Genomic DNA, 56134 nt, shown 5'->3' with positions numbered 1-56134 from the left:
AGTAATTGGTATGGTACTAATCTGTAGGTCCTTTTTGATAGCATCTGGGATAGTTGCTGGCAAGGGTTCCAGGCCTATTAGCTGTTCAACAGAGACGGAGAAAAAGCGAGATAGTTCTTCTAAAGCCTTTTTTCGTGGATTCTTTGTAGATCCTGTAAGAATGTGATGAATTGTCGGCTGAGGTAATCCGGTTAGTCGAGCCAACTCACTAACAGATATGTTCCCATGTATTCGCATTAACTGATGTAAATTGCCACTTAACGATAGTTCAGTCATTAAAAACTCATTAATTGAATAAAAATATTCATAAATAAATTGACACAAGAGCAAATTATTATGTAAATTAACATCAATTGAATAATATTATTCAATTGATGGGCTTATTAATATTTATTTAGAATAATTATAGCCAATATATCATGTTACTGAACAAATAACCAAATTAAATATTGGAATAATTAATTTTTTAATGAATTAGTTAGCTAGTGAAATAACAGCTGCAGGAGGATTAATAATGGATAAAAGTTCTAAAGTGGAAATTTATAAAGGAATTATTCAATATTTGTTGGAAACGACAAATTACACCCTTAAAAATATTGCGGATCTTTCAAACTCCTCGATTAAAAGTCTGCGTACTATCTACTCTGAGAATGTAATTCCCCATAGTTTTTCATCGGAAATAGAGCTAGTAAGGTTATACCAAATGATTCTTGAAATTAATGCTAATAGTCACGCTTATCATAAATATTTACCTTTACCTAAAGGCTATCGCCAAATCAGAGCTATTTGAATCAGAGGAACTTAAATGAAGACTTTGAATATTCAGCAGGCATCGGAATTCTTAGGGGCCCATAAAGAAACTATTAGACGTATGGTTGCCGGTGGGAAATTACCGGGCGTTAAAATTGGCAGAAGTTGGGTTTTTTTAGAACAGGATCTTGTGATGCACATCAGAAACAAGTACTCTACTTGCGATGCATCACAGGGTGTCCATAACAGGAGTAAACAACTATGGCACTCAAAAGAAAAAACGGGTTTTGGTGGGCTGACATCACCTACCTTGGAGAGCGTGTACGAAAAAGCACTAAAACTAAGGTAAGGCATGAAGCACAAATTTTTCACGATCAGATACTTCAAGAATTGTGGAAAAGAAAAGAGCTGAAAACCATCCCTAAAAAAACATGGGTAGATGCGGTTGTTAGGTGGTTAGAAGAAGCTGAACACAAAAGGAGTTTAGTTACCGATCAATATCATTTGGCGTGGCTTGATTCTTTTTTGAGAAATAAGCTTCTGACTAATATCACTGATGACCTTATCGAACACATTGCCCATGAAAAGGAGAAAACAGGCGTTAAGCCTTCTAGTGTTAATCGTATGCTAGAACTGGTTCGTGCAATTTTGAATAAAGCACACAAACATTGGAAATGGTTGGAATCAGTTCCTGTGATTCGGATGAGAAAATTCGAGAATAAACGTTTGCGTTGGTTAACCAAAAAAGAATCGCAACAGTTACTCGCGGAATTGCCACCACATTTGAAAGATATGGCTGCGTTTACGCTAGTAACTGGGTTACGACAAGCAAACGTCACGGGCTTGCAATGGAGTGAGGTAGATCTGGTTAAGGGGCATGCGCTAATTCACCCTGATCAATCCAAAACGAAAAGAGCAATCCCTGTACCTTTGAACTCGGATGCACTAGAAATTTTAAGTAGGCAAAGAGGAAGGCATCCCGAATATGTATTCACATACCAGGGGAACCCTGTTTCTCGTTGTAATAATCATGCGTGGTTAAAGGCTTTGAAGCGTGCAGGCATCAAAGATTTTCGCTGGCATGATTTACGTCATACTTGGGCAAGCTGGCATGTACAGAATGGTACTTCTTTACATGAATTACAGCAACTAGGTGGATGGTCAGAATATGATACGGTTTTGCGTTATGCACACCTTTCAAGTGACCATTTGAGAAAGGCTTCGGAGAGAGTCTCGGGCACGTTTACGTCACCCCGACTTGGTTCCTAAGTCAAACTATCGTTAGAACCCTTGCTGTATATGGCGCGCTCGGAGGGACTCGAACCCCCGACACCTTGGTTCGAAGCCTGATGCTCTAGTTTTAAAAGCCTTATAATTCAATGCCTTGCAACGCATCAAATCATTGAAAAACTGCCTAGAACAGCCTAAAACTGCCTAGTGCTGCCACAGCCATGCCACAGTTTATGACACAGTGATTATGTGCATGAGTTAACATAGTAACATCAAACAATAAGACCATAATGAGTTCCATTAGTAAGTATTAAACAAATGCCATAACCTGTCTTAATTCAGCTTGAAAAGATGAATGTCTCGGAAATCTATTTTTGATCCTGTCAAAAAATATTCTAGCTTCAGAAGATTTGATTGATTTTAATGTTTCAGTGCAAGCAGCAGTTAACAATGCTGCGCGATCATAAGCTCCACGTCGTTGCTTACTAACAATGCCATTAACCCTAGCTTCGGCTGTACTCAAGCACCAATTAAATTTTTCATTGGAGATAACCGATGCATCAGCCAGCAATTGGGCATATATTTTTTCCAAATTTAACAGTAAATCTTCATGTGTATCATTGTACAGCCATACACCTTTACTCTTACTTAATACGTCGCTAAAAAATTTTTTCAGTGATTTAGGCAGAGCATTTAATGGCTGGTTTGAAATTCTCGCTAAACAAAATGCGACAAAAAGTGGTTGCGGATTAGTACTGCTACTCCAACCCAATGGGGTACCTTGCTGAGCTAATTTAAATGCATTGTCATAGTCATGAGAAAAAAAGTAAGCATGCATCAATAATGAAGAATCAGGATGAGCGGGTGATTCTATCCCGTCACGTGGCCACTGTTTTCCCTCCGCGTAATCCTTCATCCTCTTAGAGTATGTTCTAATTGATTCAGCAGCATTTTGCATAAGTTTATGGCGTGTTAAGGAATTAGCTTGCTGGTATAATTGAATCAATTTGGATAAATCTGGTTGGGCATCAAATGAAATCCAAAGACCTTCCAATTGAATTTCGGCATTGTTTAATTGATTTCCACAAATAACCTGCAAATCACCGATGGCACCACGAATGGGTTGATCCTGGGGTAGTTTATCTAATGCGATCTTAATTGCTTTTAATGCAGCATCATAATCTTTTTTTTCAATGAGAGCATGAATCCAATCAGTATACACCCGCGGTCTTTGTTGTCCTTCTGTCTTAGCAAGTTCCTCTAACCCAGAAGAACCATGTAACAGGTAAACCGCCTCCCTATACCACCCATCATATTGCAATTCAGGTTCAGATTTAATTGCAGAAATCCAATTTTGTAGAAATTCAGTCCATTCGGGTAATGACGTAACACTAATATTAATTAAATCTTCCAATTTTGGTTGAGAGGAATATGAATCTAACTGGGACAATTGAATCATCGCTTTTAATAGATGAGCGACTCGGGTAGAGGGTTTTTCTGTTAGATAAATCGAACGTAAATATTTTGCTCTTATTTCATCTAAATCTATTTTTTCAAGATCGTGTACAGAAATACCACGTCCATAATCATCTTGAATATGAAAAATGGTATATATGCTATCGAATGCCTTTCTCGCAAGAAGGTAGTTCCCAAAATCAAACAACGCCTCAACGGCATCAAATACTTCATATAGCTTTGGAATAAATTCAGAAAGCTCATCAAGAGAATCTTCATCATCATAATACTCATCCCAATCGGGTTCCTCCTCGCATTGTGCTTGAATATTTTCAATCAAGGATTCAATTTCATCTAATACTGTTTCACTGGATTCGGTGATCAATGCATGGTCAGGTTGTTGTGATGATATTTTTTTAATAAATTCTCTACGCTTATCCGGAGTAACTTCATTAGCCATATTTATCAAAACACGCTTTAAATCATCCATAGAGTAATTTTGTAAGATTTGGGTATATTCCTCTGTAAAAGCCTTTAGGGTCATTTTTAAATCTTTTGTCATTGGCACATCTTTCCTTTTTAATATTATTAGCCGCAACATTGAGTTGATTCAAAGAAGAGCTTATGGTTTTAGTGAATAGCGCATGTTATCCCTCTGCTGAGATAGGTTTTTGTCTCAGGCTCTTTAATTGACCTTGCTTCGATTTTTCATCGAGCATTTTCTGCTTAGAGCGCCTTGAGCGGCGCTTTTTTTGGCGTTTTAGTTTTTCTACTCTTTGCTGTTCTTTAGTTTTTTCATCGCTGATAATTGCATGGTATTTTTCACATAACCGCACTCTTGCAAAATAACGGTTACCTTCGCGGCTCCTCGATTCCTGGCATTTTATCTCAATGCCGGACGGAACATGTTTCAAGTAAACAGTTGAAGCTGTTTTGTGTAACTTCTGCCCACCCTTGCCACTGCCTATAATACATTTTTCGATGAGGGAATCTTCATTGATATGAAGTTTTTCCATCCACTCAGCTAGCTTATCCCATTTATCACTGTTAACCATTGGGTAGGCTCAAATCGTTCAAGTAATCTCGCTTTTAGTCTGTCTACCGATGCAATTATAAAAAGGAAGGATATGTATGTAAAGTTACATTATTTGTAACTATATGGACATAAAAACCTTGAAATATCATGCTTAGGCTTGACTTGTAAGCGTATCAAATCTATCATGTCCTTATAGTTACAATAATAGTAACCTTAAGATCATGGTAATCTTATGAACTTGCAATCCTACATAAAAGATATTCGAAAAGATGGAAGGCGCTGCTTTACTATCCAGGATATCCTTGAGCAATTTCACGTTTCAAACAGTCATGCGAGAGTGGCCTTACATAGGTTACTTAAAACCGGGGATATTATCTCACCCGCGAGAGGTTTATATGTCATTGTCCCGCCAGAACATCAACCGCATGGCTCTATCCCTCCTCAAGAATTGGTGCCTTTGGTTATGCAGTATATGGGGGCTCATTATTATGTCGCACTTCTAAGTGCAGGCTTGTTTCATGGAGCGACCCATCAAAAACCCGCTAGATTCCAAGTGATATCAGACAAGCGTATTAAGCACCCATCTATTTTTGGCGATGTGGAAATTGATTATATTTATAAAAAATCAGTGCTTGAATTACCGACTCAAGATATTACCGTGAGTACTGGTTATCTTAAGGTAGCAACCCCTGAATTGGTTGCTCTTGATTTGCTCGCATATCCTAATCATGCAGGCGGCCTAAATCATATCGCCACCGTTTTTTCAGAGCTTGCCCCGGCCTTAGATCCAATAAAACTCATCAATCTAGCGAAAGATACTCATGCAGAATATCAGTTGCAGCGTATTGGTTATATCCTGGATCATATCGATGTGATGGATGAACCTAATGCTGAAATTATGATTAATGCGCTAGGCCTGCATGTTCAAGAAAATAAACCCAATTATCTGCCTCTTGCATCTGAAATCTCAAAAATAGGCTATTCAAGGTGTAAAAAGTGGAGAATTATTGAAAATTCAGAAATAGAGAGCGATTTATGATCCCAGAAGTTTTTATTGAGAATTGGCGCAAAACGGTTCCATGGCAAATGACTGAACAGATAGAACAGGATTTAATAATTAGTCGTGCTTTGATTGATTTGTATAATGATCCTCATGTCAGAGACGCTTTGGTTTTTCGTGGCGGTACCGCACTAAATAAACTATTCATTAGTCCTCCGGCAAGGTACAGTGAAGATATCGATTTTGTTCAAAAAAATGCTGACCCAATTGGACAAACGATAGATGCTATTAGGGCACTATTAAAACCATGGTTAGGCGAGCCGATTTGGAAAATCACACAGCGAAGTACCAAGCTTATCTACAAATATGAATCTACTAATAAAATTCCGGCAAAGCTAAAAATTGAAATAAACACAACAGAACATTTTCAAGCTTTACCCTTAAAAACCGCACCTTTCGCTATCGATTCAGCTTGGTTCAAAGGGGAAACAAATATCATTACTTATGAAGTGGATGAGTTAATGGCGACTAAGTTGCGCGCTCTTTATCAACGTCGAAAAGGTCGGGATTTGTTTGATTTGTGGTATGTGACCGATCGCAATTTAATTAACTTAAATCGAGTTTTTGATATTTTCTCTCAGTATTGCACTTATAGCAACGTCAAGGTTACGAGTGAAGAATTTCTAAAGAATCTTGAGCTGAAAAAGGATCACCGCGACTTTCATATGGATATGAGTGTGTTATTGCCATCGAAATTGCATTGGGATTTCGATGAGGCTTATCAATTTGTTGTAGATAACGTGATTAGCAGGTTGCCGTAATGAAACTAATAAAAATTTTGATTATTTTTTCTTTTTTCTCTGCGATTTTTCCAGGTTATGCAAAATCTCCAGAAGAAAAAATGAATAAGGAAAGCAAGACTGTAGTTTTAGATAATATTAAAAAATTTATTAGAGAATATTATGTTTCGCCTCAAATTTATAAAGACGTAGAAGAAATTTTACAAGTTAAAAGATACCGAGGCGTTGAATATCCATCTGATTTTTCTAGAAAAGTTACACAAGACTTGTATCAGTTGACAAAAGACAAGCATCTTAGCGTTACCTATAGTGCAACAATAGTTTCGGACAAAAAAATGGAATCAATTACTGATTTTTTAAAAAGCTTACCTATTGCTAAGCCTTACATGAATTTTGGGTTTAATGAAGTCCGTCGATTAAATTGTAATATCGGTTATTTTTCATTCGATTTTTTTGGACCGACTGATGTTTCAGCTAAAAAATTCGATGCTTCTATGAAATTTCTCCAAGATACCGATGCGCTTATAATTGATTTACGAAAAAACATCGGCGGAGATCCAAAAACAGTTTCTTATTTTGTAAGTTACTTTTTTGATAAAACACCAGTACATCTTAATAATATATTTTGGAGAAAGAATAATAAAGTTGAAGAGTTTTGGACAAGCTCAAATTGGCCAATTTCGCGGTATATCAATAAAAATATTTATATTCTAACAAGCAAGCAAACATTTTCTGCAGCAGAAGAATTTGCTTATGACATGCAGGTTCTTAATCGAGCTATTATTATAGGTGAAAAAACAGCCGGAGGAGCAAATCCAGGCCATAAGTTTCGAATTAATGATCATTTTTCTATATACATTCCAACGGGTAAATCTATCAATCCCATCACAAAAACAAATTGGGAAGGGGATGGTGTTCATCCAAATGTTTTAGTTTTAGAAAATCATGCGCTGGAAGCTGCTTATGGATTAGCTGTAAAAGCTCAGCACAATAACACCCAGAGATGTAATGGAAATTTTAAACTGGAGACAACATGACCACCATTATTGAAACAGAAAGGCTTATTTTAAGAACTTGGAAAAAAGAAGATGCTCTATTCGTGTTATGGAAAAGATTGGAGTAAAACGTGATTTAGATGGCGACTTTGCACACCAACCGGGAAAATAAATGAGCAACATAGAATCGATTATAGGGACCATACCAAAATATCTGAAAAATTATGATCGTATTTTCATGAGGAAAGATATTTTATGAAAACGTTTGAACAAAATATCATTGATTTATACGGAGATAAAGGCAGGCAGTGGTTAGGGGATTTACCGAATCTCCTAACACAACTGGCAAAAACTTATGGCTTATCAAATTTAAAACCCGTCAGTAATTTAAGCTACAATTATGTGTTATCGGGGTTTCAAGGACCTCAACCAATTATTTTAAAATTAGGATTGGATGTCGATGGAATCAAGCGTGAAGCCGCAGCTCTAATGGCATTTGAAGGATCTGGTGTTGTTCAAGTATTTTCAGAAAACACAGGGTTGCTTCTACTTGAATGCGCAGTTCCAGGCGTTTCTTTAAAGTCCTATTTTCCTGAAAAAGATGACGAGGCAATTAATATCACAGCACAGGTGATCAAAAGATTGCACAAAGCCCCCATACCAAGTACCCATATATTTCCACATATCAAAGATTGGCTTGAAGCATTAGATGGCGACCTAGAAATTCCAGTGCAGATTCTGCAAAAAGCCAGAGAGATTCGCGATCTGCTTTTGAAAACGGCTATGCTAGATGTTTTGCTCCATGGTGATCTCCACCATGATAATATTTTGCAACATGGTGATGACTGGTTAGTGATCGATCCCAAGGGTGTGATTGGCGAACCACCATATGAAGTGGCTGCTTTTATCAGAAATCCTATGCCAGAATTACTGACTCACGATGATGCACCAAATATTATTCATAACCGTATCACTCGATTTGCTGAGCTCCTTGAATTACCATCGCAGCGAATTTTTGACTGGTGTTTTGTTCAAGCGGTGTTGAGTTGGGTGTGGGCAATAGAGGATGGTTGTGATGATACTTACTTTAAACATTTAACAGAATTCTTTGAGAGATATACAGATGTCTCTTCACGATAAATCCAAGTGACAATGATATCTATTGCCGTACTCACTATCAAAAGGTTTACATTGAAAGCCTAATTTTTTATAAAATCCAACAGATTCATCATCGGTTTCCAATAATATAGAACTAAGTACGTGGTCTTTTATTACTTTTTGAATCAGACAATTACCAATGCCGTGCTTTTTAAAATCATCAGACACGCTAATATGTTTAATGATAGCTTGAGTACCTTTAAGTTCAAAGCCAATAACAGCAATTAAATTTTTAGATGAAAAAGCACCAATCAAAAATTGATTTGGCTGCTTATAATTTTGTAATACTTGCGCAATTTTTTCTGCAGATGGAGAGCCGATACTGGTCTTAATAACAGAGCCAAGCGATGGATGCTCTGGGTTTATTATTTCAAAGGTAATACTTTGTTGAATTAAATTTAAATATTTTCTTATTATTGTTTCGATAGTATTTATTGAAAAATTAGGGCAATAACGTGGGTATGTTCGTTCAAGACCGTAAGAATGCTTTTCTAAAAGTTCAATGTCATATTCTATCATGTCCACTATATCAAATTTGTCGCTATATTTTTCTTCGCTATGAATTCCATGTCCACCATCATAAAGCAATCGATTGGGCAAGCGTACTAAAACATGCCAACACTCATCTGAGTTTTTAACCATGATAAAAACAATATGTGCCTTTTTACTAAAACTCTGATTCCATATCTTTAAAAAGGCATTAGCAAATGGAGCGCATGGGCCTGAATTAATGGCTGGCTCACCAAAATTATCACCAGGTATTGTGACATAACCATAGAGCCGGTTAACCTCATCTGATAAAGCATTTAAGAGATCAGAAACATTATTTTCTGCATTCATAGACAACGCTCTCATCATTTTCGTCTGGGGTAGCTGAGCCATCAAAAGCCTTTATTGCGCGAACTTTAAATCCACAACTTTTGAGAATTTCAGTTAACTCATGCTGATTGTAAATTCTGACTTTTAATTCTTCAATTTCTGTATGAATAATGCTGTTGTTGTGGATGAGTTCGTATTTGCCGATCGAATTGCAAACATTACCTTCCATGGTTGCTAATTGGCTTAGCATGATCATTTGACCATTGGGTTTGTGCCATACAGAGCCACGCCATACATCAAGTGGTGGCACAGCTTTAATTGTTTCACCTTCAAACAATAAAACACCATCATCGCTTAGATGTTGATAAAGTGTTTTAAGTGCTGATTTCACTGCTGCAGGATCGATAATTAAACAGAATGAACCACTGGGAATAAAAATTAAATTGTATTTTTCTGAACGTTTTAAATCTTCAACAAAGCCTTTCCATACCGTAGTGTCAAGATTTTTAGTTTTGGCTTTAGCATGCAAGGCTTCAAGCATATGGTCACTTGCGTCAAAGCCGTGCACATTGAAACCTTCTTCAAGTAAGGGCAGTAAAAATCGGCCTGTACCGCACATCGGCTCTAAAATAAGACCATTCGCTTTTATGGCATAGTCACGATAAAAAGCATAAGCATCTTCTGGTGGGTTTGGCTTGCTTAAATCGTAAACCTCTGTACAAAGACTGAGGTAGGTATCTAGAGTTTTATCCATTGATAACCTCTTCAATAACTCGTTTTTGTAACCCAGCCTCAGGACTGTTTTTATCTGCAATTTGGCACAATTCAAATGTTGCTTTCCACAATGCCCAGGCGCGGGCTCGGAGCCATGTATCTGGGTCCATATCCATTTTTGATATAAAAGTCTCACGAGCTTTACCGCTCAAATACGTCCATGCAATGACAAGTTCACACGCTGGATCTCCAACAGCAGCGCCACCAAAGTCAATGACTGCGGACAATTTGCCGCCATCCATAAGTATATTGCCAATCGCAAGATCTCCATGAATCCATATCGGCGCCTTATTCCATCTGGTCGCGCACGCCCGGTCCCATAAAGCTAATGCTTTGCCTGCATCGATTATCTCAGCCAGCTCTGCAATTTGTTCTCGTGCTCCTTTATCGTAAACGCTGATATGATCACCGCGCCACCAGTTGTGTTGACCTGGCCCAGGTCCTTCAACATCGGTAATCGCTTGTAGCTCTTTTAAAAACTTGGCGAGGTCAAAGGCAAGTTGTTCTTTTTCTTGATCGACCAATGTAAGCAAATTGATACTTTTTCCAGATAACCATTTGTATATAGAAAATGGATAAGAATAATCTGTCGATGGCTTTCCCATTTTAATCGGAACCGGAATGCTTACGCTTAAGCGTTTTGCTAATTTCGGCAGCAGCTCTTGCTCTTTTGGAACTTTTAAAGCGTAATGTGCGGCTGTTGGCATACGAATGAGCATATGGTCGCCAAGCCTATAGGTGCGGTTATCATGCCCTTGTTTTTCAACATCGGTTATAGGTAAATTAGCATACTCAGGAAATTGCTCCTCTATGAGTTTGCACGCAAGATCAAGGGTTGGCATAATCGATTTGTTGTTCATAGCTCCACCTCCATAACGGTTACAGGATGAGATTTAAATTCATCCATACCGATTTTCCTCCATCCAAGACGTTCGTAGTATTCTGGTATGGTGGGATCAAAAGCAAACAAGTACAGCTTTTCAAAACCAAGCTCTTTTGCTTTCAGTACAGTCACATCAATCAGCATCTTGCCAATGCCTTGCTTTTGATATTTTGGATCTACGACAAGTGAACCGAGCCAAGGAGTAAGATCTGGACGAATGCCATCATTTTCACGCAAAGAGCACATGCCAACCGGTAAATCGCCATCTAATGCAATAAAAGTGATTGGCAAAGCTTGGGTCTTCAAGTGATCTGCAAATCTTGTGATAACAGGTTCAACGGGTACATCAGGAACCCAGATTTTACCTAAGACTTCATGCCAAATGTGTGCAAGTGCAGGTATAGTGTTGGGATGGTTTTTAAGCAGTTCGATTTTGATCATGACGCTATCTCACTTATTAATTCTGGCATCAAAGTTTTTACTCTTAAAATTGTTGGTAATACTTGCATGACTTGTTCTATCCCAATATTTTTTTGCTCAAGTTCTCTTTGATTGATAGACCGATTAATATTGTAAACCATCCAGTTAATCCAATTTCCCATAACCCCATAAAACGCCGCTTCAATTATGCGTTTTTCAATTAAACCTCCGGACTCCGAATAAGATTTAAGCATTTTATGGAACACATTGATCTTGAGATTGGTTGTCACACCCGACCAATCTAACGCAGCATTTACAATTTCATATGTGGGGTTTAGTTTACGGGCCGATTCCCAATCAATTAATAGAGGTTCCTTGTTCTCAGTCCACAAAATATTTTTTTGATCTAAGTCACCATGCCCAACGACTGTATGTTTTTTAAGAATTTCAATTGAACCCAAATAATTTTCATTAATTTCGAGAAGGGTAGATAAATGGGAATTTAAAATGTCAGCAAATGGAAGCCGCATTTGAGTTGACTGCTTGATTAAGTTTGTAATGTGTTTGTTATTATGAATATCAAATTCAGGTTCATCGATACCTTCAAAACAGAGATTTATTAAATGCATTTTTGCAAGTATTCGGGCAATGATTAATGCTTGACCTTCGTGAATTTCATCTTTCTCTAAAGCATTCGCGTTAACCCAAGGATACACAAGGTAGCCATATCCATCTGTAATTAAAAGATGTTTATCAGATTGCGAGAGAGCGCATACCCCAGGGATATTTTGAGCTATAAAACTAGAAGCTATTTGCTCGCTCAATTCATAATTTTTAATGACGTGCTCATTTTGCAAATCAATATCTTTAGATAGCTGCTTAATCGCATAGGAGCCTTTATCTGTATCAAGACGCCACATGAGGTGAAGCAAGCCGCCGTAAATTCTTTCAGGATTTCGTGAATAAGTTCCCAAATTAAAATGCTTAGTTAAAAATTTAAGGTGATTGAGGTTCATACAATACTATCCATAAAATCGCCAAGTTTATAAAATCGATACTCAACCTCGTCTAATACTTGGCCAGATTCACTTTTCTTAATATATTCACCCTCAACTTTCCCTCCCAATTTTTCTGCAAGAGCTCTGCTAGCAAGGTTATTTTTTTCGACAGGATATTTTAAGTAATCAAATGATAGATTTTTGTCAGCCCATTTTTTTAATAGTGACAATGCTTCGAATCCATAACCTTGACCGTGAGCTTCCTCTTTAAGCCAAATCCCCATTTCTGGCGTTGTCGTGTTTAACTCATGTAGCGCAATGTATCCTAGAAACTCGAGCGATTCTTTTTTCAAAACAAGCAATGCTAATTCTTCTCCTTTCGACATTGCTTGTTGTTGCTCTAAAATGTGTTGATTGATTTGCGTCTGCGTTTTAGGAGCGCTTGGCCACATCCACTTTGTGATTTTGGCAGTAAAGTTTTTACAGATATCTTCGGCATATTCCATACGCAGAGTTTGGCACAACAAGCTTTCTCCTGTTAGTTGTGTTCCATTGAGATCACCTATCGCAGCGACGATGGGCTTAAGTTTTTTGATGAGCAAGTGATGCAATTTACCGCTACCACTACAATTTCCACTCATCATGAAATCAGTAATATGTTCAAAGCCGGCCTTCATATAGACATGCTTTGCTCTAGGATTCTCTGCTGCTGGATCAATTATAAACGTATCAGCTGATGCGTCGAATTCTCCTCTGAAGAAATCAAGAAATTCCGATAAGGTCTTGGCCCCATAGCCTTTGCCAAAATAATCTTTATCCCCAATCATGTAATCGATGCCATACGTATTACCGGTTTTTGAAAGGTGATTTAATTTAATATCATCGATGTGGTCTTCAGCTGTTTCTTCGATAGTCATTAGCATTGCGAATGGATGACCATCGCAGTTTGCTATCCAATAAACATACTTGCCGTCACAATAATTAGAAGGCTCTTTTCTGCCATTAACAAAATTTAAAATATCGTCTTTATGGCCTTGCGTATTATCCCAAAACTCCTGAACAAAAGGCTCTGCAAGCCAGCCAAAAATAACATCAACGTGACTTACATTGGCTTTTTCAAAATTAATGCTCATGCCACTTACTCCAAATATAATTTCATACCTTCATGACTTGCCTCAAAACCAAGTTTTTCATAAAAATGTTTTGCTTTTGGCCGCTTTTTATTTGTGGTGAGCTGGACAATAGAAACATCATTTTCCTTTGCATAAGAAATCGCTTGACTACACATCCAAGATCCTATTTTCTGACCTCTATATTTCCCGGCCACCCTGACAGCTTCTATTTGCATACGGGTGCTGCCAATAAAGGTGAGTGACGGCATAATGGTGAGGTGGCAAGTTCCTATAATTTCATAACCACTTTCTACGACCATTAAATATTGATTTGGATCAGAATCAATTTTATGAAAGGCTTTGATGTAGTTTTCGTGCACCGCAGCTGATTTGGATTCTCTTGTAGCCCCGAGTTCATCTTCTAAGAGCAGCTCTATAATATGGGGTAAATCAGCAATTCTTGCTTTTCTGTGAGTAAAATTATTCATAGCATTATACCTTCTTGGCAACTGTTAATATTCGCTCAGAAGCCTCTTTTGAAAACGCTTCGCCATTTATGTCGGTTTGAGCTAATATAACAAACCCATTTTCCTTTAAGATGTTTTGCAACTCAGCGCTACTGTAAACCTGTAGGGTGTTTTCATAACCTTTTGATACTTTTGTCGGACTCTCATTTCCATCTTGATAAACATAGGTACTATAGGATGCTAAAATGCCGTCATCAGAGATAGTGCTAAATTGGATTTCTCTGAATTTCTGACCATCGGTGGCAGCCATCCAATCTCCGGTTAATTTTGTGATGTTATTACCGGCTTTCAGATAATCTAAGTTAAATATGTCGAAAATATACAAGCCACCCGGATGCAAATTACTATTGATATTTTGGATGGTGAGTTTGAAGTCTTCTCGAGTCAAATGGCCAATTGCATTAAATATGGTAATCGCAGCATCGAACTGGCCTGCGTGCACAGTGCGGCAATCTCCTTGTAAGAATTTAATTTTCAACTGCTTAAGTTTCGCTTTTTGTTTAGCAATTTTGAGCATGCTCCGGCTAATGTCGCTGCCTACGATTTCAAAGCCTGCCTCGACGAGCCAAAAGACTTGAGAGCCGGTACCGCAAGTAAGATCAAAAACGGTAGCAACCTGATTCTCTTTTAATATTTTCTCTAAAAGAGCATTGATGGCCTTCGAATTATTTTCATTAAATTCATCATAGCACTCAGCCCTTGTGTTGTAATAAGAGGCTTTTGCAGTTGTATGTTTAAGTGTTTTCATATTCACCCCTGACTTAGTATTTTTATATGATTCATAATCGCTTCTGCTGCATCTTCCGGGCTTAAATTGCTAACATTTAGCGAAAATAAATTAGGGTGGGAGATGGAAAGAAGTGGGGTTTCATCGTGCACATCTTGCGGATCAATTGATTTCCATCGATTACGCCTCTTTGGGTCCACAACCCGTCGTAAATGTTCATCATGATCAATCAAAAGCCTGACAGGCACAAATATTGAGCCTCTTGCTTCTGCCATATAAACCACTTCTGCATAACAGACTTTATCGCCTGCATCTTCGTATAAGTTGTTTGTCAGAACATAACTGTTATGGATTTCTTTGGCTAAAAACGTCAAAACGCATCTTCTAATATTCCCAATCGCTTCCCAAGCAAAATCAGGTATCTTGGCATATCCGTCATATTGCAATAGCTCAAAAATAGGATTATTGATCAGTTGATTATCGCACACGATAAAACCATGATTTGCAGCCAGCTCCTTAGCGATGGTGTATTTTCCAACTCCGGGTTTGCCGGTTAAATAGATGATGGTTCTTGGTTGTGTCATATCATCACGCTCCTAAATACATCTGAAGCCGCAGTTTTCAGCCACTGAGGCACGAGTTCTCTCAAGGGCTCGGCTCTAAAATCAATCTCAGATAATTGATGCAAGGGAACCCAGATTAATTCAATATGCTTTTCAAGCTGGGGAATTTTATGATTGCTTTTCAAAGATGCTGATTCAGCCTCAAAAATAAAATTATATTCATGGTTGTGACAGATACTGCTATGACCAGGTTCGAAGCTGTATTCTAGACATCCTAAAAATCTCTTGATCTTGCAATGAGCTCCAGTTTCTTCCATTAATTCACGAAAAAGCGATCTTTCAATCGATTCCCCATGCTCAACATGACCCCCTGGAAGAAAATAAAAACTGATTGGCAGGTCAAGTGTTTTGCAAAGCAAAATATGGTCTTGATCTATTATCACGCCTCGACTCAAAACATGGATATTATTCTTCGTGCCCATTTTGAACCTTACATTTTGTGCCTTGATGAAATATCATTTTCCACTCATCACCATATCGCTGCCAAATTGAAGATCGCAGCGAAGCAATGCCATCTTCTGTTGTTTTGTATGTTGCTAGCGTCACGTCCTTGGATAATTCCTTAATCTTGAAGTCGCTGACCACAAATTTTCTTGGGTATTCATCTGGTTTGATACAATCATGCTTGTTGTAGACCTTGCCGGAGCTTCCAAACTCAAGAAAATCATCTGCGATTAGTTTATTTAATTGCTCGGTGGATTGTCTGACAGAAGAGTCTAAAAGGGACCGCTCTAACGCTTCAATCGATTTTGGCAAGATGCCAGCCTCGTTTATCCTTGATTCTTTTGGGGCATCTGACCTGAATCCATTCCAAAATAATCCACCATAAGGGTCTAGAATTTTCTTTACTAATAATTCTAATGCAGCAGAATTACTCGTTTGGAAAAGGCCTTGAAAGGCTTGCATGAATTCTAAAGCAAGATCGGGATTGTCGCTTTTAAGATAACGGATAATTGATTTACCGCTGGCGCACCACTTATTTTGGCTTCTAAAATAAAATTGCCCCAGAGCTTCAAGTAACCATGCTGCGGATGCAATCTGCTCATCGCGCCCGGTTGGATATTTAATATCATCCAAAACATCGGTAATTAAAAATCGTTCTTTGTTGATTTGTTCTTGGTCCCAAATAGCTGGCCCTGCATTCAAAACTTCTTGCGCAAGTATTTTAATATTTTTTGAAAAAGTGCTGGGGTTGGTTACCTCACGTCCATTCAAGATCATATGGCAGAGGCCAGAGATGCCATTTCCTGTCCTTGATTCTTCAAAAAAATACCGCAAGGTATTAAGATCATGAATAAATGCATCAATTGGCCAACCGTCGTAAATAAAGGCTTCTCGATAAGCGTGGGCTACTTCTTCAAAAACAATAATAAGATCCAAATCAGATGCACTTGTTCCTCGACCCTCTGAAACTGATCCTGCCCAGAAGATAGCTTTAGCCTGCACGTAGCGTTCTTTAATAAGTTTTTGGATGGTTGGTAACGGGTCATTTCTTGAGGATAAATCCTTTAACATCCAAGCAGTAGATTCTGTTTGAAATTGCTCAAATATTTTAAACCCAGCTTTTGTAAAGGCTTTAACTGCGGTTAGATTATCTTTTGCTGGATCAATTAGGCACCAATCAAAATGTGGAGCTAATATCTGTTCTTCAAATTCATTTAAAATTCTCACTCCGCATCCTTTGTGTAAGAACGGTTGCTCTCCGATAAATAAATCTACACCGCATACAGAGCCAGAAATAGCGTTTAAATTTAGGCCATTTTCTTGAGCGAAGTCATGAGCATTATAAGCCTGTATGTAACCTATCATTTCTTTGTTAGCGCAGATGATGTAAGCATATGTTTTATGGTTTGAATTTTTTGAAAGAGCAAGGCCATGGATGTGTTTACCAAATTTCTCTTTCACCAAATCCAGCGTATACGTCACATCCTGATCCCACCAGTTTTTGACGTGCGGCGTCTCCAGCCACTTTAGCAGTAAAGGAAAATGTGATTCAGCTAAGGGAACAAAAGTGATTTTCATAGCAGGTTAATCTCTTTGACGCGTGTTAAGACCTTCAGGTAAGTTAAAAATTGCTCCATATCTTTTTCTACTGGAGCAAAATACTCCTTCTCATTTGTTTTCATAATTTCAGCCGCTTTTTTGACGAGCTTCTTACCAGCAGGTGATAGGCTCGAGTATTTTGCCCGCTCATCACCTTCTATTTGCGCGCGACAAACAAGCCCTCGTTTTTGTAGAGTACGAAGGATTTGCGATGTCATGGTGACATCGGAATTGGTGAGCCTCGCCAAATCATTTTGTGTTGCCTTGTCTTGATGCTTTTCTAGCTCAAATAGCGTCCCCATAAAGACATACTGCGTATGCGTTAGGCCAACAGCCTCCAGAGCCCTGTCTGTGATGCGCTTCCACGTAAAATAGGCCTGAGCAAAAGTAAAACTTGGGCCCTCTAGCACAGGGATTGGGTAGTCTTTTGTGGCGTTATCTGACATGTATTTCTCTCCATAAAATGGGTTGTTTTTAAAAAAGAGCTTAATCATAACATCATTATACATATTATAGTTGCACAAAATATAGTTTTATGTCAAGATAAAGCTGTAGGAATCTCATAATTTTGTCATCTGGCGGAAAATTGAACATGCAACTATTTGATCTAAAAGGTAAAACAGCATTAATCACCGGGGCTTCCAGTGGTCTTGGGGAGCAATTTGCCCGCTCTCTATCTGGTGCAGGGGCACGTGTGATCTTGGCCGCTCGCAAGATTGATAAGTTGAACGAATTGGCTGCTGAGCTTAATAACGCGAAGGCCATTCAAATGGATGTGTCGGACAAACAATCTGTAAAAAGTTGCTTTGCTGAGTTAGAAAAGGATAGTGAGAAGATCGACATCTGCGTTAATAATGCCGGAATTGCTATTCTTACTCCTATTTTTGAAGAAGATGATAATGATAATTTTGAGTCCATTATCCAAACGAACCTGATGGGCGTGTGGTACGTCACTAAGGCAGTGGCAAACCACATGAAAAACCATGGCATTCATGGATCAATTATTAATATTGCCAGCATTAACGGAGATGCCTTTCCTTATAAGGAAGCAACCGCTTATGCAACCTCTAAGGCGGCTGTGATTCATATGGCAAAATCTTTGGTGACCGAGTTATCAAGGCATAAAATCAGAATCAATTCTATAGCCCCCGGTCTTTTTCATACTCCTATGACAGATCACAAATTGGGTACTGATCAACAACGACAAGAGTTTGCTAAGCAGATTCCTATGGGTTTTGTTGCAACACCAAAAGATTTAGATGGCGCGTTGTTGTTGCTCGCATCAAATGCGCATTCGTCTTATATAACAGGAGCATGCATTACCGTTGATGGTGGCAAATCTTTTGGAACATCCTGGGGGTCATAATAATTTCATGCGCGTACTTAAATTCATCATCGCAAATATAGGTCCCTATAAAAAGTATGTGTTTGGCATTTTTTTAGCGATGTGCTTGATCACCGTTGATAATACCTTAAAGCCGCTTTTAGTTAAGCTGTTTATTGATATTGTCTCGGGAGCTGAGCAAGGAAATCTATGGGTTGTATTTACATTCTATGCCTTACTTCAATTCATGTTGGTGAGTGTATGGACGATGAGCGACTATTGCATCACAAAATATACAGCCAAGTTTCGATTAAATGTAGCGGAACACTTTATGACAAAGCTATATGAATATCCGTATAGCTTTTTTCAAAATCAGCTTTCTGGCTCTTTGACATCAAAAATAAATGATGCATTTCAACACTTGCCGCATCTGATCTTCACGATCATTAACCCCTTTATGTATTTCATACTGTTAATACTGATCTCATTAGGGCTGCTTGCCTCAGTTGCACCTATTTTTGCACTGAGTATGGGGGCTTGGGTTCTATTATTTTTTGTGATTACCATGGTTTCCATGAAAAAAAGCATGCGGCTCAATAAAGAATATGCTGAGGAAAAGTCTAAAATAATCGGGCTCGCTGCAGACTATCTTGGCAATATGATGAGCGTGAAACTTTTTGCCGCCAGAACTTTTGAACAAGGGCGATTTTTCAAACTGCAAAAACCTTTTGTTGATATAGCTGAAAAAGGCGGTTTTTATCACACCTGGTTGTATGGTTTTCTTGGGATTCTCACGTCGCTTTACGCACTTGCTTTCCTAAGTGCACTAATATTTGGTTATCAAAAAGGGGTTGTTAGTCCGGGTGATTTTGCGCTGGTTATTATGACCAACTTCAACATCATTAATACTCTTTATCAACTCTCTCATATGCTCAGAGATTTTATAGCTAATTGGGGAGCAGTGGATCAAGCGATAGCTTTGCTAGAAACAAGCGAAATTACGCATACAGATAAACCAAACGCTAGCACTTTAAATTGCATACAAGGAAAAATAACCTTTGATCAAGTCAAATTCCATTACAAAGGCACTGAACCACTTTTCCAGAATAAATCTATCGAAATTACAGCCGGTCAAAAAGTTGGCCTTGTTGGTTATTCAGGAGGCGGCAAGTCTACTTTCGTCAATTTGATTCTCAGGCTTTACGACGTAACAGATGGCGCTATTTTAATCGATGGGCAGGATATTAGGGATGTAACCCAAGATAGTTTACGAGAAAATATCGCTATGATTCCACAAGATCCATCATTGTTTCACAGAAGTTTGATGGAAAATATTCGTTACGGCCGAGCAGATAGCACTGATGAAGAAGTAATTGAAGCTGCTAAAAAAGCCCACGCTCATGAGTTTATCTCCACATTACCCCAAGGTTATGACTCACTTGTTGGCGAAAGAGGCGTTAAACTTTCCGGTGGACAGCGTCAACGCATTGCGATTGCCAGAGCAATTCTCAAAAACGCACCAATCCTTATCCTTGATGAAGCAACGAGCCAACTTGATTCTGTGACGGAAAGCTTGATCCAAGCATCCTTATGGGAGTTGATGCAAAACAAAACCACAATCGTCATTGCCCACCGCTTATCAACCTTACTTCATATGGATCGCATTTTGGTTTTTGATAAAGGCAAGATCGTAGAGGATGGAACCCATAATGAACTTCTTGCAAAAGGTGGGCTTTATAAGCACTTGTGGGACGCACAAGTCGGTGGCTTTTTGGGTGATGAAAAAACGGAGGATGAAGCATGAAATCTTCAGTAAATATTCAATATACATCTACTCCAGCAAGTGCAGACATTGATTTTTTAACCCAGAAAATTAATCAAGAAACACCTGAATTCGGTGAAGCTCATCCTTTCGCATTCTTTATGAGAGATGAGAAGAACCAAATCATTGCAGGCTGCAACGGGAGTGTGATTTTCGGCAGCATTTATACCGATCAATTGTGGGTACATCCGGCTCATCGTAAGAATGGTTTGGGGCATCAACTGATGGAAGCGGTTCATGATTATGGCCGTAAGTCAGGATGTTCCATGGCAACTGTTGCCACAATGAGCTTTCAGGGAGCCAAAGCGTTCTATGAAAAATTGGGGTACATAGTAGATTTCGAGAGAACGGGCTATACGCAAAATTCTAGCTGCATCTTTTTAAAGCGGAGCTTGTAATGTTTAAGGTTGATTGGGAGAAAACAAGTGTCGCATACCAGCTGCCAGAAGGCATGATAGAGAAAATGGTATGCCTTGCTTATCCTGATAAAAAACTTACCTCCAGTGAATTGATTGCTGGTGGATGCGCTAATCTCAATGTTAAAATTCAGCTAGAAAATGAAAATCAGCCCCTGATTTTGCGTGTTTATTTGCGCGATCAAGATGCTGCTTACCGCGAACAAAAATTAGCCGCATTAATCAAAGAAACTGTGCCGGCACCACTAACGCATTACATTGGCGAGCTTGAAGGGCATCACTTTGCCATTACAGAGTTTATACCAGGGCTTTCACTTCGAGATCTTTTACTGGGCGATGTCCCGCATGATCTGAGCGCAATCATGCATGAGGTAGGGTTAATCCTTTCAAAAATTACAGCGCATGAATTTTCAGAGGCAGGCTTCTTGAATAAAGAGTTGGAGGTGGTCACATGTGAATCCTCTGATGTTATAAAATTTGCACAGGATTGCTTGAATGACAGAACCGTAGTATCTGTGCTAGATCCTTCGGTGATTGCTGAAATCAAACAAACTATAGAGCAGCACGCATCTTTATTTGCTACTGGCGATGAACAGCACCTCGTTCATGGCGACTTTGATCCCGCAAATATTTTGGTAGATAAAATTAACGGCTCTTGGATTGTGACCGGCATTTTGGACTGGGAATTTGCTTTTTCTGGGTCTTACCTTTGGGATGTGGCTAACATGCTGAGATACGCCCATAAAATGCCACCTGAATTCCAGAACTCATTTATAGATGCCTTGCAAAGAAATGGTATCAAATTGCCTCCCGATTGGCGCACAACTACACATTTATTGAATTTATCATCGTTGCTTGACCTTCTTAAACGATCGGACCCTCAACGTCACCCGAACAGATGCGCTGATATTCGCGAACTTATAGATCATATCTTATCAGAGTTAAATAACATGCAAAAAATAGATCGTATTGAAATTAAACCTTATGACCCAAATTGGCCAAATGCATTTGAAAAAGAGGCGGCTCTCATTAAGAAAGCATTAGCTGATAACTGCGTTGCTATTCATCATGTCGGTTCGACTTCGGTGCCAGGTTTGGCGGCTAAGCCTAAGATAGACATTATCGCAGTTGTCCGAAATTTGTTTTTTGATAAATCACAATTAGAGGCTATAGGATATAAATATAGGGGTGGGTTTAATATCCCTCTGCGAAGAAGCTTCACAATAAGAACAGCTGATAGAAATATCAATCTTCACGTTTTTGAAGAAAACGATCCTGAAATTGAGTTAAATATTTTATTTAGGGATCATTTACGCGAGAGCCCTAGTGCTCGGGATGAATATGCGCTGCTAAAATATAAACTGATTGCAGAAGAATCTTCCCATGAGAAAAACGACTCTATTTATAGAGGATATACTCTTGGTAAACATGATTTTATTCAGAGAATATTAAATCAGTCTGGTTTTAATAAGCGCCGATTTGTGCTATGCACCCATCACTCTGAGTGGGCTGCTGCTAAACATTTTCGTGACACCTATTTCTTTGGCCCCCATGGTATCGATGATCCCTATACGTGGACTTTTACCCATGAAGAGCATGCTCATCTTGTTTTATATCAAGGCACAGAGATTGTCGCTTACGCCCATATTCAGTTCTGGCCTGATAAAAGAGCGGCAATTCGTATTATTGCCACTGATGAGAATAAGCGAAATCAAAGCTTCGGAAGCAGGTTTTTAACGCTTATAGAGAAATGGCTACGAAGTTTAGGCGTTAAAAGCATTCATGCTGAATCCAGACAAAGCAGTTTAAGATTCTATCTCAAAAACGGCTATACAAAAATGCCATTTGACGATCCCGAAAACCATGAATCCGATCCAAACGATGTTCCTGTGGGTAAAGTGTTATGATAAAGATTGAAACAATTACACCGGACTTGGCTGAAGGACTCTGCCGCAAAATTACAGTTGATTTACCGGAGTACTTTGGTTTGCCTGAAGTGAACGAGCATTATGCTATTGGAGTTCACTCTCGGCTCAATCTGGCTGCACGTGTAGGTGAAGAATATGTTGGTCTTATTTCAATAGATTTCCCTTATCCTGAAAATGCTAACATTTATTGGATGGGTATTTTACAAGATTATCACCGAACAGGGATAGGAAAAATATTATCTTACGAAGCTTTTAAGCAGGCAAAAAATAGAGGCGCTAAAACAATTTCTGTCGAAACTTTATCGCCGGAAGAAACGGATGAAAATTACTTAAAAACATATCAGTTCTACAGATCCTTAGGCTTTGCTCCATTATTCAATTTAAAGCCTGAAGGCTACGAGTGGAATATGGTTTATATGTTTAAAAGCCTGGATGATCTTTGTGAAAACAGAACAAATGACGTATTAATACGTCCCCTTATAAGAGAAGACATTGTAGCTATATCTGAGTCTTTTAACCAAATCGGCTGGAATAAACCGCCATCGCTTTTCGAAGAATGTTTGAAGGAACAAGAAGCAGGAGAGCGATTCGTTTGGGTGGCTCACGTCTATGATCAATTTGCCGGTTACATAACCTTGAAATGGCAATCTGGGTATCCGTCATTTAAAGCGCAAAATATCCCAGAAATTATGGATTTAAACGTATTGCCTTCATTTAGAAAAATGGGCATTGGTTCCTTGCTGCTTGATATAGCAGAAAAAGAAGCTGCAACTAGATCGGATACCATCGGCATCGGGGTTGGTCTATATGCAGGCTCAGATGGTGGTTATGGAGCCGCTCAAAGACTTTATATAAAGCGCGGCTATATCCCTGACGGAAAAGGCGTTACTTATAATTATGAACCCACGATTCCAGGTAACAGCTATTCGCTTGATGATGATCTGGTGCTGTGGTTTACGAAGAAATTGAGTTAAGAGGATTTATGATAAATATTTTAAATTACCTCTTGACCCTCACGTTACGTCATATCTTATCTTTGAATTGTATTATTTGAGGGCAAGATTATGGCTTATACGGTAAAAGAATTAGCAAAGATATCTGGTGTAAGTGTACGTACACTGCATTGGTACGATGAGATTGGTTTGCTTAAACCTTTCTCAAAAGGAGCTAATAACTACCGTTATTATGAAGAACAGCAACTATTGCGTTTGCAACAAATTCTGTTTTTTAAAGAGCTAGGCTTCGCCTTAAATGATATCCAAAGGCTTCTTTCGCAAAATGACTTTGACAACATTAGAGCATTAAATGCGCATAGAAAAATTTTGGAAGATGAAATCGTTCGTAAAAATGATCTGATCACTACGATCGATAAAACAATTCAACATTTAAGAGGAAAAGAGGCTATGACAGACAAAGAATTATATTATGGTTTTGATAAAAAACTGCCTAAGAGCAACCAATATACATGTATAGCTCGTGGTACACCAGCAGAAAAAATGTTGGAGCATTTTAAAAAAGATGATGTCATTTGGTCAGAGCAAGAATGGTCTGATTTTAAAAATGAAGTAGATATGCTGGATAAAGCGATTGCGAAATTAATATCAAAAAATGCTAAACCAGAAAGCGAAGATGTACAAGCGCTGATCCAGAAACATTACGAACTGCAATCTAATTTTTTTAATTTGACTCATGATGCTTATTTGGCCTTGATTCACACGTATGAAGATGATGACGCCACGATCAAAACATTTTTTGAAGCTTATCATCCCAAAATGCAAAAATTTATATGCGAAGCAATGAGGCATTATGCAACTAAAATTTTGTAAAACAAATAAATATGGGGCCGGTTTGACTGGCCTTATGCGACCTTGGGTTCTTTATGCAAAAAGATACTAAATTGAGAGATATTATGACTTTCCCCTACAAGATCATCGATCTAACCCACGTACTTGATAGCACAATCCCTACATGGAATGGTGGATGCGGGTTTAATCATGATGTGCATATCGATTATGCTGATTGCCATGGTGAAGATAAATTTCGCGTCATGAAAGTGGGAATGCATGCTGGGATTGGCACGCATATGGATGCGCCAAGTCACTGTATTCCTGAGGGGAGATTCATTCATGATTTTGATGTAAATGATTTGGTAATGCAGTGCATGGTGATTGATGTATCAGGTAAATGCTTTGAGCGTTATTCCTTGAGCGTGCAAGATGTAGCCGATTTTGAAAGCAAGTATGGGCTTATTCAAAAAGGCTCATGCGTGATGGTTAAAACCGGTTGGAGCAAATTTTGGCATATACCTTCGAAATATCATAACAACCATGTGTTCCCATCCGTATCCTCTGAAGCCGCATCACTTTTACTTGAACGAGGCGTGAGCGCCATTGGTATTGATACACTCTCGCCCGATCGCCCAGAAGATGGCTTTAAGGTTCATAAACTCTTTTTAGGTGCGGATAAGATCATCATAGAAAATGTAGCAAATCTGGGTATGCTACCGACCGGAAGCTTTGTCATGGTCCTGCCCATCAAAATTAAAGATGGTACAGAAGCGCCGGTAAGGATCGTTGGATTGATTGAAAATGACAATGGAGCAAGTAGGTAAGGATATGGGTGTTAAATATTTTTAAGGACAAGATATGGAAAAAGTTAAACAACATATGAGTAATAAATTATAAAAAGGGTAGTTAAAATGAAATATTGGAAAGTATTAAGCTTGGCGTTTTGCACATTTGCTTTTGCAGTTAATTGCAAAGCACACGCAGGAGTGAAGCAGATTGAGACAAAGTACAATGTTAAAATTGGCGTTTATGCAATTGACACCAATAATGGTAACAGCTTTTCTTATCGTCAGGATGAGCGCTTCCCATTTCAAAGCACTGTTAAGATGTTAGTAGTAGCTGTTGCTTTAAAAAATATTGAAGCTGATGAGAGAATAAAAATTTCTTCAGATGATATTGTGTTTTGGAGTCCTATCGTTCGCCTGAATTTAGATAGAGGTTACATGACGATAAAGGAGCTTGCAGAAGCAGCAATGCGTTATAGTGATAATGCTGCAACTAATATTCTGATTACAAGGCTTGGAGGAACTAAAAGCATTAATGAATTTGCAAAATCAATAGGTGACAGATCATTTAATTTAGAAAATTTAGAACCTAATTTAAACTCAGATCCAAATAATATTCATGATAGCTCTACTCCCAAAGATATGGCCGAAAGTGTTCAAAAATTATTGATAGAAAATAATGTGTTAGGTCAAGAAAATCAGAATATATTAAAAACTTGGATGATGAACAATACTACAGGTTACAAAAAAATTAGATATGGATTGCCTCTAGGTTGGAGCGCGGCAGAAAAAACAGGTGGAGGCTCTGTTATTTCTAATGATATAGGAATTGTATGGTCGCCTGCATGTAAGCCAATAGTACTAGCAATTTATACATTTTCAAATAAAAAAGATAATGCGCAGAAGGCTGATAAAGCGATTGCTGAAACGACTAAATTTATTCTTGATGAGTTTTCTAAGAAAAACCTATGTTTCTCAGCAACGGATTTTAAATAAGATTTATATGGCGGTTAATTTAATGAAATATTTTAAAAATCTCTGTCTTATATTATGTGCATTCATCATTGCAAGTAATGCTTATGCTCTAGAAAGCAAAACGCTTGATATGTTTGACAAGACCCGAGACAGAAATGTTCCTGTGGTTATTTATCAAGGGGAAACGATAAATAAACCCGCGGTGATCATCAGCCATGGCTATGGCATCAAAAATACAGAATATTCGTTTATTGCAAATGCTCTTGCAACACGTGGATATTTCGTAGTGAGTATACAGCATGATTTGGAGACGGATAAACCGCTTTCTACAACAGGAAATCTATTTGAAAGAAGAAACCCCCTTTGGGAAAGTGGTGTTCAAAACATTTTGTTTGTGATGAATGAACTGCAAAAAATAGAACCACAGTTGAATCTGAACAAAGTGATTTTAATAGGCCATTCTAACGGAGGCGATATGTCTATGATGATGGCTCAGACTCATCCCAAAATGGTTTCAAAAGTTATTTCACTTGATAGCAGAAGGTATCCTTTCCCAAGAAATCCGAAATTAGAGATTTTACGCTTTGGAGCAATAGATGATGAACCAGATGAAGGGGTCGTACCTGAGTCTGGTGTTCAAGTTATTTATGTGAAAGGTGCTCTGCATATAGATTTGTGTGATCGAGGAAGTCCGGAAATTAAGGATGAAATTCAAAAATCTATTATTCAATTTTTAGATAGGTAATTTATGACAACAATAACATACGAAGAGTTTGAGCGAGTGAATTTGCGCTCTGGTACGATTGTGAAAGTAGAAGAATTTTCAAGGGCAAAAAAGCCGGCATTCAAAGTGTGGGCAGATTTTGGACCTGAGATTGGGGTATTGCAAACATCAGCTCAAGTGACTGTGCATTATACGCCCCAGTTTCTTATTGGGCGCCAGATTGTGGGATGCGTTAATTTGGGAGAAAAGAATATAGCGGGCTTTACCTCTCAGTTTTTGCTTGTGGGATTTGCGGATGAAAGCGGCGCTATATGTTTGATAACAGTTGATCCAAAGGTTCCTAATGGACAAAAAATGCATTGACATAAGACGCTTCATCCTCACTGGTACCCCAGGAAGTGGAAAAACTTCTGTCATCAAAGAGCTAGAAAAATTAGGTCATACTGTTCTTCATGAAGCTGCGACGGATGTCATTAGCATAGAGCAAGCTAAGGGTATAGAAAGACCATGGGAAGAGCACGGGTTTTTAGATAAAATTGCACACATGCAAAAAGAACGCCAGATGAATTCTACCGGAAATATGCAGTTTTATGATCGCTCACCTTTTTGTACCTATGCTCTTGGTAAATATTTATCTCATTGGAGCAATGACGATTTTAAGCCTTCTTCCATATTGCTTGATGAAATTCTTCGTTGCCTAGAGGGTGGAGTCTATCAAAACAAGGTCTTCTTTTTTGAAAATTTGGGCTTTATCGAGCATACTGATGCTAGAAAAATTAGCTACGAAGATGCATTGGTTTTTGAACAGATTCATCTAGATGTTTATAAAGAGTTTGGTTTTGATATTATGATGTTATCAAAAGAGCTGACGGTCACTTATCGATGTGAATTTATTTTGGAACAAGTCGTATGTTAAAAATACTTGATAAAATTTTAAATCAATGGATTTTAGAAGAATTCAAAACCTTCCCTAATCAAGGGATACTCTGGGAAATTATTGAACATCAAAATACAGGAAAAATATTCGAGCTACCATCTAAGTCAATTTTGATTATGGAGAATTGCCCCGATCCATTTTTATTTATTGCAGGTGAGCTGGAAGATGAAGATGTGACGGAGGTCATCTCTCTTGTTGGTGGATTAGAGTTCCCCATGCTGTACTGCCGGGCTAAATATCATCATCTGTTTTTAAAACGCGGCTGGAATTTTCATTTGCGTAGTTCTCTATCGCTGCCTAAACTAAAGCAAATTATATCACCCGATCCTACCCTTGAAATTAAGCCTATCGAATCAATCGATCTTTTTAAACAATGTACCTGGTATAAAGAGCGATCTGAACTTTATGGGGCCGATGAAAATTTTTTACGCCATGGTATCGGCTACGCTTTATGCAAGGGCTCTAGTGTTGTTAGTGAAGCTTATGCAAGTAAGGGCGGTGGGTATGCTGAAATAGGCGTTATTACCCATCCTGAGCATAAACGCAAAGGGTATGCTACATTAATTGTCGCTCATTTAATTAACGAATGTAAAAAATCGAAAATCATTCCACAGTGGAGTTGTAATACAGATAATCGAGCTTCTCTTTATACAGGGCTGAATATGGGTTTTGAAATTGATAGCTACTACACGTTACTTGTCCCAGATTGTGGTAATGTTTTATGTCAAAACTTAATAAATTGGTTAGAAAATAACAATTATTGTGCTTGATATTGAGTAACAGTTTTTTTTAGATATTCTATACAGCACATGCAGCTTAAGAGGATTGTTTTCACTAAGCTTAGGGTGATAAAAATCATCGCTTGGATTCTGTTTCCAGTTGGGAATTAATGTAATTCATCCATGAATTGCAGCGCAGTTTTTTCAAACTCATTAAAATGATTCTCGAAACCATGATCTGCACCATTAATAGTAACAAACCTAGAATGTATGTTTTCTTTTGCCAAGGCTTGTTTTAAATTCAACTGCTCTTGTAAAGAAACTCTATCATCTGCTGTGCCATAAACTATCAGTACCTTAAGTGTTTTTGGTATATTTGTTAGATTATTGACGGGATTGCGACTCTTAACCCAATCTTCAAAGGTTGTATGTGGACTGTTTTTGAAAAATTGTTTAAAAAGATATTTCATATCAGGTCGTTGTTGCATCGTTACCTGTAGGTCTACGTTACCTGAGACAGAGATGGCTTTATTTACAAGCTGCTGAACGTATTTGCTTTGTTGTAAAGAAAGAAACATTTCTAAAGCACCGCGACTTACCCCCATCATTGTAAAAGGTGCCTGCAGTTTTACATTCGAAAAATCTTCAAGACGAGGGATAAACTTAAGAAGGTTTTCAACATCATGGACATCTTCTCCACCAAATTCATCTTTACCTTTATAAATATTTCCGCGATATAAGGTACCTACAACGTTATAGCCCTTAAGAAAAGAGAAACGATTATTGGGTCGCATAAGACCAAAAAATTTATTCCCTCCGCGTAGAAATATTAAAATTGGACTTTGTTTCTGATTTGTTAAGTAGCTAAAATATCCAGCTACTTCATGTCCATCACTAAGATATTTGAAAATTACAATCTTACGATCACCACTGATTAAGGGGGCTTTTAATTCAACCGGGATACTCTCATCTAAAGACAGTTGCTCTGTAATGTCTTTAAAGTCAGTGTTTCCTTTTAATCTATATATTTCGGCTCTGCTTTTAGATAATTTTAAGGATTGATAGTCTTTATATGTCCTGATAATAACATTATGATATGTGGCAATTAACACAACAAAAATTAGAATAATTAGCAAACTTATTTTTTTAATCATGGCTGTTCGTTTTGTATGAAAAACTCATGTAGTTTTTCTCGTAATAATTTCTTATCAGGTAGTTGAGTTTTATATTCTGCGATTACTGCTGGTGATAAGGTTCTATTTAGAGCAAATTCAACAACTTCATTATCTTTATTTGCACACAGTAATATTCCAATAGCTGGATTTTCATGTTGTTTTTTTTCATTTTGATCTAATGCTTCAAGATAAAAAGAAAGCTTGCCTAAATATTCTGGTTCAAAACGGCCTACTTTTAATTCAAATGCAACCAAACAGTTTAATCCCCGATGAAAAAATAATAAATCTATAGCAAAATCTCGATTACCAACTTGGATAGGATATTCTGAACCAACAAAGCAAAAATCTTTTCCTAATTCAATTAAAAAATCTTTTAGCTTATGTAATAACCCTCGTTGTAAATCTATTTCATCGTGTCCATCTGGTAAATCCAAAAACTCTACCATATAGGCATCTTTAAATATGCTAATTGCTTCTGGCCTTAATTCAGTAAGTATCTTAGAGCTTTTTTGAGGGTGTAACATTGCTCGTTCAAAAAGAGCGGTCTTTAATTGTCGCTCTAATTCTCGTTTGCTCCACTGTTCGCGAATGGCTTGATTAACATAAAAAAGTCGTTCTTCTCTACTCTTGCTTTGACTCAATATAATTAAATTATGAGTCCATGGTAATTGTCTCACCAGTGGTGAGATAATTTCATCGTGGCAATATGTTTCATAAAACTGACGCATCCTAAATAGATTTACTTTAGTAAAACCCCGCAATCCTGGTAGAGTTTCAGCAATATGGCTAGCCAATTGAGGGATAATTGCATCACCCCATTCTGCATTTTTTATTTTCAGGCTAATGTATTGTCCAACTTGCCAATATAAATCAACCAGTAGGGTATTAACTGCTTTATAAGCTTTTTCACGAGCATTATGAATTAACCCGATTATTTCAGAGAATTGCGCTATCGGATTGTTTGTAATATTTTTATCCATATGAAGGTATTCAAAATAAAATTGTTAATTTTGTCAGGCGACATTCCTAATAAATTGCACCACGACTCCAATGATATCGAGTTTAATATCATCACCTACTTTAATGTTTGGCCAATTATCATTTAACGTTAATAATTCAAATTCTGGTGAAGTATAAGATAATTTTTTGTACTGGCAAATGATCACTTCAGATTTACCATCCATCCTAACTACTACATAATTTCCCGGTTTTGGCTGCACAGAAGAATCGATCACCAGTGTATCATTCAGTCTGAACTCAGGCATCATACTGTCATCAATCATCTTTAAAGCAAAAGCATCTCCTTCTAATGTTGGTAATAACGCTGCGCTAACAGAAATTAGTACAGCATTATCTGAACTACCTTGTTCACGTAGTTCATTGAGACAATGTTTGGCATCACATGCCTGATGATGGTTGAATAAGGGAATCAACCTACTGAGTTTTTTTGTTTGGTTCTCTTGTTTTTCATCCGATAAGCACATTAAAAAAGCCGCGGGTACTTCTAACGCATTAGCCAACTGTTTAATTTCCTCAGGCCCAGGGGTGCGTAGCCCATTTTCCCAATTATTAATTCTCGATTGCTTGAGATCGGTAGTCAAATTTGCCAACCCTTGTTGGCTCAATCCCTTTGCTTTACGTGCCTCATAAATTCGTTGGCCAATTTTTTCTTTAATCGTGGACACTATTCCCCCTAAAAAAATTGAAATAACTCTTGATTAACCACAAAACGTGCTATATCATAAGCATTAATTAGCACATTTGGTGACAATAAATATGTTTATTGAGTTCAATTTATCATAAAAACAATATAAAAACGAGAAATTTGGATATTTTTATGCATAGTTATTTAAAAATAACTTCACAAGAACTTAGTGCATTAATGGGATTACCCTATCTTCAGCAGGTTACTTACTTGCTAGGCATAAGACCTTATATGGATGCTACTACTTCGCTTGTTGGAATCAAAAGAGGCATTAGTTACCAATCATTGGCGGAAACCTTATATGTGGAACCACATCAAGGTATTCAATCAGGTAGTCCTAGCCGCCAACAATTACGACGCGTGATCAAAGCCTTAGAACGCGCAGGACTAGTGTATATACAATCCGATGATAAACACCTCATTTTAAAATGCTTGTTGGCTAATTCGAATTATTCTGTCCAAAATAAAGCCGACACAAACCCGACACAGCAAGCCGACACAAACCCAGCACAAAGACAATCAATAAAATCAAGCGTAGTAGAGGTTATCGACACAAATCCAGACATACCTCAACCCCTAAAAGCCGACACACCTCATATAGAAGATAATTATTTATATATTTTCTTGCAGCAAATGTTCGAGCAATTTTGGTCGCTTTACCCTGAGAAAAAATCGCGTGAATGTGCGTTTGAAACTTTTAAGAAAATCAATCCGGATGATCAGCTCCTAAGAACTATGCTGCAAGCGATTGAAGGCCAAATTAAAGCCCGCAATGCAAAAGAGTCACGTGGTGAGTGGGTGCCAGCTTGGAAATATCCAGCAAACTGGTTGGCACAAAAATGCTGGGAAGATGAAGTCAGAATTGAAGTAATTGAGGAGAAAAGGAATGCAAAGCATCGCCCAAGTACTAAAAACACAGCCCATGATCCATTCTGGAACCCAGAAACAGAAGACACAGCAAGCGCCAGTGAAGATGAATACAAGCCAAACAACGTCATCAACCTGCAATGCTATCGACAGCAATAAAAAGCGTATTGAGAATCTGTTTACACGCTTTGCTGTCTTTTATGGGCACCTGTGGCGCAGTCAGTTTAAGAGCGATGGATTTTTGGAGTTTGCTAAAAATGAATGGCTGGAGGGGTTAAGTCGATTCAGTGATGACACTTTGAATCAGGCCATCATTGAATGTCGGGACCATTGTGAAATGCCACCAAGCTTGCCTCAGTTAATTGGCATTTGTCGTGACATAAAAAAGCGAAATAACGTTTATGTCGCACCCAAAGAATTTGCCCCTGCAAGTAAAGAGGTGGCGTTCGCTGCTATCAAGCAGTGCAAAGCATTTTTATTTTAAAAACTACAGGAGAAAACACATGTTGGTATTAACAAGAAGAGTCGGAGAGTCTGTCGTTATCCATGATGATGTTTACTGCACGATCGTGGGATATCGAGATGGAGAAGTGCGCCTTGCTTTTGACGCACCTAAATCCATTCCCGTCCATCGGGATGAAATTCAGCGACGCATCTATCGGGAACGCCAAAAAGATCAATGGTTTCATGACAATGCTCCCAATAAGGAAAGCATTGTTGACCGTTTAATCAGCAAATTCAAGAGCAGCGTAAAGCTTAGTGAATATCATCAATAACAAAATCATCATTCAGGAATTAGCCAAAATGATAAAGCAAGAAGAACAAAGTACAACGGTTAAAGATAGAGCCTGCGAAAAGCTAAAGCGTGATTTAGGTGGTTTGATTATAGGCGCGCTTAGTGATCCTAAAACGGTAGAAATCATGCTCAATGCAGATGGCAGACTTTGGCAAGAGCGCTTAGGCGAAACGATGCGTTGTATCGGAAGTATCACCGAGGCACGGGCTGAGAGCATTATCAAAACAGTTGCGGGGTTTCATGGTAAGGAAGTTACCCGCTTTAAGCCCTTGTTGGAAGGTGAACTGCCTCTGGATGGGTCGCGTTTTGCTGGGCAGCTTCCGCCAGTTGTTTCACGACCAACCTTTGCAATTCGCAAAAAAGCGCTGTCGGTTTTTACCCTCAATCACTATGTAGAGTCGGCGATTATGACCGAAGCGCAGTGTGAGACCATTGAACAGGCGGTTGCAGCACATCGCAATATCTTGGTTATTGGTGGCACTGGATCAGGAAAGACCACCTTGGTTAACGCCATCATCAATGAAATGGTGATTCATGCGCCTCAAGAACGCATTTTTATCATTGAGGATACCGGCGAAATCCAGTGTGCCGCTAAAAACTGTGTCCAATATCACACGACCATTGATGTAAACATGACCCAGCTGTTGAAAACCACGCTCAGGATGCGCCCCGACAGAATTATCGTGGGAGAGGTTCGTGGCGCTGAGGCTTTGGATTTGCTGGATGCCTGGAATACCGGGCATGAGGGCGGTACTGCAACTCTCCATGCCAATAACTGTCTGGCTGGTCTTTATCGTTTGAAATCATTGATTACCAGAAACCCTGCAGCACCCGCTGAGATTGAGCCGCTGATCGGAGAGGCGGTGCATTGTGTTGTGCATATCGCCAGAACACCGCAGGGTCGCAGGGTAGAAGAAATCATCTCAGTTCATGGCTATGAGAATGGTCATTACAACATTGAAAAACTTGTTTAAGGAGAAAATGAATGCACCAAGTAACCCGATTGAATCAAAAGAACTTTGTCTTGATGGGATTAACGATTTTGTTTTTGCTGTTAATCACCCATCCAGCATTGGCAGCAACGGCTGGTGGCGGCCTTCCCTTTGACTCGTGGCTCACCAAAATTCAAAAATCTGTCACAGGACCCTTTGCCTTTAGTGCGGCCATTATCGGTCTGGTTGCTGCAGGGGCAACGCTGATTTTTGGTGGTGAGTTAAATGGCTTTATGCGCTCCTTAATCTTTTTTGTTCTAGTGCTGGCTTTTTTAGTTGCTGCTCAAAATACCATGACGGCTATTACCGGAAAAGGCGCTGAAATTTCCAAGCCTTCTACGATAACAATTGCGCAGGATATCCAGTCATGAGTTTGCGCACTATCCCAATCCGCCAATGTGGAAACCGCCCGAGTCTTTTCATGGGCGGTGACCGAGAGCTCGTGATGTTTTCAGGTTTGCTGTCCGCCATTCTGATATTTGCAGCCCAAGACTGGCTAGCGGCCTTTGTTGGGGTATTGATGTGGTTTTCAGCCTTAAAAGGTCTTCGTCTCATGGCCAAATCAGATCCATCAATGCGAGCAATTTATCTGAGACAAAGACGCTATCAGGCCTATTATCCAGCGCGCTCAACCCCGTTTAGGACTAATCGAAGAGGTTATCAATGATTGAATTAATCAGTTTTTTAATCAGCAGCACAGGGCTTGTTCTTTTAAGCCTGTTGTTCTGGGAAATCCGCTTGAAAACACGTGAACGACTTTTAAAAAAACACAGGTCGCACCAAGCTGGTTTGACCGATTTACTCAACTATGCGGCCGTGATTGATGATGGGGTGATTGTTGGTAAAAACGGCTCATTCATGGCCGCCTGGCTTTATAGTGGTGAAGACATTGCCAATACCACGGATGGTGCGCGAGAAATGCTTTCATTTCGTATCAATCAGGCCTTATCGGCCATGGGTAATGGATGGATGATCCATGTTGATGCGGTGCGTCGTGCAGCGCCTGGTTACAGCGATATAAATCATTCACATTTTCCTGATGCCATTTCTTTAGCTGTTGATGAGGAAAGACGGGCACTATTTGAACAATTGGGAACCCTTTATGAAGGGTATTTCGTGATTACCTTGACCTGGTTTCCCCCTGTATTGGCGCAAAAGCGTTTTGTAGAGTTAATGTTTGATGATGATGGCGCTCATTTGAGTGATAAAGCCAAAACCTGCCAGTTGATTGAGGAGTTTAATCAATCTTGCCGGAACTTTGAGTCGCGGATGAATTCTGGTCTTCATCTTGAAAGATTGGTTGCTGAAAAGGAAGCTAATTCGCCTGTCCATGATAATTTCTTAAGACACTTACAATTTTGCATTACAGGCCTTAATCATCCGGTTAACATGCCTAAAAACCCGATTTATCTTGATGCCTTGATTGGCGGCCAGGAGCTGGTCACAGGGATTACCCCTAAAATTGGCAGAAAGTTCATTCAATGCGTGGCGATTGAAGGCTTTCCCATGGAGTCTTTTCCCGGGATTTTAACGGCTCTGACCCAATTGCCGGTTGAATACCGTTGGAGTTCTCGCTTTATCTTTATGGATGTGCATGAGGCCGTCGCTCATTTCACCAAGTATCGTAAAAAATGGAAACAAAAGGTGAGAGGCTTTTTTGATCAGGTTTTTAATAACAACTCTGGGGTAATTGATGAAGATGCTCTGGATATGGTCAAAGACGCGCAATCAGCCATTGCAGAAACCAATTCAGGCATGGTCGGCCAAGGTTATTACACCTCGGTTGTTATATTGATGGATGAAGACAGAGTTTTGGTTGAAAAAGCAGCATTGATGATTGAAAAGAACATCAATGCCTTAGGCTTTACCGCAAGAACTGAAACCATTAATACTCTCGATGCCTTCATGGGCAGCCTGCCAGGTCATGGAGTTGAAAATATCAGAAGGCCTTTGATTAACACCATGAATCTGGCGGATTTGCTACCCACTTCCAGCATCTGGACAGGTGAGAATAAGGCGCCTTGCCCCTTATTCCCTGCATTGTCACCGCCCTTGCTCCATTGTGTCACCAGCGGCAATACGCCTTTCAGGCTGAATCTCCATGTTAGGGACTTGGGCCATGGCATCATGTTTGGTCCAACCCGTTCGGGTAAGTCAACCCATCTCGGGTTAATTGCCTTGTCCTGGCGGCGATATAAAGAGGCACGTATTTACTCTTTTGATAAAGGCATGTCCATGTATCCCACCTGCAAGGCTACTGGTGGCGAACATTACACTATTGCGGATAAAGCCTCAACGCTTGCTTTTGCGCCCCTACAGTTTTTAGAGACCAAAGCAGACAGGGCATGGGCTATGGAATGGATTGATACCATTCTGGCTTTAAACGGCTTAAACACAACACCCGCGCAGCGCAATGAGATTGGCCACGCCATTATGAGCATGCATCAAAGTGGCTCTAAAACTTTGTCTGAATTTGTCATGACTATTCAGGACGAACCTATTCGTGAAACCCTAAAACAATACACTATTGATGGTCTGATGGGACATTTATTAGATGCCGAAAGCGACGGTCTAGGTTTGTCTTCCTTCATGACCTTTGAAATCGAGCATCTGATGGGCTTAGGCGAAAAATTTGCCTTGCCAGTGTTGCTGTATTTATTCAGAAGAATTGAAACCTCATTGGATGGCAGACCCACCCTCATCCTGTTGGATGAGGCCTGGTTGATGCTGGCGCATCCGGTATTTAAAAACAAGATCGCTGAATGGCTTGATTCCATGGCCAAGAAAAACTGTGTGGTTTTTATGGCAACACAGCATTTATCACATGCAGCAGGCTCAGGCATTCTCGACATTATTGTTGAATCCACAGCCACCAAAATTTTTTTACCCAATCTTTTTGCTCGTGATCCAGAGACACGGTTGATTTATGAGAGCATGGGCTTAAACCCGCGACAAATCGACATCATAGCCACCGCCCAACCCAAACGCGATTACTACTACGTCAGTGAAAAAGGCCAGAGACTTTATCAGCTGGCGTTGGGGGCACTGGCTTTAGCCTTTGTCGGGTCAACCGATCCTGATTCCATCGCGCGAATGAAACAGCTGGAACAACAATTCGGCGAACAATGGGTGAATTACTGGCTCTTGGAAAAAGGTATCACTTTGAACCAATATGGAGAAGCAGCATGAATAAAATCAAACAATGGCTAACGCCCGCATCCAAAAAACTAAAACTCACGGACAACCCTTATCTCAATGCTAAAAGAGCGTGGAATACCCACACCGCAGGCTTGATGAAATCACTGCAAATCTGGCAGCTGGTAGGATTAAGTAGTTTACTGGTGACCTTAGCTGCCGTTGGCGGATTGATTGCAATTGGCAGCCAGTCAAAGTTTGTCCCCCTGGTATTTCAGCAGGATTACAGTGGTAACACTCTTTCAGTGACCCGTGCTGATCGAGTTGGACAAGCGAGTATTGATGATTATCGCACCACCGCCGCACATTTCATTGAGAACCTGCGCATGGTCAGTGCCGATAGCGAGTTGCAGAAAAAGGCTGTTTTTCAGGTCTATGCCTATTTAAACCAAAACGATGCGGCACTCACCAAGGTTCAGGAATTCTACAGCGACAAGCAACAATCCAATCCCTTTGAAAGAGCAGCCCATGAGCTGGTCAGTATCGAAATCAGATCGGTTCTGCAAGAGACTGAGGACACTTGGCAGGTTGATTGGATTGAGACGGTTAGAAATCGCGATGGAACCATTAAACAAAAGCCTGCCTTGATGAAAGCTATTGTCACCATGTATCAGGAAAGTGAGATCAATGACATTGCCAGTGAGTCCATTTTGAAAAACCCGCACCTCATTTATATCCGCGATTTTAACTGGTCTTATGACTTAAAACATGGGGAATAGCTATGAAAAAATTAATCCTTTCATTGGGCTTATTGCTGCCGCTGGCAGGTTTTGCTCAAGACAATAACGAACTTGCCAACCTGTATTTTTCCAAAAATCTGCCTGAATTATCTGCCCATGATAAGTTGGCTTTAAATATCGCTGAGCACTTTCAACAGGGGGACAAGACCAGTAAGCCTTTTCAATCTACTGATGGCTCAGTCAGCTTTGTTTATGGCTCTGGTCAAATCAGAGTGGTCTGCGCGCCCTTGCAGGTCTGTGATATCGCCTTGCAGCCCGGTGAGGAGTTTAACGATATGAATGTAGGCGATCCGCGCTTTATTGTTGAACCGTCGATTACTGGCTCAGGCATGGATCAACAAATCCATTTGCTGATTAAACCTAAAGATGCCGGCCTTGATACTTCGCTGGTGGTCACCACCGACAGAAGAACCTATCATTTCCGTTTAAAGTCCGATCGCTATGACTTTATGCCTTATGTTTCCTTCACCTATCCCGATGAGGCCAAAGCCAAATGGCGGATGCTGAAACGTATGCAGGCTGTACGGCAAAAGGAAAATACTTTTGCTGAAACCAATGAGTACCTCGGCAATCTGAATTTCAATTACAGGATTGAAGGCAACGCACGATTCAAACCGGTTCGGGTCTATAACAATGGCGTTAAAACCATTATTGAAATGCCGGCCAATATGTCGCAAAACGAAGCCCCAGCGCTCTTGGTATTACGAGGTGGCGGGCTTTTCAAAAAGCCGGAATCAGTGATGGTCAATTATAGGCTGCAAGGCTGTCGCTACATTGTAGACAATGTCTTTGACAAGGCAATTCTGGTTATTGGCAGCGGCAATACCTTAGAAAAAATTACCATTACGAGGTGTTAGAGATGAAAAAATTAAGTCTGATACTACTGATGATTCTGTTATCAAGCTGTACAACTATGCGTTATGGCAATTTCACTACTCCAGAGGAAGGCCGTAATGTTTATCTGGCTCAGGATGCCGTGCAGCAATTAATCCGCATTTATCCCCCGGCGCAGAATACCTTTTGCCTTAATCAAAAAGTAACTGATGGTTTTGGGCGAAGTCTCATTCAAGAGATGCGAAAAAAAGGCTATGGCGTGATTGAAAACGTCCAGCAAAAGCAAAAGGCCAATTTTTTCTATGTGGTCGATGAGATAGAGCTGGGGCAATTGTATCGGGTCAGCCTGTATATCAACAGCCAAGCCTTGAGCAGGCTTTACGACAGCAACAAGAACCAGCTTGCCCCAGTTAGCGCCTGGTCGCACAAGGAGTAATATTGATGAAACCAAATAATGATTTGCTGTCACCTGATTCTTCACCCCAAAAGCTCAACACAGCCGGTGTGAAACGAGTTAATAATCTACCCCTGGTCATTGCTATTAGTGTTCTGACTGTCTTTGTCCTGCTGATTGCTTTGGTGGCATATAAGCGCGGTAATGCACAGAATCAGATCGTAGAACCATTAAAAATTGCGAGTGCCAAGAAAAATACCTTAAGCCTTGCCAATGAGATAGTGGGAAATCGCAAGGCCGGGGTCTTGCCAGCTTTTGAAGAAATTCAAACCGCTAGGCCATCAATTGACTTACCGGAACCCCTCCCAAAGCCCAAGGATTTGGAAGATCAAACTATTTCAGATACCGAAATAGAGCGCATCCGCCAGGAAAAAACGCAGGATTTTGAGGAAGCGGTCAAGGCCAAGACCGCCATCATGGTTGATAGCACCCGGTTGAACAATAACAAGCCGCCAAGAGCATTGCCAGCCAACCAGGATGAAACCATGGATATAGACGTAGCATCTCACTTTAAAGCACAACTGCAAGCCTTGCAGCAAAAGCAAAATGCAAGACCCGTGGCCTTGAATATTGGTGGAGAGGAAAACGAGATGCGCTGGCATTTAAACTCAAGGCTTGAAAATCCCAATAGTCGATTTGAGTTGCGGGCAGGCTCTGTTATCCCCGGCGTGATGGTAAGCGGTATTACCTCGGAATTACCAGGGCAAATCATCGGTCAAGTCTCGCAAAATGTTTATGACACGCCAACAGGCAAACATCTTTTGATTCCCCAAGGCACAAAACTGATAGGAGTTTATTCCAGCGATGTGAGCTTTGGTCAAAACTCAGTGCTGGTTGCTTGGCAAAGACTGGTTTTCCCTGATGGTAAAGCACTGGATATCGGCTCTATGCCTGGCTCAGATAGTGCGGGATATGCAGGCTATCGCGATCAGGTTGATCATCATTATGCAAGAATCTATGGATCTGCACTTTTGATGTCTGGCATTGTCGCTGGCATTACCTACAGTCAAAATATTAATCAACCCAACCAATACGGCTTTGCCCAACCAACCGCGGGCAGTGTTTTAAGTCAGGCCTTAGGCCAGCAATTGGGTGAGGTAACCTCGCAGCTGGTGTCCAAAAATTTGAATGTCTCTCCGACTATCAATATTCGGCCTGGCTACCGCTTCAATATTATCGTGGTGAAAGACTTAACCTTTAACCGGCCTTATCGCCAATTTGCTTATTAATATAGGAGAAATGTTATGAAATTGAGAATCATGCTTGTTTATCTCTGGTCGCTTCATGCTTTTGCAAGCGGTGCACCTGTGTTCGACGTTGCAAACTGGATTCAAAATGCGAAAATGATTACAACTCAACTAAGTGAGTATAAGACGCAAGTTGATCAGTACAAAAACCAGGTTAATCAATACCAGAATATGTTGGCAAATACAAAGTCACTGACTTCCTTTGAATGGGATAACGCCAACTCAGTTATTAATAACTTGCTTGAATCAACGGATACCATTGATTATTACAAGCAAGAAGCTGGCAGTTTGCAAGGCTATCTTGACCGCTTTCAAAGCCAGGAATATTACCAGAAGACGTCCTGTTTTAATGACAGTGGCCAATGTTCAGCTGAAGACTTAAGAAAAATCAAACAAACAAGGCTCGCGGCTTCCGTTGCCGAAAAGCGCGCCAATGATGCCATGATCAAAGGCATCGACAAACAACAGCAAAGCTTAAAAGCCGATTCCGCCAAACTCCGTACCTTGCAATCCCAGGCGCAAAGTGCCGAAGGTCAAAAGCAGGCACTTCAAGCTGCTTCGCAATTAGCCAGTCAACAAAATCACCAACTCATGCAGATCCGGGGTTTATTGATGGCGCAACAAAATGCCCAAGCGGTAAAAGATGCTGCGGCTGCCGACAAGAAAGCCATTCAATCGGCAGGAGATGAGCGTTTTCGCGCAGGAAGCTACCACAAAAGCTCAGGAAAAAAATGGTAGTTCAATTCAAATAACAAGGAGAAACAATGAAAAAAATAGGTCTGAAAATAGTAGTTCTGGCTTGTTTACTGTCCGGTTGTGACAGTGCAGAAACCAAGGCAAGCAAAAAAGCCACGCATCTGGCCACCCTGACCTGTGAAAGCAGCAGAGAAGGTCGCACCACTGAGGAATTGCAAGTTATTGGGGATGCCTGCTTCAAGCGAGGCAGCTATACCAAAAGTTCTGGAAAAAAATGGTGATCCTATGAAAAAAAAGACAATCACCTGTTTAATTGCACTCTTTATACTGGTGTTTTCCATTAACAGTTATGCCCAAGGCGGCGGTATAGACAGCAGGGATTTGCTGGATAATATCCTGTATCGGTTTTCCAGCACAGCATCCATGTGGAGCCAAACCTTGCTCGCCTATGCCCGTTACCTCTTTTGGTCTTTGGCCTTAATCAGCATGGTCTGGACTTATGGTCTTATGGCTTTGCGTCGGGCAGATATTCAGGAGTTTCTCGCTGAAACGGTGCGATTTTTTGTGGTTGTCGGCTTTTTTTATTGGCTTCTAGAGAATGGTCCGGCCATTGCAACAGCCATCATGGATTCCATGCGCAAGCTCGCCGCTAATGCTTCGGGGATTGATGCCCATGTATCGCCATCGGATATTGTCGATGTGGGTTTTGATATCGTCTCCAAGGCGATTGATAACTCATCCATTTGGTCACCAGCCGCCACCACAGTCGGCTTGATAGTCGCCGGGCTGATTTTGGTGGTTTTGGCACTGGTCAGTATTAACATGCTGATTGTCCTTATCACCGCCTGGATTTTAACCTATGGCGGCATCATTCTCTTAGGCTTTGGTGGTGGTCGATGGACGCAGGATATTGCTATTCAATACTACAAAACCGTGCTGGGTATCGCCTTGCAGGCCTTTGCCATGATTTTGATTATTGGCATTGGCAAGTCTTTTGTTGATCAATATTACGCTGCCATGGCAAAGGACATTTTATTGAAAGAAATGTTTATCATGCTGGTCGTTGCCATTCTTTTGCTGGTACTCGTGAATAAAATCCCGCCTGTATTAAGCGGGATTGTCACGGGTGGCTCAGGTGGTGGCGGTGGTCTGGGCTTGGGTGGTGCCTTGGGTGCTGCAGGAATTGCTGGCGCCGCTCTGGCCAGCGCTGCTGGCACAGCAAGCGCTGAAGGTGCCGGTGGTTTATCAGCATTGAAGGCCGCCTTCAATGCTGCATCGCAAAGCAGCACAGGCACTGTTTCAGATGGCGGTTCTAGCCCTAAATCTGGCGGATTAAGTGAAGCCATGGGGCGGGCAACCCAATTTGCCGGTCACTTCGGATCTCATTTGGCCGCAGGTGCCGCAGAAGTCGCGCGTGAAAAGACAGCCTCTATCCGAGAAGCCTTCTCGGCGAAAGTTGCAGAAACCACGGGGGGTAAAATCGCCGATGCCATTCATCAACGAATGGATGCCAACAATGACTCATCCCCACCAACGCCGCCAGACTCACCCGCGCTAAACGTCAGATCAATGGGTGCGCCAGAAGGAAGTTTTAGCGCAGGCACTGATGAAGTCAGTCAGTTTGTTAATCGCAAGGTCGCCGGAGACAGTCAATGACACTGAACAAACCCAATAAAGCCATTGGCCCTCAAGTGAGACAAAAGCCTAATCAGCGGTTTAACCTGCCGCTGATTAGCTTGGTCTTGCTGTCTGTGATAGTCAGCCTGCAAATAGGCACCCAATATTTGGCCTGGAAATTTCATTACCACGAAAATTTAGGCTTTTCGCTTGCCCATGTTTATCTGCCTTGGCAGCTTTTTTTATGGAATTTTAAATATCACCAATACTACCCGGATTATTTTAACGCTGCATTTGGCATCGTGGTGATGAGCACAAGTCTTCTTTTGATGATGGTGATTCTTGTCAGTCAACAACTTAAAAAAGGTGAAATCAGCGAATACCTGCATGGTTCAGCGAGATGGGCCAATATGGAGGATTTAAAAAATGCCAGCCTTATTGGCCATGACGAAGGGGTCTATGTTGGGGCATTTGAAGATGAACAGGGCGAGATACACTATCTGCGCCACAATGGCCCAGAGCATATCTTAACCTATGCTCCCACCCGCTCTGGCAAAGGGGTTGGGCTTGTGATTCCCACCCTGTTATCCTGGAAGTATTCCTGTGTTATTACCGACTTAAAGGGCGAGCTGTGGGCAATGACAGCCGGTTGGAGACAACAATATGCCAACAACAAAGTTATCCGTTTTGAACCAGCGACATTAAAAGGCTCAGCCCGCTGGAATCCGTTAGATGAAATCCGGGTAGGCACGGAATCAGAGGTGGGTGATGTGCAAAATCTCGCAACACTGGTAGTTGACCCTGACGGCAAAGGCCTGGAAACCCACTGGCAGAAAACCTCGCAAGCCCTTCTGGTCGGATTTATTTTACATGCGATTTACAAGCTAAAAAATCAGGGAGAACCCGCCACCTTTCCCAACATCGACCACATGCTGGTTGATCCCAATACCAATATTGCTGATTTACTGATTGAAATGACTCAATACCCGCATATCGAAGGCAAAACCCATCCGGTTATCTCTGCCTCTGCCCGCGATATGATAGACAGGCCTGAGGAAGAAGCCGGTTCAGTCTTATCGACTTTGAAATCCTATTTGGCTTTATACCGTGATCCGGTGGTCGCTTTTAATGTCTCTGATTCGGATTTTTGTATCCGCGATTTGATGAACCATGAAAGCCCGGTGAGTCTTTATATAGTGACCCAACCCAACGACAAGGCCAGACTACAACCCTTGGTTCGGGTTATGATTAATATGATAGTGCGCCTCTTGGCTGACAGGATGGAGTTTGAGCGTGTGCCAGATGAAAAGGGTCATTCTTATGTGCGAGCAAAAAGAACTTATAAACATCGCCTGCTTTGCATGATTGATGAGTTTCCAAGCTTAGGCAAACTCGATATTTTGCAAGAGTCTTTAGCCTTTGTTGCCGGATACGGCCTCAAGTTTTATTTAATCTGTCAGGATATCAATCAGCTAAAAAGCCGTGAGCGCGGTTATGGCCCGGATGAAACAATTACATCCAATTGCCATATCCAAAATGCCTACCCGCCAAACCGGGTGGAAACGGCCGAGCATTTATCCAAGCTGACGGGGCAAACCACCATCGTTAAAGAACACATCACTACCAGCGGCAAACGCATTTCAACATTTCTCTCGCAAATATCTAAAACCATCCAGGAAGTATCAAGACCATTATTAACAGTCGATGAGTGTTTGCGCATGCCAGGACCAAAAAAGGATGCCAATGGCTTGATCACTGAGGCTGGCGATATGGTGGTTTATGCAGCGGGCTTCCCTGCGATTTATGGCAAGCAACCACTGTATTTTAAAGATCCGGTTTTCATTGCCCGAGCCGCCATCGAAGCGCCGGAAGTATCCGATATCTTGCGTTTTCGATTAAGCAAGGATGAGAAAATTAGATTATGAAGCGGTTCTCTGTCTGCCTAATTAGTTTAATTGGCTTAGCATATCTTTTGATCAGCATGGGATTTCGCATCAATCTCACCGATTCAATTCCTGTTGGCTTATATCGCATCACCCATGAGGGCGAGCTCAAGAATGCCTATGTCATCTTTTGCCCTGATAACAGGCCAGCTTTCAGGATTGGCCTTGATAGAAGCTACATAGACCATGGTCTTAACTGCGGAGGTTATGGCTATTTGATGAAAAAGGTGGTGGCCATCCCTGGTGATATCGTTTCAACAACCAAAGCCGGTGTCTTTGTAAATAAGGCGCGTATTCCTTTCTCGAAGCCGAAGTTAAAAGATGGACTAAATCGCCCCTTACCCCAATGGCATGCCACAAATTATCAACTCAGCAAAGACGAGCTGATGACCATGACCAGTCAAAGCGAATGGTCTTTTGATGGTCGCTACTACGGCCTTGTTCAAACAAGGCAAATCAAGGGAATGTTAAGACCCCTATGGGTCATCAATAAACTGGAGAAAAGTCATGACGAATAAAAACGAACTAATGGATGTAATTTCAGAAAAATTCGAGGATTTGGTCATCCCCGGATTTTTGGTTGAAGTCAGTCCAATTGAGGCGGACATCATGGGCGCATTTGTTGAAGATGCACTTAGCGAAGATGAGGCTATGGAGGCAGCTTATGACTAAAATGCCCTACCACCAAATTGTGGCCAACCAGATTATTGAAAGTCTAAAAGGCGGAACGGCACCCTGGCTAAAGCCTTGGGAGCCAGGGATTGGCAATGAACAGGTTCCCTTTAATCCCGTCACTGGCAAACGTTATCGCGGCATCAATGCTCTGTATTTGATGCTCAATCAAAGCGATGACAATCGCTGGCTGACCTATAAACAAGCGCAAAGCATTGATGCGCAGGTGCGAAAAGGTGAGAAAGGCACCAACATTCAATACTGGAAATTTAACGAGGAACGAGTCAAAGAAGATGAGACTGGACGCCCTGTACTTGATGAGCAAGGCAATTCAGTCAAAATTCAAGTCAGCCTTGAAAGACCCCGGGTCTTTTATGCAACAGTTTTCCACGCCTCACAAATTGAGAACATGCCAGCCCTTGTAACAAAAGAGCCGGAATGGTCTATGGTGGAAAAAGCAGAAAAACTATTGCTGCAATCCGGTGCTGCCATTTTTCATTCAGAATCAGACAAAGCCTTTTACATACTTTCGAGCGATAGTATTCATCTGCCACCCAAAGAACAATTCAAATCCGCTGCCAATTATTATGCCACAGCACTGCATGAACTTGGTCATTGGAGCGGCCATCCTTCAAGGCTTGACAGGGATCTGGGGCATCCCTTTGGCAGTGAGGCCTATGCCAAGGAAGAACTTAGAGCAGAAATTGCCAGCATGTTATTAGGGGCTGAACTCGGCATTGGTCATGACCCATCACAACATACTGCCTATATTAAGTCATGGATTCGGGTTTTGGAGGATGATCCCCTCGAAATTTTCAGAGCCTCTGCAGACGCTGAAAAGATTGTCCATCACATCTGTGCTCTTGATCAAGTTCAGGAAATCCAGCAGGCACAGCCCATAGAAATCAGGGAAGACAGCACTATTGAGAGAAGAGTTATGGAAAATGCACAACTCACCACTGAAAAGACTTGGTTAGGTATTCCCTTCAAAGACAAAGAGATAGCCAAAGCCCTGACAGGAAAACTGCCTGATGGCACAGCCGCAATCGCCTGGGATATAGCCCAAAAATGCTGGTATGCAAACCCGGGTGTTCCTTTAGATAAAATCAAGCCATGGTTACCCAATCCACAAGCATTGGCCCAAGACAAAGCCATCTCCCCAGAAGATGAATTCAAAGAGGCACTGAGTAGCATGGGGGCAATTGTCTCAGGCAAACACCCTGTCATGGACAGCAAGCCGCACCGAATCGAAATGGATGGGGATAAACAGGGTGAAAAGGCTGGATTCTATGTGGCTCATTTAGACGGTATGCCGGCTGGCTACATCAAAAACAACCGTACCGGGGAAGAGCTGAAATGGAAAAGCAAAGGCTATGTTTTGACTGATGAACAAAAGTTGGCGCTCAAGTCTCAAGCCCTACAAAATCAAAGAAATCGCGAGCTTGAGATTGAAGAGTCGCAAAGAAGTACGGCGATTATGCTCAAGAAAAAATTATCCCTAATGAATGAGATAAACGAACCAACCCCCTATTTGAAAGCAAAAGGAATACAGGTTCATTCTGGCGTTTACACTGATGAAACCAACAATTTAACCTGCGTTCCTGCCATCGATACTGAAGGATCCATTTGGACGGTTCAATATATCGCCGATGATGGCACTAAGCGCTTTGCAAAAAATTCGAGAAAAGAAGGTTGTTTTCATGTCTTGGGCGGGCTGGATAAACTGGCCAATACCCCTGTAATTATCATCGCCGAAGGCTATGCCACTGCCGCAACAATAAAAGAAGCAACAGAGCTACCAGCCGTTGTTTCAGCCTTTGATTCAGGCAATCTTAAGTCAGTCGCCAAAGCCTTGCATGAAAAATATCCACATATCCCGATAATGATCGCTGCCGATGATGACAAACATCTTGAGCTAAGCAAGGGCATGAATCCGGGCAAGGAAAAGGCCACAGAAGCCGCCATGGCCGTCAATGGCATGATTATCTTGCCAACTTTTGCACCCAAAGAACAGTCTGAAAATCCCAGAAAATTTAGCGATTTTAATGACATGGCCAAGTATAGTCGCCTGGGCGTGGAGGGCGTTAAGCGACAGTTTAAGTCGAAAATAGAAAAGTTCATAAAAAAGCATAATCAACCACGCTATTCAAAGCAAGGTAATGTTGTTCACATCGCTTAAAACCAATCAGTAATGATATACTAACGGCTTTGATGCTTTTACAATAAGTTGCAACATCTCATTCCGCAATAAGATTTTGCAACGCTGGATGCATTGGCTGATGTTTTTTGGAGTATAGCTAATCTATGAAGAAAACCATTTTTGATGATGTTGATAATTTAGAAAAAGAAGCCGTTCTTTTTGGCCTACAATGGGAAACCAAAGCTCAAATCATGGCGCAAATTCGCAACGAGTGTCTGGAAATTGAAGAACATCTGGAGGCAAAGGACAAAAGAGATGCCTTGCAGGATGAAATAGGTGATTTAATGCACGCAGTATTTTCCTTATGCACTTATTGTAACTTTGATACCGAGCTTACCCTGCGAAAAAGCCTGAATAAATTTGAATATCGGTTAAATGCCATGAAGGTTATTGCTAAAGAGCAGGGTTTGGATAATTTACAGGGCAAATCATTTGATGAGTTGATGCACTACTGGGATTTAGCAAAACAAAGAACTATGATTCCAGAAAATGCAGGTGTTCATGGGACCAAAAAAGCGCTCCAGTTATGGGAAAAGGTAAAACAGAAAGAGTTGATTTTAAATAATGTCTGGTGTGGTCAATGCAGTGGGGTATGCAGAATGATATCCCCTGTGGCCATAGAAAGTGGCAGAACAATTACGCTTGAAGGCGAGTGTGCAACATGTGGTTTCAAGGTTGCTAGATATCTGGATGAAGCATGAAAGATAATGATGCAGCTACTCCCTTCAGAGAAACTATTTAGCCTAAAAAATTACCGTCGCACATGGTTATCAGGTTTGACTCTTTTGCGCTCCAGCTTATCAGGTGCATTATCCTGCAATAGCACTTCACCTCTTGCGGCGAGCTGAACCACATCGAGTTGGGGCAGGTCTCGCAGGCCGTTTTGATTTTCGGCCGGCGTGCCGCAGCTAGTGCGGTAAGGGTTGGGCTTTGTTCTTGTTTTTCCCCACTTTCTTCGGCCTCCTGTTCTAGTAGCTTCATCGTTTCCAGAAGCTCTTCTTCCATTACTATATCGGTTTCGTCTTGCATGTTCATTGTTGGTCTCCTGTTTCAGTTTAGTTCGTTGGGCTTCAATATCTGGATCAGCGAAGGTGATTGGGATGTTATGTTGAATCACGATTTGCAGGATGATTTTTTTAAATAGCGGCGAGCCATTTACCCGAATACAGTTGCCATATTGCCGCTGCGCCATTTCCAGCGCTTTTATTAATGTGTTAATCGAACCGCCTTTAGAAATTTTGATCTCATGGCCATTATTTCTAATGACGGCCTTATCGATTTTGTATATCTCTGTGCCTTCTTTGGTGATCGAGTCAAGGATATTGAGATCGGTTGGGGATGTATCTGCTCTGCCGCCTGACAGGGAGTATTTGCTTTTGTTCTTTCGATTTTTAAAACGCAGTGCGGTTAAAGCATCCTGATCCCCGGTCTCTGCCTTATACCTCAACCAATCAGCCCAGGTTCGATTCTGATGCCCGTTAATCTGGTTTTGGCGTTGGGTGGAATAGTTGTTGCGAATTCTCTCAATCTCATCCAGGAGTGTCTTGCTGATTTGCCCATACAGAAGTTTTTTCTGAATGATCGGCATTTTCATCAATTTCAAGGCCTTTCTTTTTAGCCTGGCTCGCTTTTTGGCTTTTTCAATAGCACCTGCCTTGGCTTGTCGCAGTGTTTTGAGCTTGTCTGCAAGGATGATTTTGTTCTTAAGCCTTTCATCACGATAACGGGCATACAGCTCGGAATTGGACATGGTCTTGCTAAGTGGTTCATAGTGATAAGTATTTTTTGAACCGGCCTCACTCTGAAATAAGGCGGGTGTAAATTCCCCCAGTTTGGACAGCAGGTTCTTTTTGGAAAAATTGCGGGAAACGGAACTGGCTTTAACCATTAGCCCCTTCTTGTCACAGAAAACAAATCCATTGGCTCTAAGCTTAATTGCCAACTCATGCGCTGCCAGTGTTTGGTGAAGCTCATTCCAGCTGCTGGCCGCCTCTATTTGATCCTTACAATGGCGTTTCATCCAGTTAATCAAGCTTTCAATACCGGAATGCTGCTCCATGTCATCGGCTAAATTTTCAGACCGCCCCTTTAGGGTTTTATGATTGGTTATTTCCAGTCCATACTCAATTTCCAATTGGGTTGCCACCTCCGCAAAAGTTTTATAAGCCCTGTATGGCTCAATCATGTTGAGGGTTTTGGGGTGGATTTTATTGATTGCGACATGGATATGAAGATTATCCGTGTCATGATGGACGGTGCTGATTCTCTGGTGATCCTTAAACCCAATAGAGGAGACAACCCGGTCTTCGATGACGTCCAACAGCTTATCAGACAGTATTTCCCCCGGGGCAAAAGAGATTAATAAATGATAGGTTTTATCTGCGATAGCCCGTTGATTTTTGGCTTGAGTTGCCAATACTTCCTGAACAGCCCAGGTGGGATCGATACTGTTGCAATTGGATAGGTTAATCTTTCCCACCCGTTCCTGTTTATCCTGGGGGTTGGTGATGTAATGGACCAGGCCTGAAAAGCTGCTAAGTCGTGCCGTTTTCATAGGGATATGGCGAATAATCATAGCTTTTTCACCACATCAAACATGGCCTCTTGTAAAACCCTGATTTTCTTTAGCAGAGTTATTATCGTGGCATGGTCAAAATGCGCGACGCGTTTATCTTGGGTCAACCAAAGTTTTAACAGTCCACCAAGTCTACCGACATCGGCATTGATTTTGGCAAGCTGGATTACTTGATCTTTATCTATGACACTTTGCAGCGGATACCCAAGACTGATTCGTCTTAAATATTCCGCGATAGATAAACCGGCATTAGCCGCGTTGGTTTTAATTTGCGTTTCTTCATTGGGCAAAACAGGCACACGAAGATGGCGACCGTTTTTTCGGGTGGGGGATTTGGTTTTATCGTCCATAAGGATGCTGACCTCTTTTAATAAGTGGTTATGCAATCCTTTGGTTATCTGTTTATGACCTCAAAGCGCGAGCTTTCCGTTGAGCACCGAAGGTGCGAATAAGGCTCGTGAAGTTTGATGACCAGCTCGCTGGTTAGCTAACTTCACCTATCTTGCCCAGCATTTTGAGTTCATTGACTGGCATACTAGCAGGTAATTTTATGTAATTTCAAGGTTATTTTGTGAAAACACATAATAATTACTGATAATTACCAATTATTACGATAAATAACATATATGTCTGTTTAAGAGGATCTTCAATTACGACAAAAGGAAAGAAAGTAACATAAGCTATTGCAGAACAGCGCAATATTTCATACCATCAGAAAGAACAATAATAAATTGACGGTATGACATGGGAAATTCCCTCAGCGAACGAATCGCAGCAAAGCAGATAGAAAGGAAAGTCTCTGATAAATCTGTAAATAAAGCCGCTTTTCTTGCGCTAAAAAAAGATATAGCTTCAGCGCTGACTGACGGCTGGTCCATAAAGCTTGTCTGGGAAACCTTAGTTGAGGAAGGCAAAATCTCATTTTCTTATAAAACTTTTTGTGGCTATGTAGCACGTTTGATTGCTGCAGAAAAGCCGTCTATGCAGGAAAACACCAAGGATGATGAAAAGGCTAAAAGTAAAGCAAAGAACGAAATTCGCGGCTTTACTTTTAATCCAAAACCCAACCTGGAGGAACTCTTGTAATGGCAAAAATTCATATCACACTGCAAGGCAAAGGCGGCGTCGGCAAATCATTTATTTCAGCAACAACTGCACAATACAAACACCACAAAGGTCAAACCCCTCTGTGCATTGACACCGACCCCATCAATTCAACCTTTCATGGTTTTAAAGCCCTCAACGTCGATCATATTCAAGTGATGAGCGGTGATGAAATCAACCCCCGACTTTTTGATGCACTCATCGAAAAAATTGCCTCAACAACGAATGATGTAGTCATTGACAACGGTGCCAGTTCTTTTGTACCGCTATCTCATTACCTCATCAGCAACCAAGTTCCAGCTTTGTTAAAGGAATTAGGTTATGAAATGGTGATTCACACTGTCATCACCGGAGGCCAGGCCTTATTCGATACCATTAATGGCTTTGCGCAGCTGATTGACCAGTTTGCAAATGAAGCACAGTTTGTTGTCTGGCTCAATCCCTATTGGGGAGCCATAGAGCATGAAGGCAGAGTATTTGAACAACTGAAAGCCTACCGAGATAACAAAGACAAAATATCAGCCTTAATTCAAATCCCCGATCTGAAAAAGGAAACCTACGGCTGGGATCTTACCGAGATGTTGCAACAAAAGCTGACCTTTGATGAAGTCCTGGGTATGCCAGAGAAAAGCATCATGACTCGCCAGCGATTAAAAATTGTTCGTGATCAGCTATTTAGTCAATTAGATAATGCCAGGGTGATCTAATGCCAGATAAATTTGATGCAGCTATTCAGGAGATCGCCGTCAAACATGGTGTGGTTTTAAGCAAGGATGATCCGATTCTCATCCTGCAGACTATGAATAATAGATTGATTGAAGATGTCCGACAGGCCCAAGCTGCTATGTTGACCCAGTTCAGAGAGGAAATGGAGAGCATTTCCTCTCAATGGAGAGACGATGCCAAGGAAAAAGCTGAAAAAATTATTAATGCTGCACTAGCGGGTAGTAAAGAGGCAATGGCCAGATTATTGCTGGAATCTACTAACATATCGGTTCAATCTATGGAAAGGATTATATCTGATTCATTGGCAGAAGCTCATGATCTGTCACAACAGACAAAGAGGTTAGGTTGGTTTATGTTGGTGTCGTCAGTGGTTATATTAGCGGCATCTTCTTTCTTTATGTTATTTTTGCTCGTTTGAATTGTAAGGAAAAAAGTATATACGAAAATTAATTTGTCTTAAGCAATTTGATTTGCATTACTCGAGTAATTGAGTTGCCTAGCTAAAGCGTTGATAGTTTAAATATGGTAAAATTTGTTACTGAAACTAAAAAGAGATATTAAAAAATGACAAAGCGTATCTTCATTGTTGGCCATATGGGTGCAGGCAAGTTTATATTTACAGAAGCATTGGCTAAAAAATTAGGATGGCAAATTGTCGATGCAAACCCAAGTATTGAACGTTACATTGGCCGGCAGACACGAGATATTCTGGGCGAGCAAGGAGTCGCTGCGTTTAATCGCTGTCAAGCAGACATCATTGCTCATTGTACTGGAAAAGAAAATGTTGTTGTTTTATTGGAAGAGTGTGTTGTATCAAGCGAACAATGTCGGAAATTGTTATCCTCTGAATTTGTTGTTTATTTGAAGGTCTCTATTCCAACTCAACTGAGTCGTATGGAAAATGGAAGAGTTTCATCACTTCCCGTGGATGATATGAAGAGTTTCTTGGAAAAACAACATAGTGAACGAGATGCTTTCTTTGAAGAAATCGCTACCTTGATTGTTGAATCTGTTGGTAGTTCAGATCAAGTTTCTGAAATCAATAAAATTGTTGAAGAAGATGTTAACAAAGTTATGATGGCTCTTGAGAAGTAATATTTAAACCGAAAAACGAGCGGTCTCTATGTGCGCTTATGATGCTGTTTTTAGCAAAAATTAATTAAAGAGAGATTGGTTATGAATGAAAATACCATCAAAATTACAAATCATGTAAAACTTGTTGTAAAGGCGGGAAAGCGGGATGAGCTGCTTAATGTTCTTGAAATCTGTGCTGCATCAAGTAGGAAAGAGCCAGGCTGTGAATATTATGAAATTATTCAAAGTATAGCTAACCCAGATGAAATTACTCTCGTAGAAAAATATTCAAATTATGAAGCATTTAATGCTCATTTTAATAATCCTGATATCCGTGCCTTTATTGATAAAAAGCAGCATGAATTACTTTCGTCTATGAATAATAGCGTACATATTACTCGGATTGATTGCTTGGGCTCAAGAGGTCAAGATGAAGCGTCAAAGTTGTCATTTCGAAAAGAAATCATATCTTAATTTCCTCTAGGAAGGGACTGCAATCCTGAGATCCCACTTTTTGAACTTGAAGGGGGAACTACGTGGAACAAAATATAACTGAGGTAACTTTGCCAGGTCAATTAGTTCCTTTCATATGGCGCTATTTGAAAAATAGAAAACTTTATTTATCTGTGTTTCTTTTATGTGGGCTATTGGGAGCGGTAGAAATGACTCTCAGTCCTTACTTATTAAAAGTAATTATTGATGCTGCAGCCCATTTTCCGGAAAACACTACACTGCTGAACGCTATATTAATTCCTGCCATTGTATACGCCTCATTACCAATGATTTTAAACATATGTTACCGTTTCAACACTTATCTGTGCTTGCGCTTATATCCTGAAATTAAATCGACAATCTGTAAAGATATGTTTACTTACTTAATGAGACACTCGCATGATTTTTTTCAAAATCATTTTGCGGGAAGTTTATCTAAAAAAATTTCTGACATGGCTGAAAATATAGAAGAGGTAATTAAAACGCCCTTTGAATTATTTTTTCCAAGAATATTTTCAATCCTGATTGCCAGCATTACCCTATTTACGGTCGTGGATCCAATTTTTGGCACCATACTCTTTGTATGGTCTATTACTTTTATGGGACTGTCTTATGTCGCAGCAAGAAGTTCGGAAAAAATCTCCAGAAACCTGTCTGAGGCAAGCGCTAAGGTAGATGGCACCATGATTGATGCCATTTCTAATGTTATGGCCGTAAAATTATATGCTAATCTTCCTCAAGAAATTTCTAATATTGATAAAGATATTAATCAAGTAGTCAAAAATGATCGAAAATTGCAATGGAAAAATTTAAAAGTAAACTTTGCTCAGGGAGCGGGTGTTACCCTCTTGATGGGTACAATGTTATTTTCTCTAATTTATGGCCGTCTGCATGGCACAGTAAGTCCCGGTGATTTTGCTCTAGTAATGATAATATCGCTTACTTTTCTTGATGGGGTATTCAGAGTAGGACACGAAATGCAACGATTTTCTAAAGTAATTGGGGCTTGTAATCAAGCTTTAAGCTTTGTTAGATTGCCCCATGCAATTAAGGATATCCAAGGAGCATCTCGTATTAAAGTAACAGATGGCGAGATTAAATTTAAAGATGTTAGTTTTCAATATACCAATAACAAATCCTTATTTAGCAATTTAAACGTCGTCATCCATCCTGGCCAGAGTGTAGGTTTAGTGGGTTATTCAGGCGGTGGCAAATCAACTTTTATCAAATTAATTTTACGATTAATTGAACCACAAGCTGGGAATATCTTGATCGATCGCCAAGATATTCTAAAGGGAACAATACGTTCACTAAGAAAGCAAGTAGCAACTATTCCACAAGATCCCGAATTGTTTCATAGAACTATCATGGAAAATATCCGCTTTGGAAGAACTGAGGCAACGGATGAAGAGGTCATCGCAGCGGCAAAAAGTGCAAAATGCCATGAATTCATATCAGAGCTACCAGAACAATATCAGTGCTTGGTTGGCGAACGTGGTGTAAAATTATCGGGCGGACAAAAACAGAGAATAGCAATAGCAAGGGCTTTTCTCAAACAAGCCCCTATTTTATTATTAGATGAAGCTACGTCAGCTTTAGATTCAATAACAGAGGATTATATAAAAGAAAGTTTGCATGAATTAATGATTAATAAAACAACACTTGTAATAGCACACAGATTATCGACTTTAAAAAATATGGATAGAATATTGGTGTTTGTTGATGGAGAAATTGTGCAAGATGGGTCATTGGAGGTATTACTTCAAGATAAATCTGGTCATTTTTATAAACTGTGGACTAGCCAAGCTGAAGGGTTTATTACACCTGATGCCCCTACTTTTTAAATAAAAATGGCCAGAGATGCTGAGCTTTCTAAAACGGGCGATTTTTGGAATATTATAGCTGAGAAACGGGTAAGATGTTATCCGATGACCATCTCACCAAAAACAATTTCTTTCGTAAAAATATTGTAAAAATTCCAAAAAAGAACAAAAATAAGCCAATTCCATATATAATCTTTTTATTGTTAAAGATTTGACTTTGGAATCCTTCATGAAAAAAGACAAGAAAGAAAAACGTCAGCCCGTTCCTGAACCAACCACAACGGCTGAACCAAAAAACTCTTCAGCTTCAATAGCACTACTGATATAGGCGCGGATTTTTAGACGAAAAAAAGGTATTTTTAAGAGCTATTCTTCTAATATAAGAGGGGAATAGAATGACCAAAAAGCGAAATTATTACACTGCATCAAAAAAATCAAAA

The 56134-nt window shown here is 40.3% G+C and carries 64 protein-coding genes (1 of these 64 cut by a window edge); 44 read left to right on the top strand and 20 right to left on the bottom strand.

Translation table 11 applies throughout. The features are described 5' to 3' along the window. Nucleotides 1-276, bottom strand: the beginning of a protein-coding gene (locus ELY15_RS00315; RefSeq protein ID WP_127097661.1) for a LexA family transcriptional regulator. The gene continues 366 nt to the left of window position 1, outside the view; only the first 276 of its 642 coding nucleotides appear in the window; the start codon lies at nucleotides 274-276; the stop codon falls past the left edge of the window. Between the two features lie 238 nt (nucleotides 277-514). Here ELY15_RS00315 and ELY15_RS00310 point away from each other — a divergent pair, with 238 nt between their 5' ends. Genes ELY15_RS00310 through ELY15_RS00300 form a run of 3 tightly spaced genes read left to right on the top strand, consistent with a single transcriptional unit; the run spans nucleotide 515 to nucleotide 2019 of the window. Continuing rightward, complete coding sequence (locus ELY15_RS00310; protein WP_127097660.1) at nucleotides 515-790, top strand: hypothetical protein; 276 nt, start codon at nucleotides 515-517, stop codon at nucleotides 788-790. Nucleotides 791-805: 15 nt separating this feature from the next. Next, nucleotides 806-1099, top strand: coding sequence for a helix-turn-helix domain-containing protein (locus tag ELY15_RS00305; protein WP_127097659.1), 294 nt, complete (start codon nucleotides 806-808; stop codon nucleotides 1097-1099). Further along, nucleotides 1012-2019, top strand: coding sequence for a site-specific integrase (locus ELY15_RS00300; RefSeq protein WP_127097658.1), 1008 nt, complete (start codon nucleotides 1012-1014; stop codon nucleotides 2017-2019). Before ELY15_RS00305 ends, ELY15_RS00300 begins: the two co-directional genes overlap by 88 nt. Nucleotides 2020-2290: 271 nt before the next feature. Here ELY15_RS00300 and ELY15_RS00295 read toward each other — a convergent pair whose 3' ends face one another. Together ELY15_RS00295 and ELY15_RS00290 are read right to left on the bottom strand one after the other, a co-directional pair. Beyond that, nucleotides 2291-3997 (bottom strand): hypothetical protein, encoded by a 1707-nt coding sequence (locus tag ELY15_RS00295; RefSeq protein ID WP_127097657.1) that lies wholly within the window; start codon nucleotides 3995-3997, stop codon nucleotides 2291-2293. An 85-nt stretch (nucleotides 3998-4082) separates the two neighbouring features. Next, on the bottom strand, nucleotides 4083-4490 hold the full coding sequence (locus ELY15_RS00290) for a peptide chain release factor-like protein (RefSeq protein ID WP_127097656.1): 408 nt from the start codon (nucleotides 4488-4490) through the stop codon (nucleotides 4083-4085). Nucleotides 4491-4703: 213 nt separating this feature from the next. On the opposite strand from ELY15_RS00290, the gene ELY15_RS00285 reads away from it, so the two are divergent. The 4 genes from ELY15_RS00285 to ELY15_RS00270 all read left to right on the top strand — a co-directional run bounded on the left by ELY15_RS00285 (nucleotide 4704) and on the right by ELY15_RS00270 (nucleotide 8406). After that, nucleotides 4704-5510 (top strand): type IV toxin-antitoxin system AbiEi family antitoxin, encoded by an 807-nt coding sequence (locus ELY15_RS00285; protein WP_127097655.1) that lies wholly within the window; start codon nucleotides 4704-4706, stop codon nucleotides 5508-5510. Next, complete coding sequence (locus ELY15_RS00280; protein ID WP_127097654.1) at nucleotides 5507-6292, top strand: nucleotidyl transferase AbiEii/AbiGii toxin family protein; 786 nt, start codon at nucleotides 5507-5509, stop codon at nucleotides 6290-6292. The genes ELY15_RS00285 and ELY15_RS00280 overlap by 4 nt, the downstream gene beginning before the upstream one ends. Further along, nucleotides 6292-7308 (top strand): S41 family peptidase, encoded by a 1017-nt coding sequence (locus ELY15_RS00275; protein ID WP_127097653.1) that lies wholly within the window; start codon nucleotides 6292-6294, stop codon nucleotides 7306-7308. The genes ELY15_RS00280 and ELY15_RS00275 overlap by 1 nt, the downstream gene beginning before the upstream one ends. Nucleotides 7309-7521: 213 nt before the next feature. Continuing rightward, nucleotides 7522-8406 carry an aminoglycoside phosphotransferase family protein gene (locus ELY15_RS00270; RefSeq protein ID WP_127097652.1) on the top strand — a complete coding sequence of 295 codons (885 nt, stop codon included), beginning with the start codon at nucleotides 7522-7524 and terminating at the stop codon, nucleotides 8404-8406. On the opposite strand, the gene ELY15_RS16005 is transcribed toward ELY15_RS00270, so the two are convergent. Genes ELY15_RS16005 through ELY15_RS00210 form a run of 12 tightly spaced genes read right to left on the bottom strand, consistent with a single transcriptional unit; the run spans nucleotide 8398 to nucleotide 17859 of the window. Beyond that, complete coding sequence (locus tag ELY15_RS16005) at nucleotides 8398-9264, bottom strand: GNAT family N-acetyltransferase (protein ID WP_158617390.1); 867 nt, start codon at nucleotides 9262-9264, stop codon at nucleotides 8398-8400. The genes ELY15_RS00270 and ELY15_RS16005 overlap by 9 nt on opposite strands. Continuing rightward, nucleotides 9248-9997 carry a bifunctional 2-polyprenyl-6-hydroxyphenol methylase/3-demethylubiquinol 3-O-methyltransferase UbiG gene (locus ELY15_RS00260; RefSeq protein ID WP_127097651.1) on the bottom strand — a complete coding sequence of 250 codons (750 nt, stop codon included), beginning with the start codon at nucleotides 9995-9997 and terminating at the stop codon, nucleotides 9248-9250. The genes ELY15_RS16005 and ELY15_RS00260 overlap by 17 nt, the downstream gene beginning before the upstream one ends. After that, complete coding sequence (locus tag ELY15_RS00255) at nucleotides 9990-10877, bottom strand: aminoglycoside phosphotransferase family protein (protein WP_127097650.1); 888 nt, start codon at nucleotides 10875-10877, stop codon at nucleotides 9990-9992. Before ELY15_RS00255 ends, ELY15_RS00260 begins: the two co-directional genes overlap by 8 nt. Next, entirely contained in the window at nucleotides 10874-11341 is a 468-nt protein-coding gene (locus ELY15_RS00250) for a GNAT family N-acetyltransferase (RefSeq protein ID WP_127097649.1), read from the bottom strand. The genes ELY15_RS00255 and ELY15_RS00250 overlap by 4 nt, the downstream gene beginning before the upstream one ends. After that, nucleotides 11338-12336: an aminoglycoside phosphotransferase family protein gene (locus ELY15_RS00245; RefSeq protein WP_127097648.1), complete on the bottom strand. Its 999-nt coding sequence runs from the start codon at nucleotides 12334-12336 to the stop codon at nucleotides 11338-11340. Before ELY15_RS00245 ends, ELY15_RS00250 begins: the two co-directional genes overlap by 4 nt. Beyond that, entirely contained in the window at nucleotides 12333-13451 is a 1119-nt protein-coding gene (locus ELY15_RS16405; protein ID WP_233586441.1) for a GNAT family N-acetyltransferase, read from the bottom strand. The genes ELY15_RS00245 and ELY15_RS16405 overlap by 4 nt, the downstream gene beginning before the upstream one ends. A gap of 5 nt (nucleotides 13452-13456) precedes the next feature. Beyond that, the gene (locus ELY15_RS00235) at nucleotides 13457-13918 is read right to left on the bottom strand and encodes a GNAT family N-acetyltransferase (RefSeq protein ID WP_127097647.1); all 462 of its coding nucleotides are present in this window, start codon (nucleotides 13916-13918) and stop codon (nucleotides 13457-13459) included. 4 nt (nucleotides 13919-13922) lie between these two features. Then, entirely contained in the window at nucleotides 13923-14705 is a 783-nt protein-coding gene (locus tag ELY15_RS00230; protein ID WP_127097646.1) for a class I SAM-dependent methyltransferase, read from the bottom strand. Nucleotides 14706-14707: 2 nt separating this feature from the next. Beyond that, nucleotides 14708-15268 (bottom strand): hypothetical protein, encoded by a 561-nt coding sequence (locus ELY15_RS00225; protein ID WP_127097645.1) that lies wholly within the window; start codon nucleotides 15266-15268, stop codon nucleotides 14708-14710. After that, on the bottom strand, nucleotides 15265-15729 hold the full coding sequence (locus tag ELY15_RS00220; protein ID WP_127097644.1) for an NUDIX domain-containing protein: 465 nt from the start codon (nucleotides 15727-15729) through the stop codon (nucleotides 15265-15267). The genes ELY15_RS00225 and ELY15_RS00220 overlap by 4 nt, the downstream gene beginning before the upstream one ends. Further along, the gene (locus ELY15_RS00215; protein ID WP_127097643.1) at nucleotides 15713-17329 is read right to left on the bottom strand and encodes a GNAT family N-acetyltransferase; all 1617 of its coding nucleotides are present in this window, start codon (nucleotides 17327-17329) and stop codon (nucleotides 15713-15715) included. The genes ELY15_RS00220 and ELY15_RS00215 overlap by 17 nt, the downstream gene beginning before the upstream one ends. Further along, nucleotides 17326-17859 carry a MarR family winged helix-turn-helix transcriptional regulator gene (locus ELY15_RS00210; protein ID WP_233586440.1) on the bottom strand — a complete coding sequence of 178 codons (534 nt, stop codon included), beginning with the start codon at nucleotides 17857-17859 and terminating at the stop codon, nucleotides 17326-17328. The genes ELY15_RS00215 and ELY15_RS00210 overlap by 4 nt, the downstream gene beginning before the upstream one ends. An 83-nt stretch (nucleotides 17860-17942) precedes the next feature. On the opposite strand from ELY15_RS00210, the gene ELY15_RS00205 reads away from it, so the two are divergent. From ELY15_RS00205 to ELY15_RS00150, 12 genes are all read left to right on the top strand, one after another. Then, the gene (locus ELY15_RS00205) at nucleotides 17943-18716 is read left to right on the top strand and encodes an SDR family NAD(P)-dependent oxidoreductase (protein WP_127097642.1); all 774 of its coding nucleotides are present in this window, start codon (nucleotides 17943-17945) and stop codon (nucleotides 18714-18716) included. Further along, the gene (locus tag ELY15_RS00200; protein WP_199744128.1) at nucleotides 18679-20478 is read left to right on the top strand and encodes an ABC transporter ATP-binding protein; all 1800 of its coding nucleotides are present in this window, start codon (nucleotides 18679-18681) and stop codon (nucleotides 20476-20478) included. The genes ELY15_RS00205 and ELY15_RS00200 overlap by 38 nt, the downstream gene beginning before the upstream one ends. Next, nucleotides 20475-20894 (top strand): N-acetyltransferase, encoded by a 420-nt coding sequence (locus tag ELY15_RS00195; protein WP_127097640.1) that lies wholly within the window; start codon nucleotides 20475-20477, stop codon nucleotides 20892-20894. Before ELY15_RS00200 ends, ELY15_RS00195 begins: the two co-directional genes overlap by 4 nt. After that, nucleotides 20894-22819, top strand: coding sequence for a GNAT family N-acetyltransferase (locus ELY15_RS00190; RefSeq protein ID WP_127097639.1), 1926 nt, complete (start codon nucleotides 20894-20896; stop codon nucleotides 22817-22819). The genes ELY15_RS00195 and ELY15_RS00190 overlap by 1 nt, the downstream gene beginning before the upstream one ends. Beyond that, a complete protein-coding gene (locus ELY15_RS00185) occupies nucleotides 22816-23814 on the top strand; it encodes a GNAT family N-acetyltransferase (RefSeq protein WP_127097638.1) in 999 nt (332 codons plus the stop codon). Before ELY15_RS00190 ends, ELY15_RS00185 begins: the two co-directional genes overlap by 4 nt. Before the next feature lie 90 nt (nucleotides 23815-23904). Next, the gene (locus ELY15_RS00180) at nucleotides 23905-24666 is read left to right on the top strand and encodes a MerR family transcriptional regulator (protein WP_127097637.1); all 762 of its coding nucleotides are present in this window, start codon (nucleotides 23905-23907) and stop codon (nucleotides 24664-24666) included. 53 nt (nucleotides 24667-24719) lie between these two features. Then, nucleotides 24720-25451, top strand: coding sequence for a cyclase family protein (locus tag ELY15_RS00175; protein WP_127097636.1), 732 nt, complete (start codon nucleotides 24720-24722; stop codon nucleotides 25449-25451). Nucleotides 25452-25538: 87 nt separating this feature from the next. Then, a complete protein-coding gene (bla, locus tag ELY15_RS00170) occupies nucleotides 25539-26408 on the top strand; it encodes a class A beta-lactamase (RefSeq protein WP_127097635.1) in 870 nt (289 codons plus the stop codon). A gap of 22 nt (nucleotides 26409-26430) precedes the next feature. Continuing rightward, nucleotides 26431-27132, top strand: a complete 702-nt coding sequence (locus ELY15_RS00165; RefSeq protein WP_127097702.1) for an alpha/beta fold hydrolase — start codon at nucleotides 26431-26433, stop codon at nucleotides 27130-27132. Nucleotides 27133-27135: 3 nt separating this feature from the next. After that, on the top strand, nucleotides 27136-27474 hold the full coding sequence (locus tag ELY15_RS00160; RefSeq protein WP_127097634.1) for a tRNA-binding protein: 339 nt from the start codon (nucleotides 27136-27138) through the stop codon (nucleotides 27472-27474). Then, nucleotides 27455-28027 (top strand): AAA family ATPase, encoded by a 573-nt coding sequence (locus ELY15_RS00155; protein WP_006871029.1) that lies wholly within the window; start codon nucleotides 27455-27457, stop codon nucleotides 28025-28027. The genes ELY15_RS00160 and ELY15_RS00155 overlap by 20 nt, the downstream gene beginning before the upstream one ends. After that, a complete protein-coding gene (locus ELY15_RS00150; protein WP_127097633.1) occupies nucleotides 28021-28818 on the top strand; it encodes a GNAT family N-acetyltransferase in 798 nt (265 codons plus the stop codon). Before ELY15_RS00155 ends, ELY15_RS00150 begins: the two co-directional genes overlap by 7 nt. A gap of 116 nt (nucleotides 28819-28934) precedes the next feature. On the opposite strand, the gene ELY15_RS00145 is transcribed toward ELY15_RS00150, so the two are convergent. From ELY15_RS00145 to ELY15_RS00135, 3 genes are read right to left on the bottom strand one after another with little or no spacing between them, the layout of a single operon-like run. Next, nucleotides 28935-29921, bottom strand: a complete 987-nt coding sequence (locus ELY15_RS00145; RefSeq protein WP_127097632.1) for a S9 family peptidase — start codon at nucleotides 29919-29921, stop codon at nucleotides 28935-28937. After that, on the bottom strand, nucleotides 29918-30922 hold the full coding sequence (locus ELY15_RS00140; protein ID WP_127097631.1) for a YhcG family protein: 1005 nt from the start codon (nucleotides 30920-30922) through the stop codon (nucleotides 29918-29920). Before ELY15_RS00140 ends, ELY15_RS00145 begins: the two co-directional genes overlap by 4 nt. Nucleotides 30923-30955: 33 nt before the next feature. Next, nucleotides 30956-31627, bottom strand: coding sequence for a S24 family peptidase (locus ELY15_RS00135; RefSeq protein WP_199744127.1), 672 nt, complete (start codon nucleotides 31625-31627; stop codon nucleotides 30956-30958). Nucleotides 31628-31779: 152 nt separating this feature from the next. Here ELY15_RS00135 and ELY15_RS00130 point away from each other — a divergent pair, with 152 nt between their 5' ends. The 19 genes from ELY15_RS00130 to ELY15_RS00045 all read left to right on the top strand — a co-directional run bounded on the left by ELY15_RS00130 (nucleotide 31780) and on the right by ELY15_RS00045 (nucleotide 48601). Beyond that, nucleotides 31780-32673: a hypothetical protein gene (locus ELY15_RS00130; protein ID WP_127097700.1), complete on the top strand. Its 894-nt coding sequence runs from the start codon at nucleotides 31780-31782 to the stop codon at nucleotides 32671-32673. Between the two features lie 16 nt (nucleotides 32674-32689). Continuing rightward, nucleotides 32690-32998 (top strand): Vir protein, encoded by a 309-nt coding sequence (locus ELY15_RS00125; RefSeq protein WP_127097699.1) that lies wholly within the window; start codon nucleotides 32690-32692, stop codon nucleotides 32996-32998. A 19-nt stretch (nucleotides 32999-33017) separates the two neighbouring features. Beyond that, a complete protein-coding gene (gene csrA, locus ELY15_RS00120; RefSeq protein ID WP_127097630.1) occupies nucleotides 33018-33290 on the top strand; it encodes a carbon storage regulator CsrA in 273 nt (90 codons plus the stop codon). 28 nt (nucleotides 33291-33318) lie between these two features. After that, on the top strand, nucleotides 33319-34284 hold the full coding sequence (gene trbB / locus ELY15_RS00115) for a P-type conjugative transfer ATPase TrbB (protein WP_127097698.1): 966 nt from the start codon (nucleotides 33319-33321) through the stop codon (nucleotides 34282-34284). 11 nt (nucleotides 34285-34295) lie between these two features. Beyond that, nucleotides 34296-34673: a TrbC/VirB2 family protein gene (locus ELY15_RS00110; RefSeq protein WP_006871041.1), complete on the top strand. Its 378-nt coding sequence runs from the start codon at nucleotides 34296-34298 to the stop codon at nucleotides 34671-34673. After that, complete coding sequence (locus ELY15_RS00105; RefSeq protein ID WP_040535119.1) at nucleotides 34670-34969, top strand: conjugal transfer protein TrbD; 300 nt, start codon at nucleotides 34670-34672, stop codon at nucleotides 34967-34969. The genes ELY15_RS00110 and ELY15_RS00105 overlap by 4 nt, the downstream gene beginning before the upstream one ends. Next, complete coding sequence (locus ELY15_RS00100) at nucleotides 34966-37491, top strand: conjugal transfer protein TrbE (protein ID WP_127097629.1); 2526 nt, start codon at nucleotides 34966-34968, stop codon at nucleotides 37489-37491. The genes ELY15_RS00105 and ELY15_RS00100 overlap by 4 nt, the downstream gene beginning before the upstream one ends. Next, nucleotides 37488-38216, top strand: coding sequence for a conjugal transfer protein TrbF (locus tag ELY15_RS00095; RefSeq protein ID WP_127097628.1), 729 nt, complete (start codon nucleotides 37488-37490; stop codon nucleotides 38214-38216). Before ELY15_RS00100 ends, ELY15_RS00095 begins: the two co-directional genes overlap by 4 nt. A 2-nt stretch (nucleotides 38217-38218) precedes the next feature. Beyond that, the gene (gene trbG, locus ELY15_RS00090) at nucleotides 38219-39094 is read left to right on the top strand and encodes a P-type conjugative transfer protein TrbG (RefSeq protein ID WP_127097627.1); all 876 of its coding nucleotides are present in this window, start codon (nucleotides 38219-38221) and stop codon (nucleotides 39092-39094) included. Between the two features lie 2 nt (nucleotides 39095-39096). Then, the gene (locus ELY15_RS00085; RefSeq protein ID WP_127097626.1) at nucleotides 39097-39507 is read left to right on the top strand and encodes a conjugal transfer protein TrbH; all 411 of its coding nucleotides are present in this window, start codon (nucleotides 39097-39099) and stop codon (nucleotides 39505-39507) included. 5 nt (nucleotides 39508-39512) lie between these two features. Next, nucleotides 39513-40754 carry a TrbI/VirB10 family protein gene (locus ELY15_RS00080; RefSeq protein WP_127097625.1) on the top strand — a complete coding sequence of 414 codons (1242 nt, stop codon included), beginning with the start codon at nucleotides 39513-39515 and terminating at the stop codon, nucleotides 40752-40754. A 15-nt stretch (nucleotides 40755-40769) separates the two neighbouring features. Continuing rightward, entirely contained in the window at nucleotides 40770-41510 is a 741-nt protein-coding gene (gene trbJ, locus ELY15_RS00075) for a P-type conjugative transfer protein TrbJ (protein WP_127097624.1), read from the top strand. A gap of 26 nt (nucleotides 41511-41536) precedes the next feature. Next, nucleotides 41537-41749, top strand: a complete 213-nt coding sequence (locus ELY15_RS00070; protein ID WP_127097623.1) for a hypothetical protein — start codon at nucleotides 41537-41539, stop codon at nucleotides 41747-41749. A 4-nt stretch (nucleotides 41750-41753) separates the two neighbouring features. After that, on the top strand, nucleotides 41754-43124 hold the full coding sequence (gene trbL, locus ELY15_RS00065) for a P-type conjugative transfer protein TrbL (RefSeq protein WP_127097622.1): 1371 nt from the start codon (nucleotides 41754-41756) through the stop codon (nucleotides 43122-43124). Further along, a complete protein-coding gene (locus tag ELY15_RS00060) occupies nucleotides 43121-45010 on the top strand; it encodes a type IV secretory system conjugative DNA transfer family protein (protein WP_127097621.1) in 1890 nt (629 codons plus the stop codon). Before trbL ends, ELY15_RS00060 begins: the two co-directional genes overlap by 4 nt. Continuing rightward, entirely contained in the window at nucleotides 45007-45546 is a 540-nt protein-coding gene (gene traF / locus ELY15_RS00055) for a conjugative transfer signal peptidase TraF (protein ID WP_127097620.1), read from the top strand. Before ELY15_RS00060 ends, traF begins: the two co-directional genes overlap by 4 nt. Next, nucleotides 45536-45700, top strand: a complete 165-nt coding sequence (locus ELY15_RS16345; protein WP_199744125.1) for a hypothetical protein — start codon at nucleotides 45536-45538, stop codon at nucleotides 45698-45700. The genes traF and ELY15_RS16345 overlap by 11 nt, the downstream gene beginning before the upstream one ends. After that, nucleotides 45693-47879 (top strand): zincin-like metallopeptidase domain-containing protein, encoded by a 2187-nt coding sequence (locus ELY15_RS00050; RefSeq protein ID WP_127097619.1) that lies wholly within the window; start codon nucleotides 45693-45695, stop codon nucleotides 47877-47879. Before ELY15_RS16345 ends, ELY15_RS00050 begins: the two co-directional genes overlap by 8 nt. A gap of 125 nt (nucleotides 47880-48004) precedes the next feature. After that, complete coding sequence (locus ELY15_RS00045) at nucleotides 48005-48601, top strand: MazG nucleotide pyrophosphohydrolase domain-containing protein (protein WP_127097618.1); 597 nt, start codon at nucleotides 48005-48007, stop codon at nucleotides 48599-48601. A 50-nt stretch (nucleotides 48602-48651) separates the two neighbouring features. On the opposite strand, the gene traI is transcribed toward ELY15_RS00045, so the two are convergent. Together traI and traJ are read right to left on the bottom strand one after the other, a co-directional pair. Then, on the bottom strand, nucleotides 48652-50475 hold the full coding sequence (gene traI, locus ELY15_RS00040) for a TraI/MobA(P) family conjugative relaxase (RefSeq protein WP_127097617.1): 1824 nt from the start codon (nucleotides 50473-50475) through the stop codon (nucleotides 48652-48654). Next, nucleotides 50472-50825, bottom strand: coding sequence for a conjugal transfer transcriptional regulator TraJ (gene traJ, locus ELY15_RS00035; protein WP_127097616.1), 354 nt, complete (start codon nucleotides 50823-50825; stop codon nucleotides 50472-50474). Before traJ ends, traI begins: the two co-directional genes overlap by 4 nt. Before the next feature lie 394 nt (nucleotides 50826-51219). Between traJ and ELY15_RS00030 the strand changes: the two genes are divergently transcribed. The 6 genes from ELY15_RS00030 to ELY15_RS00005 all read left to right on the top strand — a co-directional run bounded on the left by ELY15_RS00030 (nucleotide 51220) and on the right by ELY15_RS00005 (nucleotide 55715). Then, nucleotides 51220-51561: a TraK family protein gene (locus ELY15_RS00030; RefSeq protein ID WP_127097615.1), complete on the top strand. Its 342-nt coding sequence runs from the start codon at nucleotides 51220-51222 to the stop codon at nucleotides 51559-51561. Next, complete coding sequence (locus tag ELY15_RS00025; RefSeq protein ID WP_127097614.1) at nucleotides 51561-52286, top strand: ArsA-related P-loop ATPase; 726 nt, start codon at nucleotides 51561-51563, stop codon at nucleotides 52284-52286. Before ELY15_RS00030 ends, ELY15_RS00025 begins: the two co-directional genes overlap by 1 nt. Continuing rightward, on the top strand, nucleotides 52286-52723 hold the full coding sequence (locus ELY15_RS00020; protein WP_127097613.1) for a conjugal transfer protein TraM: 438 nt from the start codon (nucleotides 52286-52288) through the stop codon (nucleotides 52721-52723). The genes ELY15_RS00025 and ELY15_RS00020 overlap by 1 nt, the downstream gene beginning before the upstream one ends. Nucleotides 52724-52869: 146 nt before the next feature. Beyond that, nucleotides 52870-53400, top strand: coding sequence for a shikimate kinase (locus tag ELY15_RS00015; RefSeq protein ID WP_127097612.1), 531 nt, complete (start codon nucleotides 52870-52872; stop codon nucleotides 53398-53400). 81 nt (nucleotides 53401-53481) lie between these two features. Next, on the top strand, nucleotides 53482-53853 hold the full coding sequence (locus ELY15_RS00010; RefSeq protein ID WP_127097611.1) for a putative quinol monooxygenase: 372 nt from the start codon (nucleotides 53482-53484) through the stop codon (nucleotides 53851-53853). 62 nt (nucleotides 53854-53915) lie between these two features. Next, nucleotides 53916-55715, top strand: coding sequence for an ABC transporter ATP-binding protein (locus ELY15_RS00005; RefSeq protein ID WP_233586438.1), 1800 nt, complete (start codon nucleotides 53916-53918; stop codon nucleotides 55713-55715). Nucleotides 55716-56134 lie beyond the last annotated feature (419 nt).

The sequence above is a fragment of the Legionella sp. km772 genome (assembly GCF_003989735.1).
Taxonomy (GTDB): domain Bacteria; phylum Pseudomonadota; class Gammaproteobacteria; order Legionellales; family Legionellaceae; genus Legionella.
Note: the sequence above shows the minus strand (reverse complement) of the source record. Positions and strands in the feature narration are given on the sequence as shown.

Excerpts from the sequence above, each read along its gene's own strand:
- traJ (WP_127097616.1), bottom strand. The coding sequence starts at position 50,825 with ATGGACGATAAAACCAAATCCCCCACCCGAAAAAACGGTCGCCATCTT.
- ELY15_RS00255 (WP_127097650.1), bottom strand. The coding sequence starts at position 10,877 with ATGAACAACAAATCGATTATGCCAACCCTTGATCTTGCGTGCAAACTC.
- ELY15_RS00110 (WP_006871041.1), top strand. The coding sequence starts at position 34,296 with ATGCACCAAGTAACCCGATTGAATCAAAAGAACTTTGTCTTGATGGGA.
- ELY15_RS00030 (WP_127097615.1), top strand. The coding sequence starts at position 51,220 with ATGGGAAATTCCCTCAGCGAACGAATCGCAGCAAAGCAGATAGAAAGG.
- trbB (WP_127097698.1), top strand. The coding sequence starts at position 33,319 with ATGATAAAGCAAGAAGAACAAAGTACAACGGTTAAAGATAGAGCCTGC.
- traF (WP_127097620.1), top strand. The coding sequence starts at position 45,007 with ATGAAGCGGTTCTCTGTCTGCCTAATTAGTTTAATTGGCTTAGCATAT.
- ELY15_RS00140 (WP_127097631.1), bottom strand. The coding sequence starts at position 30,922 with ATGGATAAAAATATTACAAACAATCCGATAGCGCAATTCTCTGAAATA.
- csrA (WP_127097630.1), top strand. The coding sequence starts at position 33,018 with ATGTTGGTATTAACAAGAAGAGTCGGAGAGTCTGTCGTTATCCATGAT.
- ELY15_RS00045 (WP_127097618.1), top strand. The coding sequence starts at position 48,005 with ATGAAGAAAACCATTTTTGATGATGTTGATAATTTAGAAAAAGAAGCC.
- ELY15_RS00175 (WP_127097636.1), top strand. The coding sequence starts at position 24,720 with ATGCAAAAAGATACTAAATTGAGAGATATTATGACTTTCCCCTACAAG.
- ELY15_RS00195 (WP_127097640.1), top strand. The coding sequence starts at position 20,475 with ATGAAATCTTCAGTAAATATTCAATATACATCTACTCCAGCAAGTGCA.
- ELY15_RS00180 (WP_127097637.1), top strand. The coding sequence starts at position 23,905 with ATGGCTTATACGGTAAAAGAATTAGCAAAGATATCTGGTGTAAGTGTA.
- ELY15_RS00085 (WP_127097626.1), top strand. The coding sequence starts at position 39,097 with ATGAAAAAATTAAGTCTGATACTACTGATGATTCTGTTATCAAGCTGT.
- ELY15_RS16005 (WP_158617390.1), bottom strand. The coding sequence starts at position 9,264 with ATGAATGCAGAAAATAATGTTTCTGATCTCTTAAATGCTTTATCAGAT.
- trbL (WP_127097622.1), top strand. The coding sequence starts at position 41,754 with ATGAAAAAAAAGACAATCACCTGTTTAATTGCACTCTTTATACTGGTG.
- ELY15_RS00050 (WP_127097619.1), top strand. The coding sequence starts at position 45,693 with ATGACTAAAATGCCCTACCACCAAATTGTGGCCAACCAGATTATTGAA.
- ELY15_RS00275 (WP_127097653.1), top strand. The coding sequence starts at position 6,292 with ATGAAACTAATAAAAATTTTGATTATTTTTTCTTTTTTCTCTGCGATT.
- ELY15_RS00105 (WP_040535119.1), top strand. The coding sequence starts at position 34,670 with ATGAGTTTGCGCACTATCCCAATCCGCCAATGTGGAAACCGCCCGAGT.
- ELY15_RS00280 (WP_127097654.1), top strand. The coding sequence starts at position 5,507 with ATGATCCCAGAAGTTTTTATTGAGAATTGGCGCAAAACGGTTCCATGG.
- ELY15_RS00225 (WP_127097645.1), bottom strand. The coding sequence starts at position 15,268 with ATGACACAACCAAGAACCATCATCTATTTAACCGGCAAACCCGGAGTT.
- ELY15_RS16405 (WP_233586441.1), bottom strand. The coding sequence starts at position 13,451 with ATGAGCATTAATTTTGAAAAAGCCAATGTAAGTCACGTTGATGTTATT.
- ELY15_RS16345 (WP_199744125.1), top strand. The coding sequence starts at position 45,536 with ATGACGAATAAAAACGAACTAATGGATGTAATTTCAGAAAAATTCGAG.
- ELY15_RS00080 (WP_127097625.1), top strand. The coding sequence starts at position 39,513 with ATGAAACCAAATAATGATTTGCTGTCACCTGATTCTTCACCCCAAAAG.
- ELY15_RS00150 (WP_127097633.1), top strand. The coding sequence starts at position 28,021 with ATGTTAAAAATACTTGATAAAATTTTAAATCAATGGATTTTAGAAGAA.
- traI (WP_127097617.1), bottom strand. The coding sequence starts at position 50,475 with ATGATTATTCGCCATATCCCTATGAAAACGGCACGACTTAGCAGCTTT.
- ELY15_RS00070 (WP_127097623.1), top strand. The coding sequence starts at position 41,537 with ATGAAAAAAATAGGTCTGAAAATAGTAGTTCTGGCTTGTTTACTGTCC.
- ELY15_RS00025 (WP_127097614.1), top strand. The coding sequence starts at position 51,561 with ATGGCAAAAATTCATATCACACTGCAAGGCAAAGGCGGCGTCGGCAAA.
- trbG (WP_127097627.1), top strand. The coding sequence starts at position 38,219 with ATGAAAAAATTAATCCTTTCATTGGGCTTATTGCTGCCGCTGGCAGGT.
- ELY15_RS00165 (WP_127097702.1), top strand. The coding sequence starts at position 26,431 with ATGAAATATTTTAAAAATCTCTGTCTTATATTATGTGCATTCATCATT.
- ELY15_RS00290 (WP_127097656.1), bottom strand. The coding sequence starts at position 4,490 with ATGGTTAACAGTGATAAATGGGATAAGCTAGCTGAGTGGATGGAAAAA.
- ELY15_RS00020 (WP_127097613.1), top strand. The coding sequence starts at position 52,286 with ATGCCAGATAAATTTGATGCAGCTATTCAGGAGATCGCCGTCAAACAT.
- ELY15_RS00220 (WP_127097644.1), bottom strand. The coding sequence starts at position 15,729 with ATGGGCACGAAGAATAATATCCATGTTTTGAGTCGAGGCGTGATAATA.
- ELY15_RS00130 (WP_127097700.1), top strand. The coding sequence starts at position 31,780 with ATGCATAGTTATTTAAAAATAACTTCACAAGAACTTAGTGCATTAATG.
- ELY15_RS00245 (WP_127097648.1), bottom strand. The coding sequence starts at position 12,336 with ATGAACCTCAATCACCTTAAATTTTTAACTAAGCATTTTAATTTGGGA.
- ELY15_RS00160 (WP_127097634.1), top strand. The coding sequence starts at position 27,136 with ATGACAACAATAACATACGAAGAGTTTGAGCGAGTGAATTTGCGCTCT.
- ELY15_RS00235 (WP_127097647.1), bottom strand. The coding sequence starts at position 13,918 with ATGAATAATTTTACTCACAGAAAAGCAAGAATTGCTGATTTACCCCAT.
- ELY15_RS00215 (WP_127097643.1), bottom strand. The coding sequence starts at position 17,329 with ATGAAAATCACTTTTGTTCCCTTAGCTGAATCACATTTTCCTTTACTG.
- ELY15_RS00270 (WP_127097652.1), top strand. The coding sequence starts at position 7,522 with ATGAAAACGTTTGAACAAAATATCATTGATTTATACGGAGATAAAGGC.
- ELY15_RS00060 (WP_127097621.1), top strand. The coding sequence starts at position 43,121 with ATGACACTGAACAAACCCAATAAAGCCATTGGCCCTCAAGTGAGACAA.
- ELY15_RS00310 (WP_127097660.1), top strand. The coding sequence starts at position 515 with ATGGATAAAAGTTCTAAAGTGGAAATTTATAAAGGAATTATTCAATAT.
- ELY15_RS00010 (WP_127097611.1), top strand. The coding sequence starts at position 53,482 with ATGAATGAAAATACCATCAAAATTACAAATCATGTAAAACTTGTTGTA.
- ELY15_RS00155 (WP_006871029.1), top strand. The coding sequence starts at position 27,455 with ATGGACAAAAAATGCATTGACATAAGACGCTTCATCCTCACTGGTACC.
- ELY15_RS00015 (WP_127097612.1), top strand. The coding sequence starts at position 52,870 with ATGACAAAGCGTATCTTCATTGTTGGCCATATGGGTGCAGGCAAGTTT.
- ELY15_RS00200 (WP_199744128.1), top strand. The coding sequence starts at position 18,679 with ATGGTGGCAAATCTTTTGGAACATCCTGGGGGTCATAATAATTTCATG.
- trbJ (WP_127097624.1), top strand. The coding sequence starts at position 40,770 with ATGAAATTGAGAATCATGCTTGTTTATCTCTGGTCGCTTCATGCTTTT.
- ELY15_RS00210 (WP_233586440.1), bottom strand. The coding sequence starts at position 17,859 with ATGTATAATGATGTTATGATTAAGCTCTTTTTTAAAAACAACCCATTT.
- ELY15_RS00285 (WP_127097655.1), top strand. The coding sequence starts at position 4,704 with ATGAACTTGCAATCCTACATAAAAGATATTCGAAAAGATGGAAGGCGC.
- ELY15_RS00305 (WP_127097659.1), top strand. The coding sequence starts at position 806 with ATGAAGACTTTGAATATTCAGCAGGCATCGGAATTCTTAGGGGCCCAT.
- ELY15_RS00190 (WP_127097639.1), top strand. The coding sequence starts at position 20,894 with ATGTTTAAGGTTGATTGGGAGAAAACAAGTGTCGCATACCAGCTGCCA.
- ELY15_RS00260 (WP_127097651.1), bottom strand. The coding sequence starts at position 9,997 with ATGGATAAAACTCTAGATACCTACCTCAGTCTTTGTACAGAGGTTTAC.
- ELY15_RS00230 (WP_127097646.1), bottom strand. The coding sequence starts at position 14,705 with ATGAAAACACTTAAACATACAACTGCAAAAGCCTCTTATTACAACACA.
- ELY15_RS00095 (WP_127097628.1), top strand. The coding sequence starts at position 37,488 with ATGAATAAAATCAAACAATGGCTAACGCCCGCATCCAAAAAACTAAAA.
- ELY15_RS00100 (WP_127097629.1), top strand. The coding sequence starts at position 34,966 with ATGATTGAATTAATCAGTTTTTTAATCAGCAGCACAGGGCTTGTTCTT.
- ELY15_RS00250 (WP_127097649.1), bottom strand. The coding sequence starts at position 11,341 with ATGATCAAAATCGAACTGCTTAAAAACCATCCCAACACTATACCTGCA.
- ELY15_RS00185 (WP_127097638.1), top strand. The coding sequence starts at position 22,816 with ATGATAAAGATTGAAACAATTACACCGGACTTGGCTGAAGGACTCTGC.
- ELY15_RS00145 (WP_127097632.1), bottom strand. The coding sequence starts at position 29,921 with ATGATTAAAAAAATAAGTTTGCTAATTATTCTAATTTTTGTTGTGTTA.
- bla (WP_127097635.1), top strand. The coding sequence starts at position 25,539 with ATGAAATATTGGAAAGTATTAAGCTTGGCGTTTTGCACATTTGCTTTT.
- ELY15_RS00300 (WP_127097658.1), top strand. The coding sequence starts at position 1,012 with ATGGCACTCAAAAGAAAAAACGGGTTTTGGTGGGCTGACATCACCTAC.
- ELY15_RS00295 (WP_127097657.1), bottom strand. The coding sequence starts at position 3,997 with ATGACAAAAGATTTAAAAATGACCCTAAAGGCTTTTACAGAGGAATAT.
- ELY15_RS00205 (WP_127097642.1), top strand. The coding sequence starts at position 17,943 with ATGCAACTATTTGATCTAAAAGGTAAAACAGCATTAATCACCGGGGCT.